Source organism: Lutimaribacter pacificus, from assembly GCF_900142185.1.
Taxonomy (GTDB): domain Bacteria; phylum Pseudomonadota; class Alphaproteobacteria; order Rhodobacterales; family Rhodobacteraceae; genus Lutimaribacter; species Lutimaribacter pacificus.
Genome location: NZ_FQZZ01000012.1, coordinates 1 through 57235, shown reverse-complemented (window position 1 = coordinate 57235; position 57235 = coordinate 1). Strand labels below are relative to the sequence as shown.

The following is a 57235-nucleotide window of genomic DNA, read 5'->3' as shown; positions in this document are numbered from 1 at the left end:
CGATAGGGCACGGAATCTCATCACCCAGGAACTGGGTCCACGCAGCGATCTCGAGATCCGCCAGACGCTTGAACGTCAGATCGAGGCCGAGCGCTGGACGCAGCTCGACCGTCAGTTGCTGCGGGATGCGGGGCGTTCGCGCATCCTCGACATGGCGCCGGATGCGGATCGGCAGCCGGATGCGTTTCACGCGCTGAAGGTCGGGCGGTTGCGAAAGCTGGAAATCCTCGGCGTCGCCGACCAGATCGGACAGTCGCAATGGCACATCAGGGATGATGCAGAGGCGGTCCTGCGCGAGATGGGGGAGCGTGGCGACATCATCAAGCGGATGCATCGGGCGCTGACGGAACGCGGGATCGAGCGCGGGTCCTCGAGTTACGTCCTTGCCGCAGAGAGCCTCGATGTTCCCGTCATCGGTCGTCTGGTCCAGCGGGGCCGTGATGACGAACTGAAGGGGACAGCCTATGCCGTCGTCGATGGTGTCGATGGCCGGAGCCACCATATCCGTCTGCCCCATCTCGACGCCGCCGGCGACAGCGCCCCAGGCTCTATCGTGGAACTCCGCACCTATGACGATGCGCGCGGCCAGCGTCGTGTCGCGCTGGCGGTCCGGTCCGACCTGGACCTCGCTGCGCAGGTGACCGCGTCCGGGGCCACCTGGCTCGACCGGCAGGCAATCGCGCGCGACCCGCTCGCCTTGTCGGACCAGGGCTTCGGTGCCGAAGTCCGGGAGGCCCTGGAAGCCCGGGCCGAGCACCTGGTCACGGAAGGGCTAGGCGAGCGGCGGGGCGGCAGGGTGGTCTTTGCCCGGCGCCTGCTCGGAACCTTGCGCGACCGGGAGCTGCAGGCGGTTGGCGCGCAGCTCTCGGGGGAAACCGGGCTACCATTCAACAAGGCGGAAGCGGGTGACTACGTGAGCGGTATCTATCGCCAGCGTCTCGCGCTGGCTTCGGGGCGCTTTGCGATGATCGAGGGCTATGGAACTGACGGCGCGCTCGGCTTCCAGCTGGTGCCCTGGTCGCCCTCCCTCGAAAAGCATCTCGGCCGGGATGTCACCGGCGTCGCGCGCGGGGACGGCGGGGTCGATTGGGACTTCGGCCGCAAGCGCGGCCTCGGCCTCTGATCAACACACCGGAAAGGAGCGACAGTCATGTCCGCGACCAAGATCCTCTGGGGACAGATCTCTATCGTCTTCCTCATCATTCTGGCCACCAGTTGGGGCGCGACGCAATACGTGGCCGCGAGCCTTGGCTATCAGGCACAGCTGGGCTCGCCCTGGTTCGTGCTGTTCGGGACGCCCGTCTACTATCCACCGGCCATCTTCTGGTGGTGGTATTTCTACGAGGCCTACGCGCCGCCGGTCTTCGCGACGGGCGGGATCATCGCCGCCTCGGGGGGCTTCATCTCCATCGGCGTAGCCATCGCCATGTCGGTCTGGCGCGCCCGCGAGGCCCGCAACGTCGCGACCTATGGTTCTGCCCGATGGGCCGAGAAGGGCGAGGTGAAGGCGGCCGGTTTGTTTGACCCGGATGGGGTGGTTCTCGGTCGCTATGAACGGGAATATCTGCGCCACGATGGGCCGGAGCATGTGCTCTGCTTTGCGCCGACGCGATCCGGCAAGGGGGTAGGGCTCGTCGTGCCGTCGCTTCTCACCTGGCCCGGCTCCGCCATCGTTCATGACATTAAGGGAGAGAACTGGCAGCTGACCGCCGGGTTCCGCGCCCGGCACGGTCGGGTCCTGCTCTTCGATCCGACCAACCCGAACTCCTCGGCCTACAACCCCCTGCTGGAAGTACGCCGTGGGGAGTGGGAGGTTCGCGATGTCCAGAACATCGCCGACATCCTCGTCGACCCCGAGGGGAGCCTGGAGCGCCGAAACCACTGGGAGAAGACCAGCCACAGCCTGCTCGTCGGGGCGATCCTGCATGTCCTTTATGCCGAGAAGGACAAGACGCTGGCCGGCGTCGCCAACTTCCTGTCCGACCCGCGGCGTCCCGTGGAGTCCACGCTCCGCGCGATGATGCGGACGCCGCACCTGGAAGAGGCGGGGCCGCATCCCGTGGTCGCCAGTGCCGCCCGTGAATTGCTCAACAAGTCCGAGAATGAACGCTCCGGTGTGCTTTCGACGGCAATGTCTTTCCTTGGCCTCTATCGCGACCCTGTCGTCGCCCAGGTCACGCGCCGCTGCGACTGGCGGATCGGTGACATTGTCGGGGGACCGCGCCCCGTCACGCTGTATCTCGTGGTGCCGCCATCTGACATCAATCGCACCAAGCCGCTCATCCGTCTGATCCTCAACCAGGTTGGCCGACGCCTGACCGAGGATCTGCAAGGCAAGGATGACCGTCATCGGCTGCTTCTGATGCTCGACGAGTTCCCGGCGCTTGGCCGGCTGGATTTCTTCGAGAGCGCGCTGGCCTTCATGGCGGGCTACGGGCTGAAGAGCTTCCTCATCGCCCAGTCGCTGAATCAGATCGAGAAGGCCTACGGCCCGAACAACTCGATCCTCGACAATTGCCACGTCCGGGTGAGCTTTGCGACCAATGATGAGCGTACGGCCAAGCGGGTGTCCGACGCCCTCGGTACCGCCACCGAGATGAAGGCGATGAAGAACTATGCCGGGCATCGTCTGGCGCCTTGGCTCAGCCATCTCATGGTGTCCCGGTCGGAAACTGCGCGGGCGTTGCTCACCCCCGGAGAAATTATGCAGCTGCCGCCATCCGACGAGATCGTCATGGTGGCCGGCACACCACCGATCCGGGCGACGAAAGCACGGTATTACGAAGATGCGCGGTTCACTGAGCGGGTCTTGCCGCCACCCGACTTGGTGGATGTGGGCATCCCTGAGGAGGATGACTGGAGCAGTCTTGCAGTCCCAAAGCAGGACGACGAGTTGGAGCCAGTCTCCGAGACGGGACCGGCGGATGATGATCCGACAGCGTCGGAGCGCCGTCTTCAGCCGGAGCTGGCGCAACCTCAGCCCGTCGACTGGCATGCCCCCATTGAGAACGAGTTTGAATTCGATCCACCCGAGGATGAGGAAGATGGCGCCATCCGCAATCGGCGCATCGCGCAGCAGATGCGCGGTGTTGCGCGGCAGGTCTCCCTCAATCCCGACGACGGGATGGAGCTTTGATCATGACCACCAGCCGCAAGAAGACGAAGATCTCGGTCTACCTCGATCCCGAGGTCATGCAGATGCTTGCAGACTTCGCCGCCCGGCGTGATCGATCCCAGTCGATGGTGGCCGAGGCCGCGATCGCATCCTTCCTCTCTCCGGATGACGCAGAGCGACGCGAAGCGGTTCTGGCCAGGCGCCTGGATCAGATCGACAGGCGGATCACCCGGCTGGAACGCGATGTCGGGATTTCTGTTGAAAGCCTGGCCGTGTTCATCCGCTTCTGGCTTGCAACAACACCGGCTCTGCCGGAACCCGCGGCCAAGGCGGCGCGGGCAAAGGCTGGGGAGCGCTATGAGGCATTTATCTCGGCTCTCGGTCGGCGCCTCGCGCAAGGGCCGAAGCTGCGGCAGGAGGTATCGGAGGATGTGGAAGGGGGCGCAGGTGGCTGAAAGGGTGTCACTTGTCTCAGCCGCAGACGTCGGAACTGTAGCCGTGATCACCGTGTCCGGGTTGATCGGCCCAAACCGGATGAGGTGGGTGGCTCCTGCTCCACCGGCATCGAATGTGCCAAAGTGCAGTTGTGAATGACTGCTAGGAAAGGAGCCACCCAATGACAGTAAAGACCGTAGGCCTTGATCTGGCCAAGGATTTTTTCAGGTTCACGGCATTTCGGAGAACGGCCGCGTCATCTTCAACAAAGCGATCAAACGCGCGAAGCTGCTCGCTTTTTTTGAGACGCTTCCGCCGTGTGTCGTCGGGATGGAAGCTTGCGGATCATCGCATCATTGGGGACGCCAGCTGCGCAAGCTTGGCCACGATGTGAAGCTGATGCCTGCTGGCTATGTGAAGCCGTATGTGAAGCGCGGGAAGAACGATGCCGTTGATGCGGAAGCGATCTGCGAAGCAGTTCGACGCCCGACCATGCGTTTTGTCGAGATCAAGACGGAGGAGCAGCAAGCCATTCTCTCGATCCATCGCACGCGGGACCTGGCGGTTCGGCAGCGCACGCAGATGGTCAACATGATCCGCAGCCTGCTGCGCGAGTTTGGGCACATCTTGCCGATTGGGATTGAAGCGGTGACGGCTTTCGCAAAGCATCACCTGAATGGCGACCACCCGGACATGCCTGAGATCGCCAACGGTATGCTCGGCATCCAATGCTATCAGTTCATCGGCTTGAACGAGCGCATCGAAGGCTATTCCAAGATGATCGAACAACACGCAATGCTGAGCGCAGATGCGCGCAGGCTGATGCGCATGCCAGGGATCGGGCCAATCACCGCCTCTGCGATTGTCGCTACGATCGGCGATGCAAAACAGTTCCGGACAGGGCGTGACCTGGCCGCCTGGTTGGGGCTCGCCCCGCTCAACAAATCCAGCGGCGGCAAGGAACGATTGGGCAAGATCACCAAGAAAGGCGATCGCTACATCCGGAAGCTGTTGGTCGTGAGCATGACTTCGCGGGCAGTCATGGCGAAGCGTTCGCCCGAGAAAGTCGATCTCTGGACCGCGAAGATCATCGCGGACAAACCGTTCCGGCTGGCGACGACTGCAATGGCCAATAAGGCAGCCAGGATCATCTGGGCGATGCTCACGAAGAAACAGGAATACCGGCAGCCCGCGTTCTGATCGCGCCAGCTGCTCACGAGATGCAAGACGTTGAAGTGATGATGCGGAAGTAAGTCAACCAAGAGCAAGGACACTCCGGGAATGTCAGCGGCCCTCTTCTAAGGTCGATAAGCCGATAGGAACCTCGCTCGCGGAATTCATCAGGGCCAGCGGAACACCACCGCACAAACAGGCCGGACAGACGACGGTACTGACGAAAACGACCGCAGAAACCGCCAGAAAACTCTTGCAATGCAGGAGCCACCCACAGAGGACATTCGCCAAGCGCACCATCGCTGCGTCGCAGCTTCTGCGAACCGGTCCTTCGTGGAAACGTGCCGCGACATCTCTTTTCCTGAGGTCCGCAGCGCAGACATAACGGACACCGCTAACGTCACGGTTCGAGCATAGCCAATCGCTGTAGCTGAACGTCTGCAGGCACGGTTAGGACGTGTCTTGGGAAACCTTTACCTGTCTGCCCCAGGCAGAACATCGGAACCCTGTTCTGCGCGACCACACGCAGAACGTCGTCAATGGCGGGCTGATGCCGTTTCAGCATATTGCCGTGAGCAATGACCACGCATTCAGCATCGTCCGCCATCTCCATTATCGCTTCGAGGTTACGCGGGGTTCTCGCGGCCCCAAGGTCGCGGGGGATGTCTCGTGGACGAGTGGCGCGGTAGTCGAGTATGTTGCCCTTGAGGTAACGCGTGTATCCCCACTGCCGCGAAAACAAGAATTCTCGGTGGCAGGAAGGGTCGTTGAAGTTGATGTTCGCCGTGGAAGGGTTCATGCCGATCCATAGGATCGTCCGACTCTCCCGGCCTTCGGGGGTCCAATCCCTCATCAACTTCTGCCGAAACCTTTGGTCCTCTGAAAACTCCGCGTCACTCACCACCCCGTCGGGAAGGCGGATCATTCGTCGCCCGCCAGGATCGTGCTGGTTTAGAACTGGTTGCAGCATGCGTATTTGTCTCCTTCTGTGACAATAGAATGCGAAAGGCGACTGCCGTTCAATTAGGGTCTGTTGACGTTCAGGATTCCCATTCGGTGTGAGTTCTGATTCAAGGTTGCAAACAGAGGAGAGCAGCCTTGACCCGACGTGCCCTGACCGACGCCCATTGGGCGATCATCGAACCCTTCTGCCTTGGCAAGCAAACCGACCCCGGCCAGACTGGAGGCGATCCGCGGTTGTTTATGGAAGCGGTGTTGTGGATTGTGCGGACAGGCGCGCAGTGGCGTGAATTGCCTGCCGAGTTCGGGCATTGGAACTCAGTCTTCAAACGCTTCCGGCGGTGGGTCAAAGCCGATGTATTTTACAACATGTTCAGAGTGTTATCGTCGAGCCCCGATCTCGAGTACGCGATGATCGATGGCTCTATCGTCAAGGTCCACCGCTCGGGCCAGGGCGCTAAAGGGGGACTCTCAGCCAGGCCATAGGGCGCTCGCGCGGCGGTATCACCACCAAAATATTGGCGCTGACCGACAGTTTGGGCAACCTCGTCGACTTCAGGCTGATGCCCGGACAAGCGCATGACCTGCGCGCCGTGCCGGATTTGATCGAGCGGCTCTGTGCCGACCACCTGCTTGCCGACCGCGCTTTCGATGCCGACTGGCTGCGCTCTGCTCTCGATAAGCAGGACATAACCCCGGTCATCCCTCCGAAATCGAACCGGCGTTTCCCCGCGACCTTCGACAAGGAAACATACAAATGGCGGCATCTGATCGAGAATTACTTTGGAAAGCTCAAGGAAAACAGGGGCATTGCGCTGCGGTCATGCAAAACAGATCAGAGCTTCGCCGCCTTCATCTCACTTGCTGCAACCATCCTTCAACTCAGGTGAACGTCAACACGCCCTAGCTGGACAAGAAATCTTCCAGCCTAAGGCCCTTGCGGTGCAGCTCGAACCAAACGTACTTCAGGGCTGCCGACATTTTCTATATCTCTGTAGCGTGGCAGAAGGGCCTCTCTGGCCGCGACCGCCATCGGGCTCAGATGGTCGCGATCAAAGCCCTGATTGGTCACGTCATGCGCCACGACCCGATGCGTCTCGGTATCGACCGGAGTCTGGACGTTGTAGCCGACCATGCCGCTGTGCCGGGCGCTGGTCGCCATGGCCCACGCATCGGGGTCTGTCAGGGAGTTCTGTCCGTCGGGCGCATCAGCCAGGGCCTGGTCCATTGCCTTCAGCCGCGCGATCTCCTGCCGGATACGGCCATAACGCTGGCTCTCACTCTTATTTCAGCCATTCAACGACAAGCTCGCCCTTTCCTCAGGCCGACGGCCAGTTTTCAACGCTAGCTAGGCAAGGCGATGTCCGCAGTCTGAAACAGCGGGAGAATATTTTGAGGTCTGGGAACTGATTTTCTGTTTTGTGTAACGGAACTGTCAGTCTACGACGGGTAGCGATAGTAGGGCGGAGGCAGAAATCATGGGCATCACTAGGAATTTGTCCATCCGTGTTCCTTGGCACGACCGAGGTTGGGATGGTCACGTTTGCCACGACCCGATCGCGAATAGCTCTTGCCTGGCCCTGAAGCTGATCGCCGAGAATCGCAACGATCTGCTAGAAGCAGACCTGCACGACGAAGCGTTCGATGACTTGGCGCCGGACCAAAGACCACCATGTATGCGCTCAAGCGCGAGCTTTATGAGTGCGAATGCGCACAGCTTTGACAGTGTGATGGCCTATTCGAAATGGAGCCGAGATCACATCCATATCCTTAAACAAACAGTCCGCGTACCGGCTTGGGGGGCGGTTTCGATCCCCTACCGCTGGATGCTGAAAGACAGCGGCTTTGAAATAGCCGGGAGTCTGGAGCTCGATGCTGAAAAGAAGAGAGAGCCCTCTGCACCGGGCTGGCTGGAGGATACAAGCTGGATTCAGGGCTTTGATAATCAGGAAGCGCTGCTGAACGCCTTCGCGGCACCACTGATCGAAGGCGAAAGCCTCGTGCTCTTTTATGCAACGCGCACGCCGCTGTGCGATGATGAACGACGCGTCCTGCTTGGTGCGGCGCTACTGAACAAAAAGCACGATTTGACCGAATATCCCTACAAGGAAGGCCATAACTCGCCATTGCGGGCTATGGTCTGGGAGCGTCCCATCCAGCATTCGCTGCGTCCTGCCAAACAAGGCGGCGGCGTTACCGGCGGCTTCGTGATGCCATATCAGGCAGTGCTCAGCGAACTAGAGAAGCGGCAGGATCGCGATGCTGCCGAATTCGTGGCGTTCGTCCCCGATGATGCTAAGGCACAATTCTCCTATGGGAGCGAACATGTCTGGCATGGTGCGGCGGCGGCGTCTCTGATTGCCGCGCGCGGCGCGCTCGAACGTACCTCTGAAATCCTTAGCGGGCCGTGGGATCGGTATATCGGCTGGATCGATGAACGGCTCGGGCGGCTATGGGCAATGCAAGGTCCCGCCCCGGGGCTTGGTGTCGTACTTTCAGCGCTGCACGATGGCTTTAACGGTACCCTGTTCGCGATGGCGCTCGCCGACGAACTCGAAGAGAACGCGGACCCGTGGCCCGTGATAGACGCCATCATGATGGGCAAGCGCGATGCACCCATTGGGGCTCCTGACATAACCCGTATGATGAAGAAGCGGTGGGCCAAGCTCCGGAACAAGGATCCAGAAATGGATCGGCTCAGGCTTCTATCGCGCCTTGAACTGACCAGAGACCAGGCCATTCGGGCTCTCCGACTGGGCGCCGAGGAAACACTCAAGAATCCGTTCCTTCTTTATGAGGATGACCGCACCGCCCCCGATGCGATTTCGTTCGAAACGGTAGACCGGGGCATCTACCCCGGTAAGGAGGTCGCCACGGTTCATCCCCTTCCGGCTTCGTGCAGCAATACTCTCGCCGAATACGATAATGAGTTCAGACTTCGCGCGGCATCAATCAGCCTTCTCGAAGACAGCGCAGCTCAGGGCCACACGCTGCTGCCAATTTCGCAACTCGGCGAGGCGGCTGCGGCGCTCGCAACAGTGCATCCGTTGCCACTCGATGCCGATATTGTCGATCTTTGTCGGGATGATTTTGCGTCCAAGGTCGATGTGCAGGGCGAAGACGGTAATCTTACCCTTCAGCTCGGTAGGTACGTCGCGAGCGGGAAAATCATCAGCAAGGCTGTAAACGAGCGGCTCAAGGCGAAGAACGCCGCGACGCATATCGACTGGCGCAATCTGGTTGACGACAAGTTCAAGGCCTATCCCGTAACCGATCTTGACGAGAAACGCGCGCGGGATGAAAAGGCCGCAGCGCTCTCACGCCTTGGTGCGAGCGGGATCGGTGTCCTGATCGGCCCCGCCGGGACGGGGAAAACGAGCGTGCTGCAACTCCTACTTGGCCACACGGATATCGTGGGCAGCAGGGTGCGGTTGCTCGCACCGACTGGTAAGGCGCGCGTACGGCTTGGGGCGGAAACCGGGCAGCAGAGCAATGTGCAGACGGTCGCGCAGTTCCTTCTCCCGCACCGTTACGACCCAAACACTGGGCGCTACTTCATCAATCCTGAAGCCCCGAAAGTCGAAGCCACAACGTGCATCATTGATGAATCGTCAATGCTGACCGAAGACATGCTCGCTGCGATCATCGAGACGATCCCGCAAAACTGCCGCCTGATCCTAGTCGGCGACCCTTATCAACTCCCCCCAATCGGCGCAGGCTGCCCGTTCGTTGATATTATCGAATATCTGAAGCGCTCGCATGACAGCCAGGGTGTCGGTGAGCTAACGACACCACGCCGGCAGGTAGACACTGTGAGCGAAGATCGAACTCCGGCGCTGGCCCGTTCAGACGTGCAGCTCGCAGCAATTTTCTCGGGTCGGGAGTTGCCACCAGGCGAAGATGAAATCATCGTGCAGGCGCTTCAGGGCGAGGACGATGCTACCGTAAAATACAGACGATGGGATACGGTCGCCGATCTGTCGGGGCTGATCGAGAGCGTCATCGCCGAAGAGCTGGACGCAAATCAGGATGATCTGGTCGACAAACTTGAAGAGTCCCTTGGCGCAGAGCGCAACGGCAAGGGATATCTGAACTTCCACAAGGGATGCGCCGATAAAGCGGAAGACTGGCAAATACTCAGCGTCAACCGCAATACGCCCGGCGGTTCGACGTTCATCAACCGCCGCATCAAGGAACGGCTGCGACATAAAAGAGTGGAAGATGCTGTCGGCTCGGCGCGGGTTCCGCGCTACCTGGACTGGATGCGTTTCACCGAGCCCCGCGGCGCGGAACAGATCGTCTATGGTGATAAGGTAATCTGCGTGCGCAATCACCGGCGGAAGCCCTACATCTATAATCCCGCAGGAAGTGGCGATCAGGAATTCATCGCGAACGGCGAAATCGGAATGGTCACGGGGCAAACGAAGTACGGCAAGAGCCAGCCGAGCTTCACGCACATCGAATTCTCGGGGCGGGCGGACAGGAATTTTTCCTTCAAGCGATCCGATTTCTTGGAAGACGGTAGCCCCTACCTAGAACTCGCCTATGCCATCACAGTCCATAAGGCGCAGGGTAGTGAGTTTGGTAGCGTCATTCTTGTATTGCCCGCCCACAGTCGTCTCGTATCGCGTGAGATGCTCTACACGGCGTTGACGCGCCAAAAGAAACGCATCTGGATAATGCATCAGGGGCCGTTCGACTCGTTCTTGTCGCTCAGGCAGTATGTCTATTCTGACATTGCTGCGCGGTTCACGAACCTTCTACGCACAACCCGGCCACAAGCCGTCAAACTTCCTCCCGAACTGCCGCGAAGTTTGAGCAACTCACAGAGAACCTTTCTTGAGGAAAGACTTATCCATCGAACCTTGCGTGGGGAGATGGTGAGCTCGAAAAACGAGCTTGCCATCGCGAACATTCTGTACGGTTTTGAGAAGGAGGGGCGACTCTCATATCAGATCGAACCACGCCTTCCATTCGATAATGGTAGAGGCCGCTGGGCGGATTTTCTGATCGAGTCGAATGGCAATAGCTGGTATTGGGAACATTGCGGCATGCTCTCCGATGAGCAGTATAGAAGGCGTTGGGCGGGCAAAAAGGATCTCTACGAAGCGAACGGGTTTACGATCTATTCCACCAAGAATCCTGATGGTCGTCTCATCGTCACAGAAGACGGCCCGCAACAAGGCCTTGATTCGAAAGCGATCGAACAAATCGTCTTGAGTTTGATTGGGACTTGATCCCTGCTCATCCAGTTGAGTGGGGCTGAAGGTTTCAGGTCCAATTCGAATTTACAACACACATTGAGAACGTCATGATGAGGCCTTGCGAGCAAGGATGTACAAATGGCTGCTTTGCGGCCACCGAACTTCCGCTTCCCACGCACCGTCTTGATCAACCAGGGGTCCCCCCAAATTCATGGCTGAACGTCTGCTCTAGGGGCGGGCCTACGAGTTTCTCGCGCTTGCGGCGAACTCCCGGAATCCGCCCGAATTCACCATGTTCTCATTACGGTTGCCACGATGCCTTCCTCCCGGAGTGAAACTGGGGATCATTCCGCCGTTTTCCTGTCATTGCACGCTAGGCTACTACGCCCCGCGGAAACCTGTTGAGCCGTAGGCCTTTACGGCTTTCTTAATCGACCCCGATCCAGGGCGGCCTGTTGGAGGCGCCTGTAAAGGAACGGGGCCGGCATGGCAAAGACCGATCAGAGACCAGAGGTGATACGGAGAGGCGCGCGGATGCTGCGCACCGCGCTCGGGCCGGCGATCGCCGGGTTTCTGGAAGACCCCATGACCGTCGAGGTGATGCTCAACCCCGATGGGCGGCTCTGGGTCGACCGACTTTCCGAGGGGCTGGCCGATAGCGGCAAGACGCTGAGCGCAGCGGACGGCGAGCGCATCGTTCGCCTCGTCGCCCACCATGTTGGCGTCGAAGTTCATGGCCTCTCCCCTCGCGTCTCTGCGGAGCTTCCCGAAACAGGCGAGCGTTTCGAGGGGCTGCTTCCGCCCGTGGTCGCCGCTCCGGCTTTCGCCATCCGCAAACCCGCCGTCGCCGTCTTCACCCTCGAAGATTACGCCACCGCCGGAATCATGACCGGGATGCAGGCCGAGGCGCTGCGCCTGGCGGTCGCCACCCGCGCCAACATCCTCGTCGCCGGCGGCACGTCCACGGGCAAGACCACGCTAACCAATGCGCTGCTCGCCGAGGTAGCGAAGACGCAAGATCGCGTCGTGATCATCGAGGACACCCGAGAACTGCAATGCGCCGCGCCGAACCTCGTGGCGATGCGCACCAAGGACGGCGTTGCCAGCCTGTCGGATCTGGTGCGGTCCTCGCTGCGTCTGCGCCCCGATCGTATTCCGATCGGTGAGGTGCGTGGCGCCGAGGCGCTGGACCTGCTCAAGGCTTGGGGCACCGGACATCCGGGCGGCATCGGCACAATCCATGCCGGTTCCGGCATCGGTGCGCTGCGCCGCCTCGAACAGCTCATCCAGGAAGCCGTCGTCACCGTGCCGCGGGCCATGATCGCGGAGACCATCGACCTCGTGGCCGTCCTGGCCGGGCGCGGTTCCGCGCGTCGTCTGGCCGAACTCGCCTGCGTCGAGGGCCTCGGGCCGGAGGGCGACTACCGGATTTCACCTGCCATTTCAGAAACCGCCATCCCTCACGAACCAGGAGATCCCGAATGATCCGTCACGCCCTGGGCATCCGCCAGCACATCGCTACTGCGGTCGCCGCCACTTACGTCAGCCTGTTCATCGCCCCGGCCGCTCATGCCTCAGGGTCTTCCATGCCCTGGGAAGCGCCTCTGCAATCCATCCTCGACTCCGTCGAGGGGCCGGTCGCCAAGATCGTGGCGGTGATCATCATCATCGTCACCGGTCTGACGCTGGCCTTCGGCGATACCGGCGGCGGTTTCCGGCGGCTGATCCAGATCGTCTTCGGGATTTCCATCGCCTTTGCGGCCTCGTCCTTCTTCCTGAGCTTCTTCAGCTTTGGTGGCGGAGCGCTGATTTGATGGTGACGACCGTTGGCCCGCAGGGACACGAAAGGCTCCGGGGGAGCGTTTCGAGGGAGGAACGCCATGATCGGTAGCGAATGGCAAAGTTTCGAGGCCCTCGACACGGTCCCGGGGTTCTGCGTGCCGGTTCACCGCGCGCTGACCGAGCCGATCCTCCTCGGCGGAGCCCCGCGCTCGGTCGCCATCCTGAATGGCACGCTCGCCGGCGCGGTCGGCCTCGGACTTCAGCTCTGGCTGGTCGGGATCCTGATCTGGGCCGTTGGCCACATCGCTGCCGTCTGGGCGGCCAGGCGCGATCCGCTCTTCGTCGAGGTCGCCCGCCGCCATCTGCGCATTCCCGGTCAACTCTCGGTGTGAACCCCCATGATGAACCTCGCAGAATACCGCCGCACCGCCTCGCGCCTCGCCGACTACCTGCCCTGGGTGGCGCTGGTCGGGGAGGGCGTGGTCCTCAACAAGGACGGCTCGTTCCAGAGAACGGCGAAGTTTCGGGGGCCCGATCTCGACAGCGCCGTCGCGGCCGAACTGGTCGCGGTGGCGGGACGGCTGAACAACGCTTTCCGTCGCCTCGGTTCCGGGTGGGCGATCTTCGTGGAAGCACAACGCTCTGAGGCCGCGACTTATCCGGTGAGCATCTTTCCGGATGCGGCTTCCGCGCTGGTCGATGCCGAGCGCAAGGCCGAATTCGAGGAGGAGGGGAGCCACTTCGTTTCCGGCTATTTCCTGACCCTCGTGTGGCTTCCGCCTGCCGAGGACGCGGCACGCTCAGAATCCTGGCTCTACGAGGGCCGCGAAACCTCAGGTGTGAACCCCTGGGAACAGGTGCGCGGCTTCATCGACCGAACGGATCGTGTGCTGGCGCTGCTCGACGGTTTCATGCCGGACTGCCACTGGCTCGATGACGCCGCTACGCTGACCTACCTGCATTCGACGATTTCGACCAACCGGCACCGCGTGCGCGTACCCGAGGTGCCGGTCTATCTCGACGCGCTCTTGCCCGACCAGCCGCTGGCCGGCGGGCTGGAGCCGCGCCTGGGCAATCATCACCTCCGGGTGCTGACGATCACTGGCTTTCCCGGCGCCACGACCCCGGGCCTGCTCGACGAGCTGAACCGGCTGGCCTTTCCCTATCGCTGGTCGACCCGGGCCATCCTCATGGACAAGCTGGATGCAACCAAGCTGCTGACCCGGATCCGTCGTCAGTGGTTTGCCAAACGCAAGAGCATTGCCGCGATCCTCAAGGAGGTGATGACCAACGAGCAATCCGCGCTGGTCGATACAGATGCCGCGAACAAGGCCGCCGACGCGGACATGGCCCTGCAGGAACTCGGCGCGGATCTGGCTGGCATGGCCTATGTCACTGCGACGATCACGGTCTGGAACGAGGACGTTCGCCGCGCCGACGAGAAGCTGCGGCTGGTCGAGAAGATCGTCCAGTCCCGCGATTTCAGCGTCATGGTCGAGACGGTCAATGCGGTCGATGCCTGGCTCGGAAGTTTGCCCGGACATGCCTATGCCAATGTCCGCCAGCCTCCAGTCAGCACATTGAATCTCGCCCATATGATCCCGCTCTCCGCGGTCTGGGCGGGCGAGGCGCGGGACGAACATTTCAACGACGCTCCGTTGCTCTACGCCAGGACCGAAGGCTCCACCCCGTTCCGGTTTTCTCTTCATGTCGGGGATGTCGGTCACACCCTCGTCGTCGGCCCGACCGGCGCGGGCAAATCCGTGTTGCTGGCGCTGATGGCGCTGCAGTTCCGGAGATATCCGCGCAGCCAGATCTTCGCCTTCGACTTCGGCGGCTCGATCCGCGCCGCCTCGCTCGCCATGGGCGGCGACTGGCATGACCTCGGCGGAGAACTGACCGAAGCGGACGAGAGCTCCGTCATGCTACAGCCCTTGGCACGCATTCACGAGACGTCGGAACGTGCTTGGGCGGCCGACTGGATCGTCGCCATCCTGACGCGCGAGAACATCCAGATTACCCCGGATGTGAAAGAACATATCTGGACGGCGCTGACCTCGCTGGCCTCGGCCCCTGTCGGGGAACGTACCATCACCGGCCTCGCGGTCCTGCTGCAGTCCAACGATCTGAAGCAGGCGCTGCGTGCCTATTGCGTGGGTGGACCCTATGGCCGGCTGCTCGATGCCGAGACCGAACGGCTGGGATCGGCGGATGTGCAGGCCTTCGAGATCGAGGGGCTGGTGGGAACCGGCGCGGCGCCCGCCGTCCTCTCATACCTGTTCCACCGGATCGGTGATCGGCTCGATGGACGCCCCACGCTGCTCATCATCGACGAGGGCTGGCTCGCACTCGATGACGATGCCTTCGCGGAGCAGCTCCGCGAGTGGCTGAAGACGCTGAGGAAGAAGAACGCCTCGGTGATCTTCGCGACGCAGAGCCTCAGCGACATCGATGGCAGTACCATCGCGCCGGCGATCATCGAAAGCTGCCCGACGCGGCTCCTGCTGCCGAACGAGCGGGCCATCGAGCCCCAGATCACGGCCATCTATCGCCGCTTCGGCCTCAATGACCGACAGATCGAGATCCTCGCGCGGGCCACGCCCAAGCGCGACTACTACTGCCAGTCGCGGCGCGGCAACCGGCTGTTCGAACTGGGCCTCAGCGATGTCGGACTGGCCCTCTGCGCGGCATCGTCCAAATCGGATCAGGCGCTGATCGCCGAGATCTGCGCCGGGCACGGCCAAGACGGCTTCCTCGCCGCCTGGCTGAAGGCGCATGGCCTCGATTGGGCCGCCGACCTGATCCCCGACCTCACCAATCTCGCCATCGACGCAGAGGGGGCCTCTCCGGCCTCCGCTGTTGTTGAGGACGCCGACATCGACCTTGAAGAAGAGGAAGTCACACCATGACACGCAAGATCACGTTTCGGTCCGCAGGCACGTCGCTGCTCGCCCTCGCGCTGGCGATGCCCATCGCCATGTCGCCCCTCGCAGCGCCGCCCGCACATGCGCTCTTCGGCATCGGCGGCGGTCCGTTCATCGTCTACGACCCGACCAACCACGCGGAAAATCTCCTGACCGCGGCGCGCGCTCTGGAGCAGATCAACAACCAGATCGCACAGCTCCAGAACGAAGCGCAGATGCTGATCAACCAGGCGCGCAATCTCGCCAACCTGCCGTACTCCGCGCTCCAGCAGATCCAGCAGAACGTCAGCCGCACGCAACAACTCCTGGCCCAGGCGCAGAACATCGCCTTCGATGTGCAGAGCATCGACCAGATGTTCCAGCAGGACTATGGCAACCTTTCCCTGACGGCGACCGACCAGCAACTGATCGCCGAGGCCCGGTCCCGTTGGGAGAACACTGTCGGTGGACTGCAGGATGCCATGCGCGTGCAGGCCGGTGTCGTCGGCAATATCGACGCCAACCGCGCCGAGATGTCCGCGCTTGTGGGGCAGAGCCAGAACGCGGTCGGTGCTCTGCAGGCCACGCAGGCGGGCAACCAGCTCCTCGCGCTGCAATCGCAGCAGCTCTCGGACCTGATCGCGGTGATCTCGGCAAACGGCCGCGCCAACGCGCTGACCGAGGCCGAGCGCGCCACCGCTGCAGAACAGGGTCGCATCCAGCGCGAGCGCTTCCTGACGCCGGGCGCGGGCTACCAGCCCGGCAACGCGCAGATGTTCAACTGAGGCCGGGAGGGGGCGACGATGGAGGGGAAGGTGCTGGCCCGGATCGCGGCCATCGTGTTCGTGGCGATCGCGATCACAGCCACGGTGATCGAGATGACACGCGAGGAAGCTCCCGTGCCGGCCAGCACCGCGCCCGCGCTCCAGCCGTCTGCCGATCCTCTCCGCGCGACGCTGCGCCGGTGCCAGCAGCTTGGCGAGGCCGCTTCCAGCGATGCCGACTGCCTCGCCGCATGGGCCGAGAACCGCGACCGGTTCCTCGGTCGGATGCCTGCACCCGAAGCGCCGCAGCGTCCGGGAGATCAGTGAGCCATGGGCGGAACCGGCGTCATTGACAACTTTCTGGGCATCTTCACCAGCTATATCGACAGCGGGTTTGGGCTGCTCGGGGGGGAGGTGGCCTTCATCGCCACGACGCTGATCGTCATCGACGTGACGCTGGCGGCCTTGTTCTGGGCCTGGGGCGCCGATGACGACATCATCGCCCGACTGGTGAAGAAGACGCTCTTTGTCGGGGTCTTCGCCTATATCATCTCCAACTGGAACAACCTCGCCCGCATCGTCTTCGAGAGCTTCGCAGGCCTCGGTCTGATGGCTTCGGGCACCGGGTTTTCCGGCGCAGATCTTCTGCGCCCCGGCCGCGTCGCCCAGACCGGGCTCGAGGCCGGACGGCCGCTGCTCGAAAGCATCTCCGATCTGATGGGCTGGGTCGCAGTCTTTGAGAACCTCGTCCAGATTCTCTGCCTGTTCTTCGCCTGGGCGCTGGTGATCCTCGCCTTCTTCATCCTCGCGGTGCAGCTCTTCGTCACCCTGATCGAGTTCAAGCTCACGACCCTCGCGGGCTTCGTGCTGATCCCCTTCGGCCTGTTCGGCAAGACCGCCTTCATGGCCGAGCGCGTGCTGGGCAACGTGATTTCCTCCGGCATCAAGGTTCTGGTGCTGGCCGTGATCATCGGCATCGGATCGACGCTCTTCGGCCAGTTCACAGCCGGCTTCGGCGGCGTGACGCCGACCATCGATGATGCCATGGCGATTGTGCTGGCCGCCCTGTCTCTGCTGGGCCTCGGTATCTTCGGCCCCGGCATCGCCTCAGGATTGGTGTCTGGCGGGCCGCAACTCAGCGCGGGGGCGGCCATAGGCACCGGCCTTGCCGTCGGTGGCGCGGCGATCGGGGCCGGAGGGGCGACCATGCTGGCTGCACGCGGAGCCGGATCTGCAGTCTCCGGAGGCGCCGCCATCGCACGCGGCGGCGCGGCCGCGGCGGGCGCTGCCTCGAGCGCCTATACGCTCGGTTCGATGGGCGGAGGAGGTCTCGCCGGCGGGATGGCTGGTGTAGCGCGCGCCGGAGCCGCCGCCTCGGCATCACCGCTCAAGAAGGCGTCCTCTCGAACGGCTGGCGCCATCCAGTCCAGCTACGCCGAGGGCGTCAAGGGCGGTGTTGCGGCGACGGGCGGAACCACCTCGATGGGCACGGTCGGCGGCACGGCGCCCGAGCCTGGCAGCTCCGGCCCGTCCGCCTCCGATGGCCCGCCAGCCTGGGCGAAGCGCATGCGCCATAGCCAGGCCGTGAGCCATGGCGTCCGCGCTGCCGCCCACGCCGTCCGGTCGGGCGACAGCCACGGCTCGGGCTCCTCTGTCAATCTCTCCGAAAGGGATCGCTCATGAACCTCTTCAAGCGCTCCGCCACGCATTATGGCAAGTCACCTCAGCCAGAGACGCCTTACCAGAAGGCTGCGCAGGTCTGGGATGAGCGTATCGGCTCCGCCCGCGTTCAGGCCCGCAACTGGCGCTACATGGCCTTCGGCAGCCTGATCCTCGCGGCGGGTTTTGCTGGCGCCCTGGTCTGGCAATCCGCACGCGGCACGGTAGTGCCCTGGGTCGTTCAGGTCGACGCGCTCGGCGAGGCGCAGACCGTCGCCCCGGCCTCCGCCGATTACGAGCCGACCGATCCGCAGATCGCCTTCCATCTCGGTCGCTTCATCGAACAGGTCCGGTCGATCCCCGCCGACCCGATCATCGTGCGGCAGAACTGGCTGCGCGCCTATGAGTTCACCACGGACCGTGGCGCGGCCGCACTTAACGACTTCGCTCGCGCGAACGACCCGTTCACACGCGTCGGTCGTCAACAGATCGCTGTCGAGGTGTCCTCGGTCATCCGGGCCTCGCCGGGATCGTTCCGTGTCGCCTGGACCGAGCGTCACTACGAGAACGGTCAGCTTTCCACGACCGAGCGCTGGACCGCGATCCTGACCGTCGTGATCCAGACCCCGCGCAGCGCCGAGCGTCTGCGCGCCAATCCCCTCGGTATCTACGTCAATGCGATCTCCTGGTCGCGGGAGATGAGCCAATGACTGAACAGCGTTTCTGTGAGAGCAGGTCTCCGATGGTCGGTGCGCCTGCGTTGGTGGCTCTGCTGCTGTCCGCGTCCGTGCTGGCGGGGTGCGCCAGCAACCATGTGCCGGAATTCAGCTACGACGAGTCCGTGCCGCCGCTGCCCACTCCGCCCGCCTCGGCTGCCGAGGAACGTCCTCGGCCCCTGCACACGCCGCCGGTCTGGACAGTGGCGCATGGCGGAGCGGCGGCGGGCACACCGACCGGCCGTATCGAAAACGCCAATGCCGCCGCCCGGGTCGAGCCGCGCCGCGAGGGCTATTACAACGCCATCCAGATCTATCCCTGGTCGGAAGGCGCGCTCTATCAGGTCTATGCCGCACCGGGTCAGATCACCAATATTGCACTCGAGCCGGGCGAGCGTCTGACCGGCGCGGGGCCGATCGCCGCAGGGGATACCACGCGCTGGATCATCGGCGACACGGAGAGCGGGTCCGGATCAACCGCCCGCGTCCACATCCTCGTCAAACCGACGCGGGACGACATCTCGACCAATCTGGTGATCAGCACTGACAGGCGGGTGTATACGATCGAGTTGCGTGCGCGCGAGGCGCTCTACATGCCCTCGGTCGCCTGGGCCTATCCGGCAGCGCCGCGTGGTGGGCAACAGGCCGTGGCAACCGCGCCGACCATTCCGGCGCCCTCGGCCCGCAATCATCGTTACGGATTGCAGATCCAGGGTGAGAGCCCGCCCTGGCGCCCGGTTTCTGTCTTCGACGATGGCCGTCGCGTCTATATCGTCTTCCCTGCTGGCATCGCCCAGGGCGAAATGCCGCCGCTCTTCGTGCTCGGCGCCGATGGCGAACCGCAGATCGTCAACAGCCGTATCCGCCGGAACGTGCTGATCGTGGATCGCCTCTTCGGCGCCGCCGAGCTCCGGCTGGGGGCCGGAGACCGCCAGCAAGCGGTCCGTATCGTGCGCATGGAGGAGCGCGAGGCGGATGCGCGGACGGCGGGGGATGCGCGAAGGGGAGGGGCGTCATGAGTGACACCGATCCTGCAACTCCGATGCGTCTGCGTCCCGATCCGCCCCGCGTGACCAGGCTGTCGCGCAAGGTTCTGGCCGGTGTCGGAGCGGTCGTCCTGTTCGGCATCGCCGGAGCGCTGATCTATGCGCTCCAGACCCGTGAGGCCGGACCGCCAGGGGGAGAACTCTACTCCATCGACAACCGACCGACAGCGGACGGCCTGGAAGGGTTGCCAGCCGACTATACCGGACCGGTTCTGGGACCGGCACTGCCCGGCGACCTCGGGCGGCCGATCCTCGATGCACAGGAGCGGGGAGTGCCCGTAGGCCCTCCGCCGATTATGGGCCCGACCGTCGATCCGGACGCGGAGCGGCGCAGGGCAGAGGAGGAAACCGCGCGTCTGAGCGGTGTCTTCTTCCAGACGGCGTCTGGCAGGGCAACGACGGCCGGGGCCGGCGTGAGTCTTCCGGGCCTGGGTAGCTCCGAGCAACCTGAGGGGAACCGGCATACGGCTTTCCTCAACGGTCCGGTGGACCGGCAGACCGTCGCATCCGATCGCATTCAGCCGCCAGCCTCGCCGTACATCCTTCAGGCGGGAGCGGTGATCCCGGCCGCCCTCATCACGGGCATTCGTTCCGATCTTCCGGGGCAGATCACCGCACAGGTCACCGAGAATGTCTATGACAGCCCGACCGGATCACTGCTATTGATCCCACAAGGAACCCGCATCATCGGCCAATACGATGACGGTGTGACGTTCGGCCAACGCCGCCTGCTGTTGGCCTGGAACCGCCTGATCCTTCCCGAAGGCGGGTCCATCGTTCTCGAACGTCTGCCGGGGGCGGATGCGAGCGGCTATGCCGGCCTCGAAGATGGCGTGGACTATCACTGGTGGGATCTCATGCGCGCGGCCGGTCTGTCCACGCTGCTCGCGATCGGCGCGGACCTCGCCACCGATGACGAAGACCGTCTGGTCGAGGCGATCCGCGATGGCGCGGTGGACACGATCAACCAGGCCGGACAGCAGATCGTCCAGCGTCAGTTGCAGGTCGCGCCGACACTGACCATTCGCCCGGGGTTCCCGGTCAGGATCATCGTCACCCGCGATCTGGTATTCGAACCGGCAGGAGGGTGATCATGTCGAAACTGAAGCTTGGGCCGTTGCCCGATGACAAGCCGGTGAAGGTGACAGTGGAATTGCCCGCGTCTGTTCATCGCGATCTTGTCGCCTATGCAGAGGTGCTGGGGCGAGAGACGGGGCAGCCTGTCGCCGACCCTGTCCGGCTGATCGCGCCGATGCTCGAGCGGTTCATGGCGACAGATCGCGGGTTTGCGAAGGCGAGGCGTGCGGCTCAAATCCACAGAGATGCTCACTGATAGCCGCGCTTCTTTCCGACCCTGCTTTTGTCCTCGCCATGCTCAGAAGACGCCTGAACGCGGGGTTGTCGTTATTCGGCGACCAGATTGCAGAAAATGGAAGGCGCTCGCCCTTGATCGGTCGAAAGACCACTCCCGGGTGGTTCGTCACCGTCATCGCCTCGCTGACCACGGTCAAACCTCGCCCAATGGCAACCAATGACAGCAGGTTATCTCGACTTACGGATTGCACATGTATGTCAGGGTGCCAACTGAGGTCTGCCAGCTTCCTCACCAGATAGTCATAGATCTCTTGGCCCGGCGCTGTTTTGCTGACCATGAAAGCCTCGCCGCTAAGCTCGCGCCAGTCGACTGCTGTCCGGATGGCTAACTCATGACGTTCAGGCAGGACAACGAAAACACCTTCTGACCACATCAATGCGCTGTCACATTCTTGCCAGGTCCGGGTTCCAGTTAGGAAAGCGACGTCGAGTTTGAGCCGACGGATGGCAGCGACGTGTTCTTCCGGGTTTCCATCGATCAATTCGATCTGCACATGATTGTGCTGATCCCCGAAGGAGCACAGCAATTCGGCCAGAAAGCCCGAGGCAATCGATGAATAAATGCCAACTCTTATACTGCCGTTTTCCGATCTGCCAAGTGCCGCCATCGCGTGCAAGCTCTCATCAAGCCCGCGAATTATCTGACGTGCGCGAGGTAGAAATTGTTGCCCGGCGCGGTTTAGGGTCACACCGCTTCGATGACGGTGGAACAAGGATGTTCCGAGGCGATCCTCGAGATCGCAGATGCATCGACTGATTGATGACTGCTGGACACCCATCGTGCTTCCAGCCTTTCGGAAACTGCCATGATCGGCTGCATTAACGAAGCACCGCAGGTGCCGAAACTCAATGTCACGTGCTCTCCTTTTCATCGTGTGTCATCCGCTCGATGCCCCCATAGGTGAGTCTCGCACTCAATCGTGCAGGGTTCTGGTGCTGTGCTTGTGACGAGATCGTTCGTCCATTTTAGCTATGTGAACTACTCGGAAGTACTTTTGCGGAAGACCTGTCCCGGGCAACCGCCTGAAGTTCCAACCCGACCTGCATGGCTCTCTCCCGATTGGATTTAAGCGTCCAAGACAGGAGAAGTGTAGATCGTCGTGCCGACAGCACGGTACTGTCGGCACGACATTTGGTATCAGGCGTTTTTCACCTCGATGCGCTTGACCTTGGCCTGCGCCTCCGGGGTCTGCGGCAGCTTGATCGTCAGCACGCCGTTCTTGAAGCTGGCATCGGCCTTCTCACCGTCGACTCCCGGCGGTAGCGGGATCGTGCGATAGATCGCGCCATAGCTGCGTTCGGAGAGATAATAGCCCTTCTTCTCCTCCTGCCGCTCGATCTTCTTCTCGCCCTTGATGGTCAGCATGTCATCGGTTACGGTGACCTCGATGTCCTTCATTTCCATCCCGGGCAGTTCGATCGATACCTCCACGTGATCTTCGGTCTCGACCACGTCGGATTTCGCCTCGCCGCCTACCCAGGGCCAGTCGAAATCGCCGACGCGGTTCCAGAAGCCTTCGAACACACGGTTCATGTCGCGTTGAAGGGTGGCGATGGGGTTCTGGTCATCACTTTTCGGGTCGGGCGCATGATCCTTCCGCGCCCAGGGGATCAGGTCCTTGATCTGCATGTGAGTTCTCCTTTCTTCTTTTGGGTGCGACGTGCCCGGCTTACGACGCCGTTACCGTGATCTTTTTGGGTTGGGCTTCCGCTGCGCGCGGCAGCGTCAGGGTCAGCACACCATTAGAGACCTGCGCGCCGATCTTGTCGGGGTCGAAGTCGTCGGACATGGTAAAGGCTCGCTCGAAATCGCCCTCGCCGTATTCGGAATAGGCCAGTTGCAGCTTCTCGGGCTGCGTGGCATGGACCTTACCTTTGATCGTCAACACGCGCTTTTCGAGCGTGATATCCACGTCTTCGGCGGCGACGCCCGGCATCTCGAGTGTCAGTGTCACCCCGTCAGCCGTTTCGACGATGTCGGTCAGCGGCCTGTAGATACGACGGCCGGTGGTGGTTTCCGGTGTCTCGGCCGGGGTCTTGTCGGCAGTATGTGTTACATCGTTGGTCATATATTGGTCCTCCTCTTACGCAGCCTTGATCTCGATTCTCCGCGGCTTGTCCTCTTCGGGGCGGCCGATCACGATGCGGATCACACCGTTGGTCATCCGCGCCTCGACCTTGTCCTCCGCGGCCACGAAGGGTAGCCGAACCGAACGAGCGAACTTGCCAAAGCCGCGTTCGTTGCGGTGCCAGCGGGCGCCTTCCGGAATTTCGGGCGCCTTGCGCTCGCCAGAGAGCGTCAGGACATTCTCCTTCACGGAAATGTCGATGTCGGCCGGATCCACGCCAGGGAGTTCTGCAGTGATCGCGACCGCCTCGTCGCCCTGCCAGACGTTTACGGCGGGGAAAACGGGCTGGGTTACGCGGCCAGGAGAGGTCCCGTCAAAATCGCGCAGCATCGAGCGCATCAGCGCAAACGGATCGCTGCGACGTGTGTAGGTGGGATAGAGCATGTTTCGCCTCCGTCGTTTCAGTTGACGGCGTGGATTTGTCACCACGCCACTGAACGCCCGCGGAGAACGGACATGCTTCAAGGTTCGCCATTTTGGCGGCGGTCTAGAGCATTCGCGTCTGCCATGCGTTCCCCTCGGGCGAACGCCAGGCGGTCCGCTGAATCAGCCGAACCTGTCGCGTATCCGTGAAACCCCAACTGGGCGTTCCGCTGCGGATAAAGTGTTGCCTATTTGCAACTTCAAGACCTCGACGCAAAAAATGTTCTCATCGATAGACGCCCCAAGGCCCGTAACGCGGCGTGGAAACGCGCACAGCCCGCGGTGCGTTCAGGGGAACGGACGGTGGGACCGGTCGGCGGGGTCCGGAAAGTGCGCGCAGCCGCCGGACTCGATCGGCGGTGGGCGGGTGCGTGCGCAGGAGCGAGGGTTCGGGGATGCGGCGTCCGGGCAGGAACATGTCTTCCCAGACGCGCCCGACGCGGCGTTCCAGCTTGAGGAGGGCCGAAGCGAGGCCATCGGGATCGCCGGTCAGCTCGGCGCCGCCCCTGTCGGCATCGTATTCCCGGGCCCGCGACAGCGCGAGCTGAAGAAGGGCCATGATCGTGGGTGAAAAGATCAGGACAAGTGGTACCTGCCAGGGCACATAAGCCGCGCCGGCCAGGATGAGCGGCAGGTTCAACAGCAGGATGAGTTGCCCAACCCAGGACGCGAGCGACACCGCGCGCGACATCGCGTCGGCCAGACCCATGATCCAGAGATCGCGGTTGGCGATGTGAGCGACCTCGTGCGCCAAGACCCCGGCCAGTTCGCGCTGGTTCATAGATCGAAGAAGACCATCGCTGACGCAGACGGCGCTTTCATCCGGAGAGCCCATAGCGAAGGCGTTCGGCATCTGGCTCGGTACATAGTAGAGTTCCGGTACACGCGGCAGCCCGGCGCGGCGTGCGAGTTCGGCCAGTATCGCCATGCCCTCTGGAAATTCCCGCCCGCTGAGCCTGCGTGCGCCGTAGGCGTTCAGCAAAAGGCGTTTCGGGATGCCGGGTGACAGCAGCAATCCCAGCAAGGATCCGATGACGATCGCAATTGCCAAGCCCTGTCCCGCAATCGCCGAAACGATGAACCAGGCGATAACCGCCATACCCGCCAAAAGCAGTATGGATTGGAGCAGGTTCAGGAATTGGTGGCGCGGCGTCGCAGTCATGATCGCAATAAATTTCACTCGCGGCTAACGGGAAGTGGCACGCCACGGGATGTAAGAATTTTGGGCAGCGTTGCCAGCTTCGATCTTCATGTCGGATCCCTCTTGAACTCGGCTCAAGCAATACCAATCTGGCCGGATGTGACAAATCAGCCACATCTCTACGGGTTGGCGCCGAGGAGAGAAGGGGATGGAAAAGAGAACCGAATTTAACATCTGGTACTGGATCGTCGCATTTTTTGCGGTGATCTTTATTCAGGATCTGATCGCCAGCTACCGCAGCATCGCGCCGATCAGCTATAGCCAATTCGAACAGTATCTGGCCGACGGCGACATCGCTTCGGTTGCGGTCGGGTCCGATACGATCACCGGCACCTTTGAAACTCCCATCGGCGGCCGCTCTGGCTTCGTCACCACGATCGTCGATCCCACAATTCTTGAAAGGCTGGACGACGCGGATGTCGAGATCACCGGCGTTCCGCAAAACACCTGGATCGGGGCGCTTCTCTCCTGGGTGGTGCCTGCAGTGGTCTTCTTCGGTCTCTGGATGTTCGTCTTTCGCAAGTTCGCCGAGCGTCAGGGTTTTGGCGGTTTCCTGCAGGTCGGCAAGAGCAAGGCCAAGGTCTACATGGAGAAGGAAACCGGCGTCAGCTTTGCCGATGTGGCCGGGGTCGACGAGGCCAAGGCCGAGCTGGAGGAAGTGGTCGATTTCCTGAAGACCCCCGAGGATTACGGCAAGCTCGGCGCCCGGATCCCGAAAGGCATCCTCCTGGTCGGCCCGCCGGGTACCGGCAAGACGCTTCTGGCGCGGGCCGTGGCGGGCGAGGCGGGCGTGACCTTCTTCTCGATCTCGGGCTCGGAATTCGTCGAGATGTTCGTGGGCGTCGGCGCCGCAAGGGTGCGCGACCTGTTCGAGCAGGCCCGCAAGAACGCACCCGCGATCATCTTCATCGACGAGCTCGACGCGCTCGGCCGCGCCCGCGCCTCCGGTCAGATGGCCGGCGGGCATGACGAGCGCGAACAGACGCTGAACCAGCTTCTCACTGAGCTGGACGGGTTCGACCCGTCGTCGGGGATCGTGCTGCTGGCGGCCACCAACCGGCCGGAAATCCTCGACCCGGCGCTGCTCAGGGCCGGGCGCTTCGACCGGCAGGTGCTGGTGGACAAGCCCGACAAGAAGGGCCGCATCCAGATCCTCGGGGTACACATGAAGAAGGTGACGCTCGCACCGGACGTGGATGCGGAGAAGGTCGCCGGGCTGACCCCGGGCTTTTCCGGAGCGGACTTGGCAAATCTGGTCAATGAGGCGGCGCTATTGGCAACCCGCCGAAAGGCCGATGCGGTGACCATGGAAGACTTCAACAACGCAGTAGAGCGTATCGTCGCCGGGCTGGAGAAGCGCAACCGTGTTCTGAACGCGCGCGAGCGGGAAATCGTGGCGCATCACGAAATGGGGCACGCGCTGGTCGCGATGGCGCTGCCGGGGGTCGATCCGGTGCACAAAGTCTCGATCATCCCGCGCGGGATCGGTGCGCTCGGCTATACGATCCAGCGCCCGACCGAGGACCGCTTCCTGATGACCCGCGAGGAACTGGAGAACAAGATCGCCGTTCTTCTGGGCGGGCGTGCGGCCGAGAAGGTCATATACGATCACCTTTCGACCGGTGCCGCCGACGACCTGGTGAAGGCAACCGACATCGCCAGGGCCATGGTCGCGCGCTACGGCATGGACCCCGATCTGGGCCATGTCAGCTATGACACCGAGCGGCCCGGCTTCCTTGGCACGGGGGATCAATCCGCCTGGCTCAACCGCCGCCACAGCGAGGCAACGGCCGAGCGGATGGATACCGCTGTCAAGGCGATCATCGACGACATCTTCGCGCGTACGGTCGCGCTTCTCGACGCGAACCGGGCGCTGCTGGAGGAAACGTCCCGCGATCTGCTCGACCGCGAGACGCTGGACGAGCCCGACCTTCGGGCCATCGCAGAAAAGGTCCGCACTCAGGAGGTCGAGGCGGCCTGAACACAGAGACCCAGTCCGGACGTTCCGGCTGGGAGCATGACGGAGGTGAAAAATGGCAAACGGCATCTGTGATATCTGCAAATCCCGACCTGCCAGCTTTCGTGCGCAGGTCTCTGTCAACGGTGAACGCAAGGTGATGGAGCTTTGCGACGAGGACTACCGCAGGATCGCCCGACGGCAGGGGCGTAGCGCATCGCCACTGGAATCGCTTTTCGGAGGGCGCTCGCTCTTCGATGAATTTTTTGGCGATTCCGGTGGCCTTTTCGATCGGCTTGGCGAAGATCAGGGGCAACCCGTCCCTATCCGACAGGCGGGGCGCACCGCGCGGCGCGGCGGCATCAATATCGCTGACCGCCTGAGCGAACAGGCCAACCGGCTTTTGCAGGAGGCGGGCCAGAAGGCGCATGAATTCGGCCGGACCGAGGTTGATACGGAACACCTTCTGCTGGCGCTTACCGGCTCGGATGTTGTCCGCACGGTGCTGGGGCAGGTCAAGATCGACGCCGACGATCTGCGCCGCCAGATCGAGAGCGAAGCGAAGAAGGGCGACGCAACGGGGGAGGACCGTGAGATCGGCGTCAGCCCGCGGGTGAAGGATGCGCTGAACCGCGCCTTCATCGCCTCGAACGAGCTGGGCCATTCCTATGTCGGCCCCGAACACCTTCTGATCGGTCTCGCCGAAGAGGGCGAGGGCGTGGCGTCGAGCATCTTGAACCGGCTGGGCCTGACGCCGCAGGCGCTACGCCAGCAGGTGACAAAGGTCGTCGGTCAGGGGGCCGAGGAAGGCCGCGTCGAAACCCCGTCGAGCACGCCTGATCTGGATGAATACAGCCGCGATTTGACCAAGCTGGCGCGCGAGGGCAGGCTCGACCCGGTGATCGGCCGGGCGCGTGAAATCGAGACGACGATCGAGGTTCTGGCGCGGCGCAAGAAGAACAACCCGGTGCTGATCGGCGAACCGGGTGTCGGCAAGACCGCGATCATCGAGGGGCTGGCGCAGCGCATCGTCGCGGGCGAGGTGCCCGAGGCGCTGCGCGACAAACGGCTGGTCGAACTCAACATCAACTCGATGGTGGCCGGATCGAAATATCGCGGTGAGTTCGAGGAGCGGGTCCAGAAGATCCTCAAGGAGATCGAGGCCAACAAGGCCGACATGATCCTGTTCATCGACGAGATCCACACCATCGTCGGAGCCGGACAGGGCGGCGGCGAAGGCGGGCTCGACATCGCCAATACCTTCAAGCCGGCGCTGGCCCGCGGCGAGCTGAACCTGATCGGCGCGACCACCCTGAACGAGTACCAGAAATACATCGAGAAGGACGCCGCGCTGGAGCGCCGCTTCCAGCCGGTCTATGTCGATGAGCCGACGGTGGCGCAGACGATCATGATCCTGCGCGGCCTGCGCGACACGCTGGAAAGCCACCACAAGGTGACGATCACCGACGAGGCCATCGTCGCGGCGGCCGAGCTTTCCGACCGCTACGTCACTGGCCGCTTCATGCCCGATAAGGCCATCGACCTGATCGACCAGGCTGCCGCGCGCGTGAAGATCAGCGCTACCGCGCGTCCCGTCGATGTCCAAGAGCTCGAGGCTGAGGTCGCGCAGATTCGGCGCGAGCAGGACTACGCTGCGGGGAGGAAGCAGTTCGACCGTGCTGCTGAACTCAAGAAAGAGCTTGAAGCCAAACAGGTCGAGCTTGACGAGTTGATGGAAACCTGGAAGCGCGACCGGGCCTCTGCGACGGCTGAAGTGCGCGCTGACCACGTGGCGCAGATCGTCTCGAAACTGACCGGCGTGCCGGTGAGCGAACTGACGACAGAAGAGCGCGAAAAGCTGCTGAAACTCGAGGACAAGTTGCATGAGCGGGTAATCGGCCAGGAAGAGGCGATTCATGCCGTTGCCGATGCCGTGCGACTGGCACGCGCCGGGCTACGCGAGGGCTCCGGCCCGACCGCGACCTTCCTGTTCCTCGGTCCGACCGGCGTCGGCAAGACCGAGCTGGCCAAGACTCTGGCGGAGACGATCTTCGGTGATCAGGATGCGATGATCCGCATCGACATGTCCGAATATGGCGAACGTCACGCGGTCGCGCGGCTGGTTGGCGCCCCGCCGGGCTATGTCGGCTACGACGAGGGCGGCCAGTTGACCGAACGAGTCCGGCGCCGGCCTTATTCTGTCGTGCTGCTCGACGAGATCGAGAAGGCGCATGCAGATGTCTATAACATCCTGCTGCAGGTCTTCGACGATGGCCGCCTGACCGACGGCAAGGGCCGCGTGGTGGATTTCACCAACACCATCATTATCGCCACGTCGAACCTCGGCTCCGATATCATCCAGCGCAACCTTCGCAAGCGCGGAACCAAGGAGTTCGACGAGGCAGGGCAGAAGTCCGAACTGATGGACGTGTTGCGTGCCCATTTCCGGCCCGAGTTCATCAACCGGATCGACGAAATCATCGTCTTCCATTCTCTGAACCAGTCGGAAATCCGGCAGATCGTCGAGCTGCAGCTGGCCCGCGTCGCCCGCACGGCGATGACCCAGGGCGTCGAGCTCGACTATGACGGAAGCGTTGCGGAGCATTTCGGAGCGGTGGGTTTCCGGCCAGAGTTCGGCGCCCGCGAGTTGCGACGGCTAATCCGGTCGGAACTGGAAACCGAGCTCGCCCGCGAGATGCTTTCCGGTCGGATCGAGGACGGCGACAAGGTGCGCGTCGCCTGGACCGCGGATGATCAGAAGATCACGTTCCAAAAGCTGGAGAGCGCAGAAGAAACCGAGGCCCTCGGCGAGCCCGGCAATGGCGATAGCGAAGAGGCCGAGCCTGCCGCCGAATGACGGCCCGTGCACCGGCGACGGTAACGCCGCCGGTGCCGCAATCCGAAGAGAGGTAAATCATGATGAAAGGACATAACCGCCCCCCGTTTCGACCGAAGATCCCCGGAACTGACCTGACATCTCCATACGTGCCGACAGCGTTGATCTACAGGCCAGCTCGCTCGTCCCACACCTCCGCTCCAATCAGGCGGCAGCATTGGATACTCGAGTTTGAGCCGGCCCGGGCGCCGGTCATCGAGCCTCTTATGGGCTGGACCGCAACCGAAGATCCCTATCGTCCGATCCGCCTGACATTCCCTGATCTCGACAGCGCCATCGCCTTCGCGGAACGAAACGACTGGCAGTATATCGTGCGCCACGAGCCGGACAAACGTCGATCCGTGCCACCGCGCCGCTTGTGGTGGGAGACAGTGCCAACCAGCAAGGGAGCCGATGCTCCTGGCGCCCACCGCATCGAGACCGGCCACCGACCGAGTTCCCGGCACCGGCTTCACCGAGGCATCGACGCGGCCAGCGTTCGTGATCTCTCAGCGGAACTCGCGACGGCTGCAGACCCGGTCTGTGAAGCGAGTGCTGAGTCCTTCCCCGCGTCCGACCCACCGGCGTGGATCGGGGCGACTGTCTATGGAAGCGGGCGACGTTGATGCACGCCGACCAGGGGCTGTTGGAGGCCGCCGCGTTGCTCGCCATGATGGCTTTCTGCCATGTCGCGATCTGCGCACGGCTTGGCATCCCCGCACTGGTCGGTTTCCTGCTGTCCGGCATTGTGATCGGGCCGTCCGGTCTGGGGCTCATCGCCGAGGGTGCCACACTGACGCTTATCGGTGAGGTCGGGGTGATCCTGCTTCTCTTCGCGCTTGGTCTGGAATTCTCCCTCGACAAGCTCGTGTCGCTCCGGCGGCTGATCTTCGGACTCGGTCTGACACAGGTGCTCGTAACCGGAGGGTCGGTCACCGTAGGGCTGCTCGTCTTTACCGAGATCGCGCCGGCGGCGGCGGTCCTGATCGCTGGCGCGGTCGCGATGTCATCGACCGCGCTTTGCCTCAAGGTCCTGGCGGGCGGCGATGCGCTCGGAACGCCTCAGGGACGGGTCGCGATCGCTGTTCTGCTGTTTCAGGATCTGGCGGCCGTCGGCTTTCTGGCCTTTCACGATGTCATCGCCGCGGCAGGAGTCGTGGAAAGCGCGCACGACGTCCTGAAGATGGTCGGGGGCATGGGCGTGCTCGTCGGGTCGCTCTTCATCGCCCGGTCAATGCTTCAGCGGCTTGCCGGATGGGTCGCAACCCAGGGCGAGGCTGAACTCGCACAGCTTCTGGCCCTGACCGTTGCCTTGCTCGCGGCCATTATTGCGCAGGTTGCGGGTCTTTCGCCGGCGCTCGGTGCATTCGCTGCCGGCATGATGATCGCCGAGGGCGACGCCCGCCAATTCGTTGAACGGGAAATCAGGCCGTTCCGGGATTTGTTCGTTGGGGTGTTCTTCATCGGTATCGGAGCTCAACTCCATATAGATGCGGTTTGGTCGACATGGCCAAGTGTGTTGGCATGGCTTTTTGTGCTCATGGTGGTGAAACTCGCGCTTGTTGTTGCCCTGACCCGCATGTTCGGAGAACAGCTCGAGACTGCGCTTCGCGCCGGCGCAATCCTGGCCCATGGCGGCGAATTCAGCTTGATGCTCATCTCTGTCACGACTGCCTCCGGCCTGTTGCAAGCCAAGATCGCCGACCCTTTGTTCCTCGCGTTGGGGCTGAGCATGCTGATTGGAGCGGTTGTGGTTCGTCGCGCAGCGTGAATGCGACCAACGCACACTCAGCACCTGCCTGTTTCAGGTCATATTTTTTGCGCGCCGGAGGGGGTTGAAACTCCAAAGTCGATTTCTAACTGAACTTTTCGCAGGGGTTCCCTGCTATCTGACATCGCTGTTTTGCGCAGGAGGTTTTGCCGGGCAAGGCCATCTCGGGTTCCGGAACCATGGTCCGGCGGATGGCAGTGATCTTGTATCACGACTGTCCGAATTCGAGATGCCACATCCGGCGGTCATGCCCAGGCGGGGTGATCGTAGACGACCTTCTCGCATCCATTGTTGAGGCTTCGCTCAGAAGAGGAGGTTTTGCTGATGAAGATCGCACAGATCGCACCGCTGGAAGAAAGTTGCCCGCCGCGTCTCTATGGGGGAACAGAAAGGATCGTCTCCTATCTCACCGAAGAACTGGTCAGGCAGGGCCATGAAGTCACGCTGTTCGCCAGCGGCGACAGCCGGACCAAGGCCCACCTGGTCCCGTGCAGCAAGGAAGCGCTCCGGCTCGATCCGAACGTGAAGAACTCGCTGCCTTGGCATGTCGCCATGCTGGAGGAAGTCCGCTTGCGGGCCGATGAATTCGACGTGCTGCATTTTCACATCGACTTCCTGCACTATCCCATGGCGCGCGCATTCGCCGATCGCATGGTGACGACCATGCACGGCCGGCTCGACGGGCCTGATCTTCGTCCCTTCTATGCGACCTTCCCGAACTATCCGCTTGTTTCGATCTCGGACGACCAGCGCCGTCCGCTGCCCTTCGTGAACTGGGCAGGAACAGTTTATCATGGTCTTCCCAAGACTCTGCTGCCCTTCACCGAACGCCCGAACGGCGACTATCTTGCTTTCCTCGGACGGATTTCGCCGGAGAAACGCCCGGACCGCGCCATCGAAATTGCGGCGCGGGCGGGGATGCCACTGAAAATCGCTGCCAAGATAGGCGATGCGGATCGCAAGTATTGGGAAGAGATCATCGCGCCTATGGTCGACGCCCACGACAATGTCGAGTTCATCGGAGAGATCAACGAGAAGCAAAAGGCCGAATTTCTCGGGAACGCGCGGGCGCTGCTCTTCCCGGTCGACTGGCCCGAACCTTTCGGCTTGGTGATGATCGAGGCCATGGCCTGCGGCACGCCTGTAATCGCATGGGCGAATGGCTCAGTGCCCGAGATCGTGGAGCCAGGGCTGACCGGCTATGTCGTGCACTCGCTGGAGGACGCTGTCGCGGCCGTCAGCAAGCTGGACCGTATCAGCAGAGGAATCGTGCGCGAGACGTTCGAAGAACGCTTCACCGCAGATCGCATGGCGCGCGACTATGTCGAAATCTATCGCGGGCTGCCGGGCGTCGAGGCTGTTACGATGCCGCTCCCGCATATGCTCGGCGGCCACGGAGCCCGGGTACTGCATGCGGCGGAATGAGTGCGAAGGAGTGTAGGATGACCGAGGCGCTGCAACAGACGGCCTTGCGTGCGTCGCAACTGGTCGCGCCGCCGGCGCAATTCTTCATCCCGGCGGCAGCCTCCTTGCAGGAGCGGCGGCCACGAACCCTGAAGCACGGCGATACCTTCGCCGTGTTCGATCACAATGGCGATGTGCTTTCGGGGCCGGGCAGCCCCGAGGGCCTGTTCCATCGCGACACCAGGTATCTCTCGCATTACTATCTGACCATCGGGGGAGAGCGGCCCATGCTGCTCTCGTCCACATTGCGCGACGATAACGCCACGCTGACCTGCGATCTGACGAATCCCGATCTTTATGACGAAACCGGTCGCTGTCTGATTGCGCATGATCGCATCCACATGCGCCGGACGCGGTTTCTTTGGCAAGGCACCTGTTATGAGCGGCTGGCGGTACGCAATTTCGACGAGGCCCCACATGAGATTACCTTGGAAATCGCCTTTGAGGCCGATTTTGCTGATATTTTTGAGGTCCGTGGCCGGGTACGGGCCCGCCGGGGAACGTCGCTCTTGCCGGAGGTGGATGGCTCGCACGTGCTCTTGTCGTACCGGGGGCTCGACCACAATCCACGTAGCACCGCGCTGCGTTTCGATCCTGCGCCTGTGCAGCTTGAGCCGGGGAAAGCCGTCTATCGTCTGAGCCTCGCCCCCGGCGAAACGCGTTCGCTCTTTATCGAGATCGGCTGCGACGTGAATGGGGCCGAGGATCCTCCGTCGCGCCTGTTTTTCCGCTCGTTGCGGGACGCGCGCCGCGCACTCAGACGTTCCTCTTCCCGCGCAGCCACGGTGCAAAGCTCCAACGAGATATTCAACGAGACCATGCGCCGTTCGGTCTCGGACCTCTACATGCTCATGACCGATACGGAGGAGGGGCCCTATCCCTATGCGGGCGTGCCTTGGTTCAGCACCGTGTTCGGGCGCGATGCTCTGATCACCGCCTGGGAAATGCTCTGGCTCGACCCGGCGGTCGCGCGGGGCGTTTTGCTGCATCTTGCGGCCAACCAGGCGACGGAATTCGATCCGGATACCGATGCCGAGCCAGGCAAGATCCTTCATGAAGTGCGTTATGGCGAAATGGCGGAAACCGGCGAAGTTCCGTTCCGGCGCTATTACGGCAGCGTGGATTCGACACCGCTGTTCGTGATGCTCGCCGGGGCGTATTTCGAACGCACCGGCAATCGGGAGGTGCTGGAAACACTCTGGCCGCATGTCCGCGCGGCGCTCGACTGGATCGAGACCTATGGCGATCGGGACGGCGACGGTTTCGTGGAATATGGACGGCGCAACGACAAGGGGCTCGCCAACCAGGGGTGGAAGGACAGTCATGATGCGGTGTTTCATGCCGATGGGACGCTGGCCAAGGGGCCGATCGCGCTTTGCGAGGTGCAGGGCTACGTCTATGCTGCCCGGCTGGCTGCGTCCGAGATCTCAAGGGAACTCGGTCATGAAGGGATCGCGGAGGAACAGGCGCAAAAGGCCTCGGAATTGAAGTCCCGTTTTGACGCGGCGTTCTGGGACGATGAGCTTGGAACCTATGTGCTCGCCCTCGATGGTGACAAACGGTCCTGCCGGGTGCGCAGCTCGAACGTGGGCCATCTGCTCTGGACGGGGATCGTCCCGGAGGAACGCGCCGAAACGGTCGTCGGAGCCCTGATGGGGCCGTCGTCTTTCTGCGGATGGGGAGTGCGGACCATTGCCGCGGGTCAGGCACGGTACAATCCGATGAGCTATCACAACGGCTCGGTCTGGCCCCATGACAATGCGCTGATCGGGGCGGGGCTGGCGCGCTACGGGTTCCGTGAACAGGCCGCGCGTATATTCGAGGGCATCTTCTCCGCCGCCACCTATATCGATCTGCGACGGTTGCCGGAGTTGTTCTGCGGCTTCCCGCGCCGCGAGACGCAAGGTCCCACCTTCTACCCAGTGGCCTGTACGCCGCAGGCCTGGGCGGCTGGAGCGCCGCTGTTGCTGCTTCAGGCTTGTCTCGGGCTGCGCTTCGACGCCGAGGCGCGGCAGGTGATCTTCGAGCAACCGATCCTCCCGGAGTTTCTGGGAGAGGTGGTCCTGCGCAATCTGCGCCTTGATGGTGGAACTGTCGATGTGACTCTGCGCCGGTCCGGCACTCACGTGGTTGCCGACGTTCTGCGCCGCGACGGGCCGGTTCGGGTGATCGTGACCACCTGAAGAGACGGGCTGGCATCGTCCTGAATGCCAGCCCGATTTCTGTTATAGCAGATCGTCTTCTTCCTGATCGGCTTCGAGCAATTCGACCAGCCGAGCGATGCGGCCCGATGGGAAGGGGCTATGGGCATCGACCTGCGCCTCGTCCGCCTCGACCCAGGCCTTGGCACGGGCAAGCTCGGAGGCGTTGGCGCCGGTGCGCAGAATATCAGACAGTAGCGTGGGGTCCGTGCCGGGACCCAGGATGCTTTTCACGTCGTTTTCGGTCATGATCTCCTCCTTTCGAATGCCACAAGGAAGCAAGAGAAATATAGGAGAGATGTACGTAGAAAAAAAGTTTCCGAGCATCCTCTTGAAATCGTAAGGTACTGTACCAAATCACTTTATGCAGATCGCCCAGATGGGGATCGGCCATGAAGCGGGACATCGCTCCTGCGGTGCTCCCGATGTCTGTACCCATGTTGCTCAAAGGAGGATATGGCTATGGCAACGACACTTGATTTTGCACCTCTGTTCCGTTCGAGCGTTGGCTTCGACCGTATGCTCGACGCGCTCGAGACAGCCCGTCGAGTGGAGACGCTCGACAACTGGCCGCCTTATGACATCGTCAAGACCGGCGAGGACGACTATCGCATCGACATGGCGGTGGCGGGCTTTGCCGAAGACGATCTGACCCTGACCCAGGACAAGAACATGCTGATCGTGTCAGGCGGTAAGGAGACGCCCGAAGGTGACGGCGGTGACAGCTATCTCTATCGTGGCATCGCCGGCCGGTCGTTTGAACGTCGGTTCGAACTGGCCGATCACGTCCGGGTCGAAGGGGCCACGCTGTCGAACGGCCTCCTGACCGTCCAGCTCAAGCGCGAGGTCCCCGAGGAACTTAAACCGCGTCGGATCGAGATCGCGTCTCCCGAGGCGACCGAAGGTCTTGAGACCAGGCAGCTCGAGACAGCTCCAGAGCCGGAACCTGTCGCGGCCTGAACCAGCTTGGACCCAGAACGGGACGTTCCGGCCGCTCGGGTGGCGGCCGGACGCCCTTCCTGCAATCTGGAGGCTAAGAGATGAACGTGATCAGCGGAGATTTCAAAGCACAATCACATGCCTCACCCATTCCGAGCCAAGCCGGTTCGCGACCAGATTGGAATTCTTCTCTGCCGGACGATGCGGTCGCCCGGATCTGGAAACCGTCGAGATCGGCGATGACCTCGGGGCGAGCGCGTACGAAGGGCTGGAAGATGAGCTTTCCACGCCGGACCGGTCCCTGGCTCGAGCCTTTGATGGGCTGGACAGGTGGCGACGACACGATCCAGCAGATCGACTTGAGCTTTCCGACGCTGGAAGCCGCTATTCGCCATGCAAAGCGTCTAGGGGTGGCTTACGAGGTGCATTTGCCGGCAGGCGAGGCTGAGCGCCGTGCCGCCCGGGTCCGGGATAGGCAGGCTGGGCTGTGGTCCGATGCCACGCTCTCGCGGCTCGGGCTGTCGGAGATGCGGCAAGCCTATCGCGACGCGATGGCTGGCGCGAAACGGCGGGGCGATCCGAAAGGCGGTGATGATGGGCGTTCTCCCATGGAGGTTGCTTCGGACGCCGGCCTGTCGTTGGAGGCTCGCCGTTCTATCCTGATGAACTGGGCCTACACGGAGTATCTTCAGGATGTCGCCAGCACCGAAGGCATGCCGGAAAACCAGCGTGAATCGCAGCTTGCCGAGGTTGAACGGGCGCTGTTGGCACTTGAAGCGGCGGTGGCCGCCGACGGCATGTATCCGTCCGTCAAGGAAGGGAGGGCGGCATGAATCCCTTTGTTGCAATCGATGCCCAGCAGGCAGTGCCCGATCGCTTCGCGCTGGTCCTCGCCGCGAGCGCCCGCAGCCGGGCGCTGAAGGCCGGGGCAGAACCGCGGGTCGAACCTGAACGGCAAGCCACGGAAGAGCTTGCCTTGGAAGAGATCGCGACCGGCGCGATTTCGCAAGAGGAGCTGTTGCCCTTCCTGCCTGCGCCGGCGCCCAAGCGGCTGGCTCGGCCGCATTGAATCCCTGTGAAGAGAAAGGAGGTAACACCATGAGCAAGACCTGGACCACGAACTATGACAAGCTTGGCGACGGCATCAGCCTTCTCGCGGGCCTCGCCTTCGCCGGGTTGCCCTTCGTCGTCACGATGACCGATATTACCTTCTGGAGCGCCCTACTGACAGGCGGACTAATCGCAGTGCTTGCCGCAATTGCGCTTTGGCGACCGCATGAAGGGCTCGACTGGGCGCGTATGGTTGCGGGTATCTGGGCTGCGATCAGCCCATGGGCTCTCGTAGCCGGTTTCACGCTCAGTATCGCATTCGCCCATGTGGCTCTCGGCGTGCTCGCGCTGGCCTTTCCCGCCTGGCGGCGCTGGAAGAACGACGGTGGGAATTCTGCACTGACAGCCTAATTTGGCTACCGGCCCCGCGAACGGGGCCGGTAGTTTCTTACGTTGTTGGAAAGACCAACGACGTAGTGACGCGTTATCGGGATTCGAACCTGAAACCTCCACCTTCGGAGGGCAGCGCTCAAGAGTGCTGTCGCATTTCCGCCAAGGCTAAGCTACCGCTCGAAATAGCAATTCCAGACCGCGGGAAATCCCTACAACCATCGCAATTTTCTTAGCTACATCCCTAACATCATCTGGCCCCATGGGCCGACCGTCCAGTAGCAAGTTATGATGGGTGCGCCCCCCGCAACCAATCCCCTCAAGAAACCATATCAATTTCAGTGCCTTGGCGAGCAGCGAGATATCGCCGTTCATTCGGTCGAAGCAATATCAACGACTTAGCCCCGTAGGTGCAAATCACCCCGCAACCAACAGCGACGGCGTAGAGTAGCGTCGAATCGGCGTCGATCTCGTGATGGATGGTGGTGATTGTGCACTGATTTCAATCAGTTGCTAGGAACCGTGTGCAATGTATGTTCATGTTTCGATCGCGCCGTGTCGCGCGATAGCGTGTGGTCGTCGCTTGTCTTGTCCGAGTAACGACCGATAGGCGCGAGGGATCTGGATGCCGGTAGCTTGATTGGCTCGGGCCGTTCGAATTGGAACCAAAGCCTGGTTCTGAAAAATAGCGGAACGCATGGTCCCGACATCGATCAGTAAACGCCGCTCAAGTGCAAACGGATGAGCCGCAGCCAAGTCGTTCGGCTGCGGCTCTCAACTTAGCTGGCAGTTTCCTCCGTCAGGTCATCCAAAGTCCAGCTGAAGACTTCGGCGTCGGATGACGACATCGAAAACTCAAACCCGGCGGTTGTCGCGGCGAGTTCGGTGTTGCCGCTTGCGTCGATGCGGAACCAGCGCGTTTCATCTGCGCCGTCGGACCCGCTGACTTGAGTGAGAGTGATTGTCGTTCCGTCCTCAAGGCTGGCCTGCAGGGCTGGTCCCGCAGCTTCGCTACCGCTCGCCATGCCCGCGCGCACATCCGCAAAGTCGAGCGTCTCGAAGAGCCGGACGATCCGGTTCAACTGGTTCTCGGCGGGAACACGTCCTGTCATCAGCAGCTGATCGATGGTCAGCGTGCCGTCTGCGCCCGACATAGCAATCACGCTGCCATCTTCCGTGGTGAGGGTCGCGCCAGTGAGCTCGACGGCGTCCACTTCCATCAAGCGCGTGTCGAACCAGCCTGCGCGCGAGATTGGCGGGTCAAGCCGCGCGTGGACGAGCCACGTCGCGTCTTCATCGCCACGCCGGACGTATTGACCGCCGGTGACACCACCCAGGGTGAAATCTCTTTGGCCGGCGATCACATGGGCAAGGGTGTCGCCATCCCCGTCCCGGAGGATGATTTCGCTTCCGGCGCCCTCGTCATCCCCGATAGCAGCAAGTTGCAGATCGGCATGTCGCGCGGGGTCTGCGGTCTTGGCCTCTGCGATGGTGGCCATGGTCATGCCGCTGACAAGGTCGCGCAAGGGGTCTGGATCAACCGGGAAGCCGGAGGCCGCGTCGACGAATACGCCGTCGCGGGACTCGATGGTGATGGCGAAGTCGCCTTCCCGGATTTCCAAGCTCGCCACGTCGGCGCTGGCCTCAGAAAGCCCCGGGAAGAGGGGCTCGCCAGCTTCGGCAAAGGCGGGGGCATTCCCGCTGCCGAAGAGCGTCGCGCCCGCGGCGACGAGCGACAGGGCCGTGGCACCGCCAAGCATCAGAAAAGACTTCTGGTTCATGAGATGTCTCCTTTGACTGTCTGTTTATGCCGCAACACGGGTCGGCACGGTCCGCTTGGGGCGGCGCAATGCGAAGAACAGCGCAATGACGGCGGCAAGGAAGGGGACAAGGCCCACATTCAGCGTCGTCACACTGGCCTGAAGCGCCTCCACATCGCTGCGAAGGTCGTATTGCACCTGGCGCAGCTCCGCGCGGGCGGCGAGCAGGTCGGCACGCAGGTTCTCCGCCTCGGCCACCATCTCGGCGCTGAAAAGGCCGTTCCCGTCACTGTCTTGCGGAGCGAGGTCGCGCAGGGCGGCTTCGGTCTCGGCAATGCGCTCGAGCAGGGCTTGCTCGGTGGCGCGGTACTCGGCCTCGGCGGCGCGTTCCATCGCCTCGATGCGGGTGAGCGGACGCCAATCCACGGCCCGGCCACGCAGGTCAGCCAGAGCGGCCCCACCGGCCATTTGCTCAACGGCGTTCAGGAAGAAATCACCGTTGTTGGCAAAGGCCTGCGGGATCTGCGCACCGAAGATGCTCCGCTGTTGGATCCAATTCCGGTCCATCAGCATGTCGGCATCGCCCGAGAGCAGCACATTGGCGACCTCGGTGCTGGCGATATGCTCGGCCTCCCATTCAGAGCTTTCGGGTTTGCCATCGGGGAAGGCTGATGACACCGCACCGCTGAGGCGTGCGATCACCACGGGGGCTGCATCTACGGCCTCGCCGCTGGTCAGCAGATCACGCGGATCGCCGAAGCGGTTGGAGGCGTCTGTGGCGCTCGCCAGCACAGCGGCGTCGGACACGGTGGCCAGCGGTGTCAGGGTCGGCCCATCTTCGCCGGTCGCAAAGCTGCCCGCGGTGGTCATAACCATGGCCGAGAGCCGGGCAAGCGCCGGGCTGTCCTGATCGAGCGCACTCGCATCAAGCCGCAGCCAGGCCGGGTTCCCGACATTCACGTCACGTCCCTGAACGCGCCGGTTCGTGGCGAGCGCGTAGGTCGGATCGGCGACAGCTTGCGTGGCATCAAAACCGACTCCCCAACCTTCGAAGAGTGCCGCGAAGTCCGACGCCGCATCCGGCGCGGGCATGCCTTGCGGGCCCATCTGCGTCTCGGCATGGGGATCGACGAAGGCCATCAGGGCACCGCCACCCATCACCCACTGATCGAGCGCATAGAGCGTCGGTTCGGTCAGCCCCTGCGGATGCACAACGGCGACGACTTCGGTGCCTTCGGGGAAGCTGTTCACATCGCCCGACAAGATCTCAACGTCATACAGTTCGCGCAGCATCGCAAGGCTTTGCTGTTCCGCCCCGCCCATCATCGGGTTGCCAGAAAGGCCAATACCGTCAAGCAGAGCGACCTTGGGCTTCTCGGGCTGGCCCAACTCGGCCACAAGCCGGGTCAGATCGTATTCCAGCCAAGCCTCGCGATCCGGCGAGAAGACCGGGATCGTGGCCCGCCCATCGGTGGAGTTTGTGGCGGCAAGGCCAAAAAACATCGGCTCAGGCGCGCCGGCCAACGCAATTCGGTTGATGCCAAAGCCCACAGCGCGGTCTTCTTCATCCGAGAAGGGCTCCGGGTCGATTACTTCGAGCGTGATCTGCCCATCGGCCTGGTCGGCGTAGGACTGCAGCATACCCCGCACACGGTCGGCGTAGCTGGCCAGTTGCGGTGCGGCCTCCGTCAATCCGTCAGACAGGTAAAGCCGCAGGTGCAGGGGCTCGGCGAGATCGGAGAGCAAAGTCTCCGTCCCCTGAGACAGAGTCCAGACTTGAGTTTCGGTGACATCGGCGCGCCATCCATCGAGGGCGCGGGCGGCGAAGATATTGACCGAGATGAACAGCACGGCGCAGAGCGCGATGGAGGTCCCGATCATCTGGCGGCGCGACAGGCCGCCGATCCAATGCGTGGGTTTTGCAAAACGGTCCATTGTCATTGAGCCTTCTTCAGGTCCACGAGGAACGTGTTGATCATGAGCGCAAGGACGATGAGCGAGCCGAAGAAGATCAGCGTCGGCGCCTCGATCAGCCCTTGGGTGATACGCTGGAAGTGTTCCAGGACGGACAGCGCTGCAACGGCTTCGGTCATCCAGTAGGGGGCCCAGCCGCGGATCGCGCCCAGCACAAGCTCCAACCCGGCCGTGACCAGGATGAAGGTCACGATGGCGGCCGAGATGAACGCAATCACCTGGTTCTTCGTCAGCGTCGAAATGCACGCGGCAATGGCCAGAAAGGCCCCCGCCATCAGGAAGGTGCCCAGATAGCCCGCCACGATGACCCCGTTATCTGGGCTGCCCAGCCAATTGACCGTGATCCAAAGCGGTGTGGTCAGTGCCAGTGCGACGCCGGTAAAGGCCCAGCCCGCGAGGAACTTGCCCAGCACGATGGTCCAAGGGGCAACCGGCATGGTCATCAACAGTTCGATGGTGCCAGAGCGGCGCTCCTCCGCCCAAAGGCGCATGCCAATGGCAGGCAGCAGCACCAGAAAGAGCCACGGCATCCACGTGAAGAAAGCCGCCATATCGGCGCTGCCCCGGGCAAAGAAGCCAGAGACGAAGAAGGTCATCGCCCCGGCAAGGGCCAGGAACACGACAAGGAAAATCGCGGCAAGCGGCGTCGCAAAATAGGCGCGGAACTCACGGCCAAAGACGACGCTCACCGAAGAAAGCGAAGCAGTCATGGTTTCGGTCCTTTTTTAGTGAATGCGGGTGGTCACATCGCGGAAGACATCTTCGAGGCGCGGGCGATAGATGCCGACTTCCTCGACAGGCAAGTCTGCCGATTTCAGACGTGTCTCGATGGCGCGTGTGTCTTCTGGCTTATCGTTGTAGCGCAGAAGCACGCGCGTGGAGCCGTTTATCCGCTCCATCACCTCAAGTTCCGCTCCATCCGCGAGCGGCTTGATCTTTTCGATGACCGACGCCTCTTCTGGTGAGCCGATGCGGATCTGAATTGCGCGTCCGTCGTCTTTGGAGCCGACAAGATCGCGCGGCGTGGCGTCTGCAACGACTTTGCCGCTGGCGATGATCACCGCGCGAGAACATACTGCCTCCACCTCTTCAAGAATATGGGTCGAGACGATGATGGATTTGTTTGGCGCGATCTCTCGGATGAGGTTGCGCATTTCGTGCTTTTGGTTCGGGTCGAGGCCATCCGTTGGCTCGTCGAGGACCAGGATGTCCGGATCGTGAATGAGCGCCTGCGCGATGCCGACGCGGCGACGATAACCCTTTGACAGTGCCTCGATGGGGCGCGACCAAACCTCTGTCAGGCGCACACGTTCGGCCATTTCGGCAAGCCGGTTGTTCAACTGAGCTTTGCGCAGCCCCCGCATTTTCCCGCAAAAGGTCAGGAAGTCCGCGACAGGCATGTCACCGTATGCAGGCGCGCCCTCGGGCAGGTAGCCGAGCTTCGCCTTCGCTGCCGCGGGGTCGCGCCAGACATCATGGCCGCCGATTTGAGCGGTTCCGGTATCGGGCTCGAGAAACCCGGTGATCATCTTCATTGTGGTGGATTTGCCCGCTCCGTTCGGACCGAGAAACCCGACAACCTCTCCCCGTGAAACGGACAGAGAGACATCATCGACCGCGGTCATATCCCCGAAGCGCTTTTTTAGCCCGTGGGCTTCAACAAGCGTCGTCATTGAGAATGCCTCCAGTTCGGGCCAGCGTGCCCGACGAAGGGCCGCGCCAGCGGTTGAGATCAGACCGAACGTTGGAGGTGCTCCCTGAATTCGTGGGCCGCCTCTTCTGGACGGTCGCTTGAGGGTGCCGCGGGCATGGGCCCGCGACACTATCTTTTGATACAGCGCCCCGCAGAACGCCGGATCGACTTACATGAAGTCGTCCATGCCGGACATGGCAGGCGCCGCAGCCTCTTTCTTGGCCGGTTTGTCCGCCACCATGGCTTCGGTCGTGATGAGAAGGCCGGCAACGGATGACGCGTCTTCAAGTGCCGTGCGCACCACCTTTGCCGGGTCGATCACGCCGAAGGAGAACAGATCGCCATACTCTTCGGTCTGTGCATTGAAGCCGAATGTGACATCGTCGCTCTCCCGGATCTTGCCAGCAACCACGGAACCATCGACGCCCGCGTTCTCCGCAATCTGGCGCAGCGGTGCTTCCAGCGCGCGGCGCACGATCGCGATGCCTGCGTTCTGGTCGGGGTTTGCGCCTTGCAGGCCATCGAGTGCCTTTGCACCTTGAACCAAGGCGACGCCACCACCGACGACAATGCCTTCCTGAACAGCGGCACGGGTCGCGTTCAGAGCATCGTCGACGCGATCCTTGCGCTCTTTCACCTCGACTTCGGTCATGCCACCAACACGGATCACGGCCACACCGCCTGCCAGCTTGGCCACGCGTTCCTGCAGTTTCTCACGATCATAGTCGGAGGTTGTCTCTTCGATCTGCGTGCGGATTTGGCTGACACGTGCGTCGATTTCCGCCTTGTTACCAGCGCCGTCGATCACTGTCGTCTCGTCCTTGGTGATTGCGACTTTCTTCGCGGTACCGAGCATGTCGATGGTGACATTCTCAAGCTTCATGCCAAGGTCTTCGGAGATGACCTGGCCGCCGGTCAGGATCGCGATGTCCTGCAGCATGGCTTTGCGACGGTCACCGAAACCAGGAGCCTTCACAGCAGCGATCTTCAGACCGCCGCGCAGTTTGTTGACGACCAGCGTGGCCAAGGCTTCGCCTTCCACATCCTCAGCAATGACCAGGAGCGGCTTGCCTGCCTGAATGATGGACTCGAGAAGCGGAACAAGCGGCTGGAGCGAAGACAGTTTCTTCTCGTGGATCAGGATGAACGGATCCTCGAGCTCTGCTGTCATCTTGTCGGGGTTCGTCACGAAATACGGGCTGAGATAGCCGCGGTCGAACTGCATGCCTTCGACGACTTCGGTTTCGGTCTCAAGGCCCTTGTTTTCTTCGACGGTGATGACGCCGTCATTGCCGACCTTCTGCATGGCGTCAGCGATCTGACGTCCGATCTCCGCTTCGCCATTGGCCGAAATGGTGCCGACCTGCGCAACCTCGTCGCTGTCCTTGACGTCACGGGCAGCCGACTTGATGGCTTCGACGACCTTCGACGTCGCGAGATCGATGCCGCGCTTGAGATCCATGGGGTTCATGCCCGCGGCCACGGCTTTCATGCCTTCGTTGACGATGGCCTGCGCCAGAACGGTCGACGTCGTGGTGCCGTCGCCGGCCTGATCGTTAGTGCGGCTGGCCACTTCCTTGACCATCTGCGCACCCATGTTTTCGAACTTGTCTTCCAGTTCGATCTCCTTGGCGACGGTGACGCCATCCTTGGTGATGCGCGGTGCGCCAAAGCTTTTGTCGATCACGACATTGCGGCCCTTGGGGCCAAGCGTCACTTTCACCGCATCGGCCAAAGTGTTCACGCCGCGCAGCATCTGGGAGCGGGCGGCGGTCTCGAATTTGACGTCCTTTGCAGACATCTCTGTATCTCTCCTGTGGCTTGTGTGGAATTACGCGGCTTTGGCGATTTCTGTGTCTTCGATGATGCCGAGGATGTCGCTCTCTTTCATGATCAGCATCTCCTCGCCATCAAGGGTAATCTCGGTGCCCGACCACTTGCCGAAGAGGATGTGGTCTCCCGCTTTCACGTCCATGGCGATGTGTTTGCCATGCTCGTCTCGCGCACCGGGGCCAACCGCGATGACTTCACCGCGACCGGGCTTTTCCTTGGCGGTATCGGGGATAATCAACCCGCCGGCGGTCTTTTCGTCGCTGTCAACGCGGCGCACCAGAACGCGGTCATGCAGAGGGGTAAATGTCATGTACAAGGCTCCTCCATTAGAGTGTCAATGCTTTTGGCACTCACGTCGACAGAGTGCCAACGACGCGTAGATCGTGGGGAGCATTTTCGATTTCAAGATGTTCGGGAAAAATTTTTATGATTTGAAAATCAGAGGCTTGGACAGAATTGGCGAAATTATGCCATGTCAGCGCGTCGTCAAACGGCCTCAGTGCACAGTGCCGCGTGCGTATCTGTCAAGCTGCAAGGATGAGGTCGAATAAACGGGAGTTGCCGGCCCAAATGGTCGCCTACGGGGCGGCCAACTGCGCGGTCACCTCACGCGTTTCACCGTCCCGCCAAACGGTCAGTGTGATCCGGTCGCCGGGCTCATAGTCGTCTAATATTGCGCCAAGGTCAGTGCCTGATGCGATGCGTTGTCCATCCACGCGTTGAATGACATCTCCCGCCACGATGCCGCCATGCGGGCTGCGTTCGGCTGGCCGCAGTCCTGCCACATCCGCGGGGCCACCAGGATCGACGGACAACACGACGGCCCCTTCGATGCCATTCCGACGCGCCAACGCGTCGATGCGGGGGTCAAACCGGATGCCGAGGATCGGCGGGCGATACACACCGGTCGCGATCAGTTGCGGTACAACCCGTTTCACCAGATCCACGGGCACGGCAAATCCGATCCCCGAGCTTGCGCCGGACGGGCTGAAAATCGCCGTATTCACGCCGATCAACCGGCCTGAACTGTCGAGAAGCGGCCCACCGGAATTCCCGGGATTTATCGCCGCATCTGTCTGGATCAGCCCCTCGATCACACCGTTCCCGATTGGGATCTCGCGATCAAGCGCGGACACGATCCCCGTTGTCAGCGTCCAGTCGAGCCCGAAGGGGTTGCCGATCGCCAACACGCTTTGACCGACGCGCAGATCGGCACTGTTGCCGTTTTCCAAAGGCTCCACAGGTGTGCCATCGAGATCGACCCGAAGCACGGCGAGATCGAATTGCGGTGCAGTTCCGACAAGTCGTGCAGGCAAGACGCGCCCGTCCGACATGTGAATGTCCGCCCGCGCGGCCCCTCGGATGACATGCGCGTTCGTCACGATATGGCCGTCTTCCCCCCAAAAGAAGCCGGACCCCGACCCGCTCGGCACGATTTCGGCCCGGCGCATCCACGGATCAACACGCCTTTGCCCCGTCGTGATCGACACGACCGAAGACCGCGACGCCTCGAAAAGCGAGATCAACCGCTCCTCTGGCGCCGTGAGGTCCTGGGCCACCGCCGATGCCGCCAACACCAGCGCTACCGCCATTGTGCCAAACAGCTTCAGCATCGGTACGCGCCCTGGTCAGGCCCCGAAGGCGCGGGACATGATGGACCCCAAACGGCGTGCGAAGCCGGCGGGATCGGCCGGGGTTTCGCCTTCGACGATCCGGGCCTGTTCGAGCAGAAGGTGTGCGGCGTCTTTGAGCAGGTCATCCGCGTCGCTCTTGGCGCGTTCCGCGAGCTTCGAGATGAGCGCGTGATTTGGGTTCAGTTCCAAGACTCTTGGCAAGCCGTCCTGCAATTGCCCGTGACGCCTCAGCAACCTCTCGAGGTTCACGTCGATGTCGCCCTCATCCGCAATCAGGCAAACGGGGCTGTCAGTCAGACGCTTGGACGGGCGGACGTCTTTGACGGCCTCACCAAGCTCTGCCTTGATCGCCGCGATGAGTTTGGACAGGTCAGCCGCGCCGTCGTCGTCCTTGTCGGCTTCGTCGGCGTCGGCCTCGATCGCATCCAGATCTGCAGCACCTCGCGTGATGGATTTGAACGGTTTGCCCTCGAATTCGTGGATGTGCTGGAGCCAGAACTCGTCCACGTGGTCCGACAGCAGCAAGACTTCGACCCCCTTGGCCTTGAAGCCTTCGAGATGCGGGGATTGCGTCAGTTTGCCCGCGTCTTCGCCCGCGATGTAGAATATCGCGTCCTGACCCTCTTTCATGCGTTCGACATAAGCCGACAGGCTGGTGAGCGCCTCGGGGCCGGTCGAGGCAAACCGACAGACTTCCAAAATCCGGTCGCGTGAGGCGGCATCTTCGACAAGACCTTCTTTCAGGACGGCGCCGAAATGGCCCCAGAAGGTGGCATAGTCTTCCGGTGCCTTTGTCGCCTTCTTCTTGAGTTCACTCAGGACCTTTTTGGTGACCTGGCTCTTGATTTTGGCAAGCTTCGGGTCGGTCTGTAGCATTTCACGCGAGACATTCAGGGACAGGTCCTGGCTGTCGACCACGCCCCGAAGGAAGCGCAGATAGGCCGGGATCAGGTCCTTCGTCGTCTCTGAGATGAACACGCGGTTCACGTAGAGCTTCACATGGCTTTTGCGTTCCGGATCGAACAGGTCGAACGGCTGCACCGACGGCACGAACAGAAGGCTTGTGTGGTTCAGCGACCCTTCCACCTTGTTGTGGATGGTGTGCCACGGGGTGTCGAAGGCATGCGACGTATGCTTGTAGAACTCGGTGTATTGATCCTCGGTGATGTCCTTCGGTGCCTTCGTCCACAGCGCTTGTGCCGCGTTGAGGGTCTCGTCGCCCAGCTTCACCGGAAAGCTGATATGTTCGGAATAGGTCGTGATGATCTGGCGGATGCGCGCCGGGTCGGCGAACTCCTTGGCGTCCTTCTTGAGGTGAAGCGTCACGGTCGTGCCAGCGGCATCGCGGGTCGCAGGCTCGATGGTGAAGGAACCCTTGCCGTCCGAAGACCAGAGCCAGGCTTCGTCCTCACCGGCCTTGCGGGTCAGCACGTCAACCTTGGACGCAACCATGAACGCCGAATAGAAGCCCACGCCAAACTGACCGATAAGGCCGGGGGCATCCTTTTCGTCGGCCTTCAACGCTTCGATGAACGCGCCGGTGCCGGATTTGGCGATAGTGCCGAGCGTATCGAGTAGGTCGGCATGGTTCATGCCGATGCCGTTGTCTGAAATCGAAAGAGTTTTCTTATCGGCAGCGAGCGTGATCGCGAACCCGTCGGCGGGGGCGAGGCTTGCATCCGTCAGCGCCGCGTAGCGGAGCTTGTCGCAGGCGTCCGACGCGTTCGAGACAAGCTCGCGCAGGAACACCTCGCGGTTGGAGTAGAGCGAGCCTGCGACAATCTCCAGAAGCTGCCCCACCTCGGTCTGGAAAGAAAAGGTCTCTTTCTCAAGAACTTCGGTCATGTTTTCTCCTCCAGTTTCAAACGCGGCGCTGATTTATGGATCGCGCTGGGGGCCTTCAATAGGCGTCGTTCACCCCCACGGACCCGCGCCTGCTTGTGCGCGCGGTGCACGACGCATGGATGCACCGCTGAGTTTCCGCAGTTCCGCTATGCGCTTTTCTATGGGTGGATGTGTGGCAAACAGGCTGTCCACAGCCTGCATATGCAGCGGGTTCACGATGAACATATGCGCGGTGGCCGGGTTTCTTTCGGCGGCGATGTTGTCGATCCGGCCCGAAAGGACCCCCAGTTTGTTAAGTGCCGAGGCCAGCCACTCAGGGTTCCCGCAGATCGCTGCACCTTCGGCATCAGCCTCGTACTCGCGCACCCGGCTGATCGCCATTTGCACCATCGCCGCCGCGAGGGGTGCCAGGATCATCATGGCGATTGTGCCGATCATCCCGAGCGGGCGGTCTCGCCCGCCGCCGAAGAAAATGGCGAAATTGGCGAGCAGCGACACGGCGCCCGCCAGCGTGGCCGTGATCGTCATGGTCAGCGTGTCGCGGTTCTTGATATGCGCCAGCTCATGGGCCACGACGCCCGCGACCTCCTCTCGGCTCATATTGCGGAGCAGTCCGCGTGTGACGGCAACGGCCGCGTTTTCGGGGTTTCGCCCGGTGGCAAAAGCGTTCGGTTGCTCGGTCTCGATGATGTAGAGGGCGGGCATTGGCATCTCCGCCCGCCGCGCCATGCTTGCCGTCATCTCCCACAGTTCTGGTGCCGATCTTTGGTCCACAGGCCGTGCACCATGCATCCGCAGAACGACTTTGTCAGAGTTCCAGTAGGCAAAAAAGTTCATGCCCGCCGCGATGGCCAGCGCAATGACGAGCCCAGCCTCACCGCCCAGCAAAAGCCCCGCCACGCCCACAAAGGCGGTCATGGCTGCCATAAGCAAGAAGGTGCGAACCATCCGTTTCCTCCGAGTATTTATGCCCCGCACATAGGCATGGCCGAAATCAGCGGCAATAAACGTCCAAACCGGAATGCGTTTCTTCAACTACTCCCTATTTCAGTGGAGCGTCGGCGACATGAGATCGAATCGATGAACTGAAAGGGGTGATTGTTCAGAGTACACCAATGAGGGCCACGCCAAAACAACGTGCCTATCCAAAGACAATCTCAAAAGAAATCGGTTTGAGCATTACCGATATATCCGAGATTAGACAAAAGAGCCCGACGGTTTCATCCGCCGGGCTCTCGACGTCGGCGGAATGGCGATTATTCGCTTGCCGGGGCTGCCTCTTCAGCGGCTGGAGCCACGGCTTCGGTCGCACCGGTGCCGAACCAGTCGAAATAGTACCCCGCGCCACCAAGCACGATGATCGCTGCGACGGCAACAGCGCCCCAGATCTTCCAGTTGATCTGCTTTGGGAGTTTTTCGGTCATAGCCATGTGCAGTGTCCTCCTGATCAAGATTGACGTTTGTACAAAGCTGGTTACTCAGCAGGTTCTTCGATCAGACCAGCCTCGAGTGCGGCTGTCAGTTCGTCTTCGTCGACAAACTCATCACCGCCGGTGTCGACCTCTGCAAAGGTCTCTTCGGTCAGATCGGGGTAAAGCTCCGCCATTTCGGCGAAAGAGATGAGGCTGTCGCCATCCGTGTCGACATCCGATACCGAAAGAGCGAAAGCGGGTGCCGCCAACAGAGCGGCAACGGTTGCACCAACTGCTAAACGACGCATTTGCGTATCTCCTGTTTGAGTTTTGGGAGGCCCTTCCTCCCGCGCGCCGCAGAGATTTGTTGGGCCAAAAACGTTTTCAAGAGGTCTGACTGGCAAATTTTCTGTCGTCGGCGGTCCCGTGCTTATGCAGCTCTGTCGCCATGTGACTTGTGGAATTAGCGGGCATTGCAACGAAGCCCTGCTTGTCGCCTTCTGGCTGGCGGCTGCCGGTCAGCAGGCGCCAAATGACATAGGCGGCGAAACCGAATTGAAGCGCAGCCGCCGCCGCAAAAAAGGTCGCGGGGCCGAACGCTTCGACGAGGATACCGATCGTAATCGGACCAAGCGCCGACCCGATCGCGTAAAAGAGCAGCAGAGCGCTGGCTGCTGCGACGATTTCATCAGCCTCGATCCGGTTGTTGATAAGGGCGAGGCAAACAGAATAAATCGTAATGCTAGCGCCCCCGTAAAGTGCCGAGGTCAACAGAAAGACCTCCCAGTCTTCTGTCCCGATCGTTGTGAGTGCGACGGCGCAGAGCCCTGCCAGGAGTGTCACGAAACCGATCACCACGCGCCGGTCAATCACATCCAATAGCCAGCCAACCGGCCATTGTGCGACCAGCGCGCCGATCATGACAACGGACATGAAGATCGCGACCTCGGTGTCGGAAGGGCCGGACAACTGCCCGTAGGTTAGCCCCAGCCCCCAAAACGCGCTGGTCCAAACACCAATCAGAAAGCCGCCGACCAACGCAATAGGTGAGATCGCAAAAAGCCTTGATATTGAACTTCGGCTCGCCTGAATGTCTGGAGAGACTGCTCCCCGAGATAACGTCAAAGGGACGAGAGACAGAGACACCAGAATTGAGATGACCGCGAAGAGCACGAAGCCTTCAGGATCGGCGAGGCCGATCAACGGCTGGCTCGCGGCCCAGGCCCCCATCATCAACGCGCCATAGGTTGCAAGGACGCATCAGCGTGACCTGCTAGGCGTTGACGCATTCAGCCAGCTTTCGACAACCACGATCATCGCCGCATAGCAGAAGTCATTCAGAAATCTGAGAACCAGCCAGCCAGAGACACTGATATGGAGCGCGTAAACCAACGCAACGGCTGATGTCATCGACGCAAAGGCTGCAAACGCGCGGATATGGCCGACGGCCATGATCACGCCGGGGCTCCAGACCGATCCTGCGGCGGCGCCCGCAAAGTAGGCCGACATGACGAGGCCGATGTCTCCCGCCGACATGCCTTCTCGACCACCGCGGATGCCAAGCAAGGTGCCTTGCAGTCCGTGCCCCAATGTCAAAAGCGCAACCGCGGCAAGGACTGGCGCGATGGCGACAATCACCGATGTCGAAACGGTTTCTCTTTGCATCTCATAAGTTTCGCAGTTGGTCGTTTCGCCATTTTCGCGGGCGAGATGGGAAATGGCTTTTCGTTGGTCAAGAGATTGAAATGCCCGCCGCGCCTCCCCAAATCGCCACCGCTCGAGCCGGGATGATCCCGACCGGGCCATTTGCACTGAACACATGATGGAGGACATGGATGGCACAATCCGCAAAACTGCGTTCCGACCTTGACGTTCGGGCACAGAAGAACATCGCACATGACGCACGGGCAGAGGTCATCGCGTTCCCGAAACAGGATCAACGTGGGAAAGATGCCGACAAGACCACCGTACCGGGCACGGCGCCCCTGGCATTGATCCATTGGCCCGCGCGGTCCGCAATGACGTCAGGACCGCGTAGCAAGAGTTGGCGGCTTGTTCTGCAAGTCACGCAGCCGCAATGGCTGGAGCCTCTGATGGGCTGGACAGCAGGGAACGATCCGGCGCGCCAGGTTTCACTGACCTTTACGACCAAAGAGGCCGCACTCGATTTTGCCGAACGCCAGGGATGGCGTGTAATCGTGCTGCCAGAGAACCGCCGCAAACCGGTGATCAAGAGCTATGCGGACAATTTCCGCCCGGATCGGCGCATCTGAGGGAAGGGTGCGATGAGACATCCGGTAGACATCGCCGACGCGGTCGCGCGAGATGCCGACCGCTTCGGCCTTATCCTTGCGGCCGCCCAACACGCGCGGGAGATGGGAAACAACGTTGTCAAATGGCAGGCACCGCCTAGTGGTGCGCGCTGCGCAGTGGCGCTCAACGAGGTTGCACTCGATGCGCACTTGCGGCGAGAGGCGTGGCAGCGACTAATCGAAAGACAACGCCGTACGGGGGAAGTGGACGCACCGTCCGAAACGGAGCTTTTGGACGAAGCCAGCCTAATCCAGCTTTTGTCCGACGCATCGGACAGGGATGATCTGGCGGCATAGGTGTGGGACTACGCGCGCGCTTTTGTGAGGCCGCGACGGGGTTGCGTAGCATGCACATACGTCTTGCGGCCTCATTCCGCTAGACCCATTGGCCGTTCCACCGGTTTGGCGATAAAGGCGAGGCCGGTGTCACCCAACGTCTCCCGTCCGAGCGGAGCGCGGGAGGTTTCCGCGAGCCGATCGCGGTTTGCTTGCAAAGGCACGAGCGCTATATCGAAGACCGCGTCGATTACTCAGTATACGTTGGCTTGGATGCGTCCCATGTCGACAAGAAAATGTACAAAGACATTCTTGAAAATCGGGATCGACCTCACCTTATTAGCAGCGAGACGCCCAGATGGGGTTTCAAGGATACGCATAAAGGTTCGGCTCTGACAGCGGACCACCGGCCACTCGCCATTTTGGGAGCGGAACGGAAACGCGAATGACATCGAACGCCGCTTGATCGGCGAACCTTTAGACAAGTCCGACCTCCTCGGGCGCCTCAATCGCATGCGACCTTTGTCGCATGTTTGGATTGGCAAAATGAGGAGGCAAGATATGTACTATCCCACCTACACGCGTCGCAGTGATCCCTTTGGGATGATGCGTTCCATGCTGCGTGACGTGAACCGGTTTATCCCGACGAACTCTGATCAATCCGTCTTTCCAGTGGTGAATGTCTGGCAAGGCGACGATGCCGTTGCCGTCACGGCGGAAATCCCCGGTATCGACCCGTCCGACATCGATATTTCGGTCAAGGACAACGTTCTGACGATCTCGGGCGAGCGCAAGGCACCGGACCTACCGGACACCGCGCGCTGGCATCGAAATGAACGCCGTTTCGGAAAATTCACCCGCGCGATCCGGCTGCCCTTTGCTGCGTCCGACGAGAAGGTCGAGGCGCGGATGACAGCAGGTGTCCTGCGCATCGTCGTGGGTCGTCCGGACGAGGATAAACCACGGAAGATCGAGATCAAAGCCGCTTGAGAGGAGAAAACGCAAATGACGGACCAAATGACCCACACGCCTGAGACGGTTGAGAAAACCCCGGCCCAGGCCCCCGAAACCATGGCGGGCGGTCGCATCTATCAACCGCTAACCGATATCGTGGAAACGGATGAGGGTGTCACGCTGATGCTCGAGATGCCTGGCGTTTCTGCCGAAGACGTCGACGTCACGCTGGAAAAGCGCGTTCTGACAGTCCGCGGCAAGATCGAGGGAACGCATCCCGAGAAGCTGCAACTGGCATACGCCGAATACGGGGAAGGCGATTACGAACGCGCCTTCACCCTGTCCGACGATTTCGATCCGGACAAGATCGGAGCGTCGGTCTCGCATGGCGTGCTGACCGTAACGCTGCCTCGGACCGCCGAGGCCCAGCCCAAGAAGATCGCCGTGACAGGGTCCTGATCCGGGGCCTTCCGCGCAGAAATGAAGGAGGAAAGAAATGCAGATCAAAGATTTGATCCCGTGGGCGCGCAAGGATCATGCGCCCGAACCGAAGGCCGATGATCAGAACCCCATCGCCAGTTTGCAGCGCGAGATGAACCGGGTCTTCGAAAGCTTCTGGACCCGCGCCGGCGACCTCGACTGGCCCTGGGGCGGTGGAGATGCCAAGTCTGACGTGGTCGAGACTAAGGACCATGTCGAGGTTTCGATCGAGCTGCCGGGCATGGACATGTCGGACATCGAGGTGTCGGTCACCGACGACCTGCTGACCGTGAAGGGCGAGAAGAAGGTCGAGCGGCAGGAAGAGAAGAAGGGCTATTACTTGTCTGAGCGCAGCTACGGCGCGATCTACCGCACGATCCCGTTGCCTCCGGGCATCGATGGCGAAAAGGCTGAGGCCAGCTTCAGGAACGGCGTGCTGACCATCAAGCTGCCGCAAACCCCGGAAGCTCAGGCCAAGGTAAAACGCATCGAAGTGCAGGCCGCGTGATCCCGTGCTGATGCGCCGCTGGTGCGCAATCCCGGCGGCGCGCATTTGCAAAGGAGATGAACCATGCTGAGCCGTCTGGCTTTTCTATTCGTCTTTTCGATTGGTGTTGTCGCGGGGCCGGCGGTTGCCCAAATCGCAGCGGTTGAGCCTGATGAACGCGGCATTCCGACCATCGCGCCGCTGATCGACGCCGTGGATGACGCCGTCGTCAACATCGCGGTCGTGTCTGAGCGACCCGCGCAGATGACGCCGCTTTTCCGCGATCCGTTCTTCCAGCCGTTCTTGCCGCCGCTCGAGCAACTGCCACCGCAGCGGCAGATGAGCGCCGGGTCCGGTGTCATCATTAATGCTGATGAAGGATACATCCTGACGAACAACCATGTCATTGAAAACGGGGATGAGATCCGCGTGACCCTGCGTGATAACAGGACCTTCGAGGCCGAGTTGATCGGGCGTGATCCGGCCACGGATATCGCCGTGCTCAGGATCGACGCGAATAACTTGACAGAGGTGCCACTCGGCGATTCCGAGACCCTTCTCGTGGGGGATTTCGTTGTTGCCATCGGCAATCCTTTCGGTCTCGGACAGACCGTGACGAGCGGCATCGTCTCTGCGCTTGGACGGTCGGGGATCAATCCCGAAGGCTATGAAGACTTCATCCAGACCGACGCCTCGATCAACCCTGGTAACTCAGGCGGTGCGCTGATCACCCTCGATGGCAATCTCGTTGGTATCAACACGGCCATTATCGCGCCCAATGGCGGCGGCAATGTCGGGATCGGTTTTGCGGTGCCCATCAACATGGCGCTGGCCGTTATGGATCAGCTGGTCGAGTTCGGCGAAGTCCAGCGCGGTCGGCTTGGCGTGATGATCCAGGACCTCACGCCTGACTTGGCTGTAGCGCTTGGTGTCGAGGCCGAGACAGGCGCCATCGTAAGCTCGGTCGAGCCGGGCACCCCTGCCGATGACGCGGGTCTTATCGCCGGAGATGTCATTGTCGCGGTTGACGGCGAGGGTGTCGACGGATCCGCCGACTTGCGCCAGAGGATCGGCTTGCGCCGACCCGGCGATGAGGTCGAAATCGCCTATGTTCGAGATGGCGAGCGCCTGGTGACGCAGGTCGCCCTCGCAGATGGCGGAGGCCCCCGCTTGGCAGAGCGCGATCGTGGCGCATCTGATGCGTTGGCGGGTGTTCGCCTTTCCCCGCTCGATCGGAACCATCCGGCTTGGGGCGACGCAGACGGCGTTGTCGTTTCGGAGATCGCGCCAGGCAGCCGTGCCGCGCAGGCCGGTCTGGAGGCGGGGGACGTCATCACGGCGGTCAACCGGCAGAGGGTAGGGTCGATCCGCGACATCGACCGCGCACTCGAGGACGCGCCGAACGCGGTGGCGCTGACCGTTTGGCGTGATGGTCGGACCCTGTTGATTGTGCTCAGATCATGACCCGTCGATCTGGATATCCTTGGCGCGCCCGAGTGCCTGGCCTTGGCTCTCGGGCGATGCCAGAGGTCCTTTGGCAATCACCGGCCTCGCCTGTTTTGCAGCATGGCAAGGGGATTGAAAGCGAAACAAGATGAGTATCGACCCATACAAAGTCCTAGGCGTTCCAAAGAGCGCACCCCAGGCAGAGATCAAGAAGGCGTATCGTAAGCTGGCGAAGGAGTTGCATCCCGACCTGCACCCCGATGACGCCGCGAAGCAGGAGCGCTTCAAGGCCGTCTCGGCGGCTTACGATCTGCTGAGCGATCCCGAGACGCGCCGTCGCTTCGATGCAGGCGAGATTGATGCCAGCGGCCAGGAACGCGCTGAACGTCAGTACTACCATCATTATGCCGGACAGGATGCTGGCCGCCGTTACGACCCCGGCCCTGGCTTCGGCGGCGGTGTCGGCGACGGTGATTTGGGCGACATCTTTTCACAGTTTTTCGGTGGCCGTGCCGGCGGTCCACGCCAGAGTGGGTTCCACAGAGAGGTCCACGCGCGCGGTCAGGACTTGCGCTACCATCTTGATGTCGATTTCCTCGATGCCGTGCGCGGTACAAAGCGTCGCGTGACCATGCCCGATGGCAACACCATCGAAATCAGCATCCCGCCGGGCCTGAAGGATGGCCAGACGCTTCGACTGCGCGGCAAGGGTGCGCCGGGATACGGTGAGGGCGCGCCAGGCGACGCGCTGGTCACTGTTTCGGTCAGACCGCATCCTGTGTTTGGCCGTACGGGCGACGACATCGAGTTGGAGCTACCGATCACGTTCGACGAGGCGGTGCTCGGCGGATCTGTCGATGTGCCCACGGTATGGGGGCCCGTCTCGCTCACCATCCCGAAAGGGGTGTCTTCCGGTCAGCGCCTGCGCCTCGGTGGCAAGGGAATCAAACCGGTCAAGGGGAAGGCGGGCGATCAGATCGTGCGGCTGAAGATCGTGCTGCCGAAGAAGATCGACAAGGACATGGAAGACCTGGCGAAGCGCTGGCGCGAGACGGCCGGGTTCGACCCGCGAACCGAGTTAGGGAGGTCGACATGATCTATACCGAAGAGAAGGTCCTGTCGGAGATCCGAAGGCTTACCCGTCGTGACTTGCGGGTTTGGGTGCGCGAGGGCTGGGTGCGGCCCGCGATGAGTGAAAGCGGCCCACTGTTCGATGACATCGATGTCGCACGCCTGCGGCTCGTTTGTGACTTGCGGCAGGAGATGGCGCTCACGTCCGACGCGGTTCACATGGTTTTGTCCCTCATCGACCGATTGCATCAAACCCGGCGTGATATGCGCATGTTGCTCGCGGCCCTCGACGATCAGCCGCGAGAGGTGAGGCATGCCGTGGCGTCGCGTTTTCGCGCGCAACTGGAAGGTGATGCACCTGAAAAAGATCGATGACATTCGTCAATGCCAGCGCGTTCCAAGCGATTACTGGTACCAGGACAGGAGGACAACAGTAACCATCCGGCGTAGGCCGCGGTCGCTGGCGTCACTCAGATCGTAGTTTTGGGTTTGCGAGGCCGCGGGGCCCATTTCTTCGCCAGCCGCTC

Annotated in this window: 54 protein-coding genes and 2 pseudogenes (1 of these 56 cut by a window edge); 35 read left to right on the top strand and 21 right to left on the bottom strand. The window is 61.8% G+C overall.

Features of this window, described 5'->3' with window-relative positions; translation table 11 throughout:
* The 4 genes and pseudogenes from F3H87_RS19830 to F3H87_RS19815 all read left to right on the top strand — a co-directional run.
* Positions 1-1123 carry the 3' portion of a relaxase/mobilization nuclease domain-containing protein gene (locus tag F3H87_RS19830; protein ID WP_149789642.1) on the top strand. 632 nt of this gene lie to the left of the window's left edge, so the window shows 1123 of its 1755 coding nt (coding positions 633-1755); the start codon falls outside the window, past its left edge; its stop codon occupies positions 1121-1123.
* Between the two features lie 27 nt (positions 1124-1150).
* Positions 1151-3136: a conjugal transfer protein TraG gene (locus F3H87_RS19825; protein ID WP_149789643.1), complete on the top strand. Its 1986-nt coding sequence runs from the start codon at positions 1151-1153 to the stop codon at positions 3134-3136.
* Between the two features lie 2 nt (positions 3137-3138).
* The gene (locus F3H87_RS19820; RefSeq protein WP_149789644.1) at positions 3139-3570 is read left to right on the top strand and encodes a CopG family transcriptional regulator; all 432 of its coding nucleotides are present in this window, start codon (positions 3139-3141) and stop codon (positions 3568-3570) included.
* Between the two features lie 161 nt (positions 3571-3731).
* A pseudogene (locus F3H87_RS19815) lies at positions 3732-4750 on the top strand (IS110 family RNA-guided transposase).
* Between the two features lie 373 nt (positions 4751-5123).
* Here F3H87_RS19815 and F3H87_RS19810 read toward each other — a convergent pair.
* Positions 5124-5693 (bottom strand): DUF1643 domain-containing protein, encoded by a 570-nt coding sequence (locus F3H87_RS19810; RefSeq protein ID WP_149789646.1) that lies wholly within the window; start codon positions 5691-5693, stop codon positions 5124-5126.
* A 128-nt stretch (positions 5694-5821) separates the two neighbouring features.
* Between F3H87_RS19810 and F3H87_RS19805 the strand changes: the two genes are divergently transcribed.
* A protein-coding gene (locus tag F3H87_RS19805; RefSeq protein ID WP_223228145.1) for an IS5 family transposase occupies positions 5822-6573 on the top strand; the annotation gives its coding sequence in 2 pieces (ribosomal slippage) (positions 5822-6155 and positions 6155-6573; 753 coding nt in all).
* Positions 6574-6689: 116 nt separating this feature from the next.
* On the opposite strand, the pseudogene F3H87_RS19800 reads toward F3H87_RS19805, so the two are convergent.
* Positions 6690-6959, bottom strand: a pseudogene (locus F3H87_RS19800) (IS5/IS1182 family transposase); the annotation flags it as partial.
* A 202-nt stretch (positions 6960-7161) separates the two neighbouring features.
* On the opposite strand from F3H87_RS19800, the gene F3H87_RS19795 reads away from it, so the two are divergent.
* From F3H87_RS19795 to F3H87_RS19740, 12 genes are all read left to right on the top strand, one after another.
* Positions 7162-10920 (top strand): AAA family ATPase, encoded by a 3759-nt coding sequence (locus F3H87_RS19795; protein WP_149789647.1) that lies wholly within the window; start codon positions 7162-7164, stop codon positions 10918-10920.
* A 501-nt stretch (positions 10921-11421) separates the two neighbouring features.
* Positions 11422-12372, top strand: a complete 951-nt coding sequence (trbB, locus tag F3H87_RS19790) for a P-type conjugative transfer ATPase TrbB (protein ID WP_455429721.1) — start codon at positions 11422-11424, stop codon at positions 12370-12372.
* On the top strand, positions 12369-12701 hold the full coding sequence (locus F3H87_RS19785; RefSeq protein WP_149789649.1) for a TrbC/VirB2 family protein: 333 nt from the start codon (positions 12369-12371) through the stop codon (positions 12699-12701). Before trbB ends, F3H87_RS19785 begins: the two co-directional genes overlap by 4 nt.
* Positions 12702-12767: 66 nt before the next feature.
* The gene (locus F3H87_RS19780; protein ID WP_149789650.1) at positions 12768-13061 is read left to right on the top strand and encodes a VirB3 family type IV secretion system protein; all 294 of its coding nucleotides are present in this window, start codon (positions 12768-12770) and stop codon (positions 13059-13061) included.
* Positions 13062-13067: 6 nt separating this feature from the next.
* Positions 13068-15578, top strand: coding sequence for a conjugal transfer protein TrbE (trbE, locus tag F3H87_RS19775; RefSeq protein ID WP_149789651.1), 2511 nt, complete (start codon positions 13068-13070; stop codon positions 15576-15578).
* The gene (gene trbJ, locus F3H87_RS19770) at positions 15575-16357 is read left to right on the top strand and encodes a P-type conjugative transfer protein TrbJ (RefSeq protein WP_149789652.1); all 783 of its coding nucleotides are present in this window, start codon (positions 15575-15577) and stop codon (positions 16355-16357) included. Before trbE ends, trbJ begins: the two co-directional genes overlap by 4 nt.
* Before the next feature lie 18 nt (positions 16358-16375).
* Complete coding sequence (trbK-alt, locus tag F3H87_RS19765; RefSeq protein WP_149789653.1) at positions 16376-16663, top strand: putative entry exclusion protein TrbK-alt; 288 nt, start codon at positions 16376-16378, stop codon at positions 16661-16663.
* Between the two features lie 3 nt (positions 16664-16666).
* The gene (gene trbL, locus F3H87_RS19760) at positions 16667-18019 is read left to right on the top strand and encodes a P-type conjugative transfer protein TrbL (protein WP_149789654.1); all 1353 of its coding nucleotides are present in this window, start codon (positions 16667-16669) and stop codon (positions 18017-18019) included.
* Positions 18016-18705: a conjugal transfer protein TrbF gene (gene trbF, locus F3H87_RS19755; RefSeq protein WP_149789655.1), complete on the top strand. Its 690-nt coding sequence runs from the start codon at positions 18016-18018 to the stop codon at positions 18703-18705. Before trbL ends, trbF begins: the two co-directional genes overlap by 4 nt.
* On the top strand, positions 18702-19730 hold the full coding sequence (trbG, locus tag F3H87_RS19750; RefSeq protein WP_149789656.1) for a P-type conjugative transfer protein TrbG: 1029 nt from the start codon (positions 18702-18704) through the stop codon (positions 19728-19730). Before trbF ends, trbG begins: the two co-directional genes overlap by 4 nt.
* A complete protein-coding gene (locus F3H87_RS19745) occupies positions 19727-20848 on the top strand; it encodes a TrbI/VirB10 family protein (protein ID WP_149789657.1) in 1122 nt (373 codons plus the stop codon). The genes trbG and F3H87_RS19745 overlap by 4 nt, the downstream gene beginning before the upstream one ends.
* A 2-nt stretch (positions 20849-20850) precedes the next feature.
* Positions 20851-21090 carry a DUF2274 domain-containing protein gene (locus tag F3H87_RS19740; protein ID WP_149789658.1) on the top strand — a complete coding sequence of 80 codons (240 nt, stop codon included), beginning with the start codon at positions 20851-20853 and terminating at the stop codon, positions 21088-21090.
* Here F3H87_RS19740 and F3H87_RS19735 read toward each other — a convergent pair.
* The 5 genes from F3H87_RS19735 to F3H87_RS19715 all read right to left on the bottom strand — a co-directional run bounded on the left by F3H87_RS19735 (position 21023) and on the right by F3H87_RS19715 (position 24845).
* Positions 21023-22003, bottom strand: coding sequence for a LysR family transcriptional regulator (locus F3H87_RS19735; protein WP_149789659.1), 981 nt, complete (start codon positions 22001-22003; stop codon positions 21023-21025). The genes F3H87_RS19740 and F3H87_RS19735 overlap by 68 nt on opposite strands.
* Positions 22004-22269: 266 nt before the next feature.
* Positions 22270-22761 carry an Hsp20/alpha crystallin family protein gene (locus F3H87_RS19730; protein WP_149789660.1) on the bottom strand — a complete coding sequence of 164 codons (492 nt, stop codon included), beginning with the start codon at positions 22759-22761 and terminating at the stop codon, positions 22270-22272.
* Between the two features lie 40 nt (positions 22762-22801).
* Positions 22802-23200, bottom strand: coding sequence for an Hsp20/alpha crystallin family protein (locus F3H87_RS19725; protein ID WP_149789661.1), 399 nt, complete (start codon positions 23198-23200; stop codon positions 22802-22804).
* Between the two features lie 15 nt (positions 23201-23215).
* Complete coding sequence (locus F3H87_RS19720; RefSeq protein WP_149789662.1) at positions 23216-23644, bottom strand: Hsp20/alpha crystallin family protein; 429 nt, start codon at positions 23642-23644, stop codon at positions 23216-23218.
* A 265-nt stretch (positions 23645-23909) separates the two neighbouring features.
* A complete protein-coding gene (locus F3H87_RS19715; protein WP_149789694.1) occupies positions 23910-24845 on the bottom strand; it encodes a zinc metalloprotease HtpX in 936 nt (311 codons plus the stop codon).
* Positions 24846-25032: 187 nt separating this feature from the next.
* On the opposite strand from F3H87_RS19715, the gene ftsH reads away from it, so the two are divergent.
* From ftsH to F3H87_RS19685, 6 genes are all read left to right on the top strand, one after another.
* On the top strand, positions 25033-26865 hold the full coding sequence (gene ftsH / locus F3H87_RS19710; RefSeq protein ID WP_149789663.1) for an ATP-dependent zinc metalloprotease FtsH: 1833 nt from the start codon (positions 25033-25035) through the stop codon (positions 26863-26865).
* Positions 26866-26917: 52 nt separating this feature from the next.
* Positions 26918-29698: an ATP-dependent Clp protease ATP-binding subunit gene (locus F3H87_RS19705; protein WP_149789664.1), complete on the top strand. Its 2781-nt coding sequence runs from the start codon at positions 26918-26920 to the stop codon at positions 29696-29698.
* A gap of 59 nt (positions 29699-29757) precedes the next feature.
* Positions 29758-30342, top strand: a complete 585-nt coding sequence (locus F3H87_RS19700; RefSeq protein WP_149789665.1) for an NADH dehydrogenase ubiquinone Fe-S protein 4 — start codon at positions 29758-29760, stop codon at positions 30340-30342.
* Entirely contained in the window at positions 30342-31487 is a 1146-nt protein-coding gene (locus F3H87_RS19695) for a cation:proton antiporter (protein WP_149789666.1), read from the top strand. The genes F3H87_RS19700 and F3H87_RS19695 overlap by 1 nt, the downstream gene beginning before the upstream one ends.
* Positions 31488-31811: 324 nt before the next feature.
* A complete protein-coding gene (locus F3H87_RS19690) occupies positions 31812-32912 on the top strand; it encodes a glycosyltransferase family 4 protein (RefSeq protein WP_149789667.1) in 1101 nt (366 codons plus the stop codon).
* Positions 32913-32929: 17 nt separating this feature from the next.
* Complete coding sequence (locus F3H87_RS19685; protein WP_149789668.1) at positions 32930-35134, top strand: amylo-alpha-1,6-glucosidase; 2205 nt, start codon at positions 32930-32932, stop codon at positions 35132-35134.
* A gap of 42 nt (positions 35135-35176) precedes the next feature.
* Here F3H87_RS19685 and F3H87_RS19680 read toward each other — a convergent pair whose 3' ends face one another.
* Entirely contained in the window at positions 35177-35401 is a 225-nt protein-coding gene (locus F3H87_RS19680; protein WP_028092954.1) for a hypothetical protein, read from the bottom strand.
* Between the two features lie 213 nt (positions 35402-35614).
* Between F3H87_RS19680 and F3H87_RS19675 the strand changes: the two genes are divergently transcribed.
* The 4 genes from F3H87_RS19675 (at position 35615) to F3H87_RS19660 (ending at position 37552) form a co-directional block, all read left to right on the top strand.
* On the top strand, positions 35615-36112 hold the full coding sequence (locus F3H87_RS19675) for an Hsp20 family protein (RefSeq protein ID WP_149789669.1): 498 nt from the start codon (positions 35615-35617) through the stop codon (positions 36110-36112).
* A gap of 80 nt (positions 36113-36192) precedes the next feature.
* Positions 36193-36924 (top strand): NADH dehydrogenase ubiquinone Fe-S protein 4, encoded by a 732-nt coding sequence (locus tag F3H87_RS19670; RefSeq protein WP_149789670.1) that lies wholly within the window; start codon positions 36193-36195, stop codon positions 36922-36924.
* On the top strand, positions 36921-37160 hold the full coding sequence (rpoZ, locus tag F3H87_RS19665; RefSeq protein WP_149789671.1) for a DNA-directed RNA polymerase subunit omega: 240 nt from the start codon (positions 36921-36923) through the stop codon (positions 37158-37160). Before F3H87_RS19670 ends, rpoZ begins: the two co-directional genes overlap by 4 nt.
* 29 nt (positions 37161-37189) lie before the next feature.
* Entirely contained in the window at positions 37190-37552 is a 363-nt protein-coding gene (locus F3H87_RS19660) for an SPW repeat domain-containing protein (protein WP_149789672.1), read from the top strand.
* A gap of 758 nt (positions 37553-38310) precedes the next feature.
* Here the strand turns inward: F3H87_RS19660 and F3H87_RS19655 are convergent.
* From F3H87_RS19655 to F3H87_RS19600, 13 genes are all read right to left on the bottom strand, one after another.
* Positions 38311-39312, bottom strand: coding sequence for a DUF4340 domain-containing protein (locus F3H87_RS19655; RefSeq protein WP_149789673.1), 1002 nt, complete (start codon positions 39310-39312; stop codon positions 38311-38313).
* 24 nt (positions 39313-39336) lie between these two features.
* The gene (locus tag F3H87_RS19650) at positions 39337-41226 is read right to left on the bottom strand and encodes a GldG family protein (protein ID WP_223228144.1); all 1890 of its coding nucleotides are present in this window, start codon (positions 41224-41226) and stop codon (positions 39337-39339) included.
* A 2-nt stretch (positions 41227-41228) separates the two neighbouring features.
* On the bottom strand, positions 41229-41975 hold the full coding sequence (locus F3H87_RS19645; RefSeq protein ID WP_149789675.1) for an ABC transporter permease: 747 nt from the start codon (positions 41973-41975) through the stop codon (positions 41229-41231).
* A gap of 15 nt (positions 41976-41990) precedes the next feature.
* Positions 41991-42938, bottom strand: a complete 948-nt coding sequence (locus tag F3H87_RS19640; protein WP_149789676.1) for an ABC transporter ATP-binding protein — start codon at positions 42936-42938, stop codon at positions 41991-41993.
* A gap of 189 nt (positions 42939-43127) precedes the next feature.
* Entirely contained in the window at positions 43128-44759 is a 1632-nt protein-coding gene (groL, locus tag F3H87_RS19635; RefSeq protein ID WP_149789677.1) for a chaperonin GroEL, read from the bottom strand.
* 30 nt (positions 44760-44789) lie between these two features.
* Positions 44790-45101, bottom strand: a complete 312-nt coding sequence (locus tag F3H87_RS19630; RefSeq protein WP_149789678.1) for a co-chaperone GroES — start codon at positions 45099-45101, stop codon at positions 44790-44792.
* 268 nt (positions 45102-45369) lie between these two features.
* Positions 45370-46404 carry a S1C family serine protease gene (locus F3H87_RS19625; protein WP_149789679.1) on the bottom strand — a complete coding sequence of 345 codons (1035 nt, stop codon included), beginning with the start codon at positions 46402-46404 and terminating at the stop codon, positions 45370-45372.
* A gap of 15 nt (positions 46405-46419) precedes the next feature.
* Positions 46420-48270: a molecular chaperone HtpG gene (htpG, locus tag F3H87_RS19620; protein WP_149789680.1), complete on the bottom strand. Its 1851-nt coding sequence runs from the start codon at positions 48268-48270 to the stop codon at positions 46420-46422.
* Positions 48271-48339: 69 nt separating this feature from the next.
* Entirely contained in the window at positions 48340-49218 is an 879-nt protein-coding gene (gene htpX, locus F3H87_RS19615; protein ID WP_149789695.1) for a zinc metalloprotease HtpX, read from the bottom strand.
* 308 nt (positions 49219-49526) lie between these two features.
* Entirely contained in the window at positions 49527-49700 is a 174-nt protein-coding gene (locus tag F3H87_RS21890) for a hypothetical protein (protein WP_188129289.1), read from the bottom strand.
* Positions 49701-49744: 44 nt separating this feature from the next.
* Positions 49745-49990, bottom strand: a complete 246-nt coding sequence (locus tag F3H87_RS19610; RefSeq protein WP_149789681.1) for an EF-hand domain-containing protein — start codon at positions 49988-49990, stop codon at positions 49745-49747.
* Positions 49991-50066: 76 nt separating this feature from the next.
* Complete coding sequence (locus F3H87_RS19605; RefSeq protein ID WP_149789682.1) at positions 50067-50915, bottom strand: MFS transporter; 849 nt, start codon at positions 50913-50915, stop codon at positions 50067-50069.
* 27 nt (positions 50916-50942) lie between these two features.
* Positions 50943-51515 (bottom strand): MFS transporter, encoded by a 573-nt coding sequence (locus F3H87_RS19600; RefSeq protein ID WP_149789683.1) that lies wholly within the window; start codon positions 51513-51515, stop codon positions 50943-50945.
* Between the two features lie 2 nt (positions 51516-51517).
* Here F3H87_RS19600 and F3H87_RS19595 point away from each other — a divergent pair, with 2 nt between their 5' ends.
* The 8 genes from F3H87_RS19595 (at position 51518) to F3H87_RS19560 (ending at position 57083) form a co-directional block, all read left to right on the top strand.
* Entirely contained in the window at positions 51518-51955 is a 438-nt protein-coding gene (locus F3H87_RS19595) for an ETC complex I subunit (RefSeq protein WP_149789684.1), read from the top strand.
* A gap of 12 nt (positions 51956-51967) precedes the next feature.
* Entirely contained in the window at positions 51968-52291 is a 324-nt protein-coding gene (locus F3H87_RS19590; RefSeq protein ID WP_149789685.1) for an ATP-binding protein, read from the top strand.
* Positions 52292-52831: 540 nt separating this feature from the next.
* Positions 52832-53260, top strand: a complete 429-nt coding sequence (locus F3H87_RS19585; RefSeq protein ID WP_149789686.1) for an Hsp20/alpha crystallin family protein — start codon at positions 52832-52834, stop codon at positions 53258-53260.
* A 15-nt stretch (positions 53261-53275) separates the two neighbouring features.
* The gene (locus tag F3H87_RS19580; RefSeq protein WP_149789687.1) at positions 53276-53683 is read left to right on the top strand and encodes an Hsp20/alpha crystallin family protein; all 408 of its coding nucleotides are present in this window, start codon (positions 53276-53278) and stop codon (positions 53681-53683) included.
* A gap of 37 nt (positions 53684-53720) precedes the next feature.
* Positions 53721-54212, top strand: coding sequence for an Hsp20/alpha crystallin family protein (locus F3H87_RS19575; RefSeq protein WP_149789688.1), 492 nt, complete (start codon positions 53721-53723; stop codon positions 54210-54212).
* A gap of 63 nt (positions 54213-54275) precedes the next feature.
* Positions 54276-55655 carry a Do family serine endopeptidase gene (locus F3H87_RS19570; RefSeq protein WP_149789689.1) on the top strand — a complete coding sequence of 460 codons (1380 nt, stop codon included), beginning with the start codon at positions 54276-54278 and terminating at the stop codon, positions 55653-55655.
* A 130-nt stretch (positions 55656-55785) separates the two neighbouring features.
* Positions 55786-56733 (top strand): DnaJ C-terminal domain-containing protein, encoded by a 948-nt coding sequence (locus tag F3H87_RS19565; protein WP_149789690.1) that lies wholly within the window; start codon positions 55786-55788, stop codon positions 56731-56733.
* Complete coding sequence (locus F3H87_RS19560) at positions 56730-57083, top strand: MerR family transcriptional regulator (RefSeq protein ID WP_149789691.1); 354 nt, start codon at positions 56730-56732, stop codon at positions 57081-57083. Before F3H87_RS19565 ends, F3H87_RS19560 begins: the two co-directional genes overlap by 4 nt.
* Positions 57084-57235: the final 152 nt, after the last annotated feature.

Coding starts and splice junctions, on each gene's coding strand:
- F3H87_RS19825 (WP_149789643.1), top strand. CDS start 1,151: ATGTCCGCGACCAAGATCCTCTGGGGACAGATCTCTATCGTCTTCCTC.
- F3H87_RS19820 (WP_149789644.1), top strand. CDS start 3,139: ATGACCACCAGCCGCAAGAAGACGAAGATCTCGGTCTACCTCGATCCC.
- F3H87_RS19810 (WP_149789646.1), bottom strand. CDS start 5,693: ATGCTGCAACCAGTTCTAAACCAGCACGATCCTGGCGGGCGACGAATG.
- F3H87_RS19795 (WP_149789647.1), top strand. CDS start 7,162: ATGGGCATCACTAGGAATTTGTCCATCCGTGTTCCTTGGCACGACCGA.
- trbB (WP_455429721.1), top strand. CDS start 11,422: ATGCTGCGCACCGCGCTCGGGCCGGCGATCGCCGGGTTTCTGGAAGAC.
- F3H87_RS19785 (WP_149789649.1), top strand. CDS start 12,369: ATGATCCGTCACGCCCTGGGCATCCGCCAGCACATCGCTACTGCGGTC.
- F3H87_RS19780 (WP_149789650.1), top strand. CDS start 12,768: ATGATCGGTAGCGAATGGCAAAGTTTCGAGGCCCTCGACACGGTCCCG.
- trbE (WP_149789651.1), top strand. CDS start 13,068: ATGATGAACCTCGCAGAATACCGCCGCACCGCCTCGCGCCTCGCCGAC.
- trbJ (WP_149789652.1), top strand. CDS start 15,575: ATGACACGCAAGATCACGTTTCGGTCCGCAGGCACGTCGCTGCTCGCC.
- trbK-alt (WP_149789653.1), top strand. CDS start 16,376: ATGGAGGGGAAGGTGCTGGCCCGGATCGCGGCCATCGTGTTCGTGGCG.
- trbL (WP_149789654.1), top strand. CDS start 16,667: ATGGGCGGAACCGGCGTCATTGACAACTTTCTGGGCATCTTCACCAGC.
- trbF (WP_149789655.1), top strand. CDS start 18,016: ATGAACCTCTTCAAGCGCTCCGCCACGCATTATGGCAAGTCACCTCAG.
- trbG (WP_149789656.1), top strand. CDS start 18,702: ATGACTGAACAGCGTTTCTGTGAGAGCAGGTCTCCGATGGTCGGTGCG.
- F3H87_RS19745 (WP_149789657.1), top strand. CDS start 19,727: ATGAGTGACACCGATCCTGCAACTCCGATGCGTCTGCGTCCCGATCCG.
- F3H87_RS19740 (WP_149789658.1), top strand. CDS start 20,851: ATGTCGAAACTGAAGCTTGGGCCGTTGCCCGATGACAAGCCGGTGAAG.
- F3H87_RS19735 (WP_149789659.1), bottom strand. CDS start 22,003: ATGAAAAGGAGAGCACGTGACATTGAGTTTCGGCACCTGCGGTGCTTC.
- F3H87_RS19730 (WP_149789660.1), bottom strand. CDS start 22,761: ATGCAGATCAAGGACCTGATCCCCTGGGCGCGGAAGGATCATGCGCCC.
- F3H87_RS19725 (WP_149789661.1), bottom strand. CDS start 23,200: ATGACCAACGATGTAACACATACTGCCGACAAGACCCCGGCCGAGACA.
- F3H87_RS19720 (WP_149789662.1), bottom strand. CDS start 23,644: ATGCTCTATCCCACCTACACACGTCGCAGCGATCCGTTTGCGCTGATG.
- F3H87_RS19715 (WP_149789694.1), bottom strand. CDS start 24,845: ATGACTGCGACGCCGCGCCACCAATTCCTGAACCTGCTCCAATCCATA.
- ftsH (WP_149789663.1), top strand. CDS start 25,033: ATGGAAAAGAGAACCGAATTTAACATCTGGTACTGGATCGTCGCATTT.
- F3H87_RS19705 (WP_149789664.1), top strand. CDS start 26,918: ATGGCAAACGGCATCTGTGATATCTGCAAATCCCGACCTGCCAGCTTT.
- F3H87_RS19700 (WP_149789665.1), top strand. CDS start 29,758: ATGATGAAAGGACATAACCGCCCCCCGTTTCGACCGAAGATCCCCGGA.
- F3H87_RS19695 (WP_149789666.1), top strand. CDS start 30,342: ATGCACGCCGACCAGGGGCTGTTGGAGGCCGCCGCGTTGCTCGCCATG.
- F3H87_RS19690 (WP_149789667.1), top strand. CDS start 31,812: ATGAAGATCGCACAGATCGCACCGCTGGAAGAAAGTTGCCCGCCGCGT.
- F3H87_RS19685 (WP_149789668.1), top strand. CDS start 32,930: ATGACCGAGGCGCTGCAACAGACGGCCTTGCGTGCGTCGCAACTGGTC.
- F3H87_RS19680 (WP_028092954.1), bottom strand. CDS start 35,401: ATGACCGAAAACGACGTGAAAAGCATCCTGGGTCCCGGCACGGACCCC.
- F3H87_RS19675 (WP_149789669.1), top strand. CDS start 35,615: ATGGCAACGACACTTGATTTTGCACCTCTGTTCCGTTCGAGCGTTGGC.
- F3H87_RS19670 (WP_149789670.1), top strand. CDS start 36,193: ATGAACGTGATCAGCGGAGATTTCAAAGCACAATCACATGCCTCACCC.
- rpoZ (WP_149789671.1), top strand. CDS start 36,921: ATGAATCCCTTTGTTGCAATCGATGCCCAGCAGGCAGTGCCCGATCGC.
- F3H87_RS19660 (WP_149789672.1), top strand. CDS start 37,190: ATGAGCAAGACCTGGACCACGAACTATGACAAGCTTGGCGACGGCATC.
- F3H87_RS19655 (WP_149789673.1), bottom strand. CDS start 39,312: ATGAACCAGAAGTCTTTTCTGATGCTTGGCGGTGCCACGGCCCTGTCG.
- F3H87_RS19650 (WP_223228144.1), bottom strand. CDS start 41,226: ATGGACCGTTTTGCAAAACCCACGCATTGGATCGGCGGCCTGTCGCGC.
- F3H87_RS19645 (WP_149789675.1), bottom strand. CDS start 41,975: ATGACTGCTTCGCTTTCTTCGGTGAGCGTCGTCTTTGGCCGTGAGTTC.
- F3H87_RS19640 (WP_149789676.1), bottom strand. CDS start 42,938: ATGACGACGCTTGTTGAAGCCCACGGGCTAAAAAAGCGCTTCGGGGAT.
- groL (WP_149789677.1), bottom strand. CDS start 44,759: ATGTCTGCAAAGGACGTCAAATTCGAGACCGCCGCCCGCTCCCAGATG.
- F3H87_RS19630 (WP_149789678.1), bottom strand. CDS start 45,101: ATGACATTTACCCCTCTGCATGACCGCGTTCTGGTGCGCCGCGTTGAC.
- F3H87_RS19625 (WP_149789679.1), bottom strand. CDS start 46,404: ATGCTGAAGCTGTTTGGCACAATGGCGGTAGCGCTGGTGTTGGCGGCA.
- htpG (WP_149789680.1), bottom strand. CDS start 48,270: ATGACCGAAGTTCTTGAGAAAGAGACCTTTTCTTTCCAGACCGAGGTG.
- htpX (WP_149789695.1), bottom strand. CDS start 49,218: ATGGTTCGCACCTTCTTGCTTATGGCAGCCATGACCGCCTTTGTGGGC.
- F3H87_RS21890 (WP_188129289.1), bottom strand. CDS start 49,700: ATGGCTATGACCGAAAAACTCCCAAAGCAGATCAACTGGAAGATCTGG.
- F3H87_RS19610 (WP_149789681.1), bottom strand. CDS start 49,990: ATGCGTCGTTTAGCAGTTGGTGCAACCGTTGCCGCTCTGTTGGCGGCA.
- F3H87_RS19605 (WP_149789682.1), bottom strand. CDS start 50,915: ATGATGGGGGCCTGGGCCGCGAGCCAGCCGTTGATCGGCCTCGCCGAT.
- F3H87_RS19600 (WP_149789683.1), bottom strand. CDS start 51,515: ATGTCCTCCATCATGTGTTCAGTGCAAATGGCCCGGTCGGGATCATCC.
- F3H87_RS19595 (WP_149789684.1), top strand. CDS start 51,518: ATGGCACAATCCGCAAAACTGCGTTCCGACCTTGACGTTCGGGCACAG.
- F3H87_RS19590 (WP_149789685.1), top strand. CDS start 51,968: ATGAGACATCCGGTAGACATCGCCGACGCGGTCGCGCGAGATGCCGAC.
- F3H87_RS19585 (WP_149789686.1), top strand. CDS start 52,832: ATGTACTATCCCACCTACACGCGTCGCAGTGATCCCTTTGGGATGATG.
- F3H87_RS19580 (WP_149789687.1), top strand. CDS start 53,276: ATGACGGACCAAATGACCCACACGCCTGAGACGGTTGAGAAAACCCCG.
- F3H87_RS19575 (WP_149789688.1), top strand. CDS start 53,721: ATGCAGATCAAAGATTTGATCCCGTGGGCGCGCAAGGATCATGCGCCC.
- F3H87_RS19570 (WP_149789689.1), top strand. CDS start 54,276: ATGCTGAGCCGTCTGGCTTTTCTATTCGTCTTTTCGATTGGTGTTGTC.
- F3H87_RS19565 (WP_149789690.1), top strand. CDS start 55,786: ATGAGTATCGACCCATACAAAGTCCTAGGCGTTCCAAAGAGCGCACCC.
- F3H87_RS19560 (WP_149789691.1), top strand. CDS start 56,730: ATGATCTATACCGAAGAGAAGGTCCTGTCGGAGATCCGAAGGCTTACC.